The 43888-nt window shown below is 36.3% G+C and carries 39 protein-coding genes and 1 pseudogene; 21 read left to right on the top strand and 19 right to left on the bottom strand.

All coding sequences use genetic code 11. The features are described from left to right. Window positions 1–439: 439 nt before the first annotated feature. The 4 genes from hemL to hemC form a co-directional block, all read right to left on the bottom strand. Window positions 440–1729, bottom strand: a complete 1290-nt coding sequence (hemL, locus tag SVZ03_15550; GenBank protein MDY6935623.1) for a glutamate-1-semialdehyde 2,1-aminomutase — start codon at window positions 1727–1729, stop codon at window positions 440–442. Between the two features lie 91 nt (window positions 1730–1820). Then, window positions 1821–2792: a porphobilinogen synthase gene (gene hemB, locus SVZ03_15555; protein ID MDY6935624.1), complete on the bottom strand. Its 972-nt coding sequence runs from the start codon at window positions 2790–2792 to the stop codon at window positions 1821–1823. Window positions 2793–2862: 70 nt separating this feature from the next. Continuing rightward, window positions 2863–4365, bottom strand: a complete 1503-nt coding sequence (gene cobA / locus SVZ03_15560) for a uroporphyrinogen-III C-methyltransferase (GenBank protein ID MDY6935625.1) — start codon at window positions 4363–4365, stop codon at window positions 2863–2865. After that, complete coding sequence (gene hemC / locus SVZ03_15565) at window positions 4362–5261, bottom strand: hydroxymethylbilane synthase (protein ID MDY6935626.1); 900 nt, start codon at window positions 5259–5261, stop codon at window positions 4362–4364. The genes cobA and hemC overlap by 4 nt, the downstream gene beginning before the upstream one ends. Window positions 5262–5460: 199 nt before the next feature. On the opposite strand from hemC, the gene rlmD reads away from it, so the two are divergent. Next, complete coding sequence (gene rlmD, locus SVZ03_15570; protein MDY6935627.1) at window positions 5461–6603, top strand: 23S rRNA (uracil(1939)-C(5))-methyltransferase RlmD; 1143 nt, start codon at window positions 5461–5463, stop codon at window positions 6601–6603. Window positions 6604–6687: 84 nt separating this feature from the next. On the opposite strand, the gene SVZ03_15575 is transcribed toward rlmD, so the two are convergent. From SVZ03_15575 to SVZ03_15590, 4 genes are all read right to left on the bottom strand, one after another. Next, window positions 6688–7866, bottom strand: a complete 1179-nt coding sequence (locus tag SVZ03_15575; GenBank protein ID MDY6935628.1) for an MFS transporter — start codon at window positions 7864–7866, stop codon at window positions 6688–6690. Between the two features lie 110 nt (window positions 7867–7976). After that, entirely contained in the window at window positions 7977–8828 is an 852-nt protein-coding gene (locus tag SVZ03_15580; GenBank protein MDY6935629.1) for a MoxR family ATPase, read from the bottom strand. Between the two features lie 160 nt (window positions 8829–8988). Further along, on the bottom strand, window positions 8989–9510 hold the full coding sequence (locus tag SVZ03_15585) for a hypothetical protein (GenBank protein MDY6935630.1): 522 nt from the start codon (window positions 9508–9510) through the stop codon (window positions 8989–8991). Between the two features lie 6 nt (window positions 9511–9516). Further along, window positions 9517–9792: a MoaD/ThiS family protein gene (locus SVZ03_15590; GenBank protein MDY6935631.1), complete on the bottom strand. Its 276-nt coding sequence runs from the start codon at window positions 9790–9792 to the stop codon at window positions 9517–9519. A gap of 378 nt (window positions 9793–10170) precedes the next feature. On the opposite strand from SVZ03_15590, the gene hisI reads away from it, so the two are divergent. From hisI to SVZ03_15620, 6 genes are all read left to right on the top strand, one after another. Beyond that, complete coding sequence (gene hisI, locus SVZ03_15595) at window positions 10171–10554, top strand: phosphoribosyl-AMP cyclohydrolase (GenBank protein ID MDY6935632.1); 384 nt, start codon at window positions 10171–10173, stop codon at window positions 10552–10554. Then, window positions 10551–11447, top strand: a complete 897-nt coding sequence (hisG, locus tag SVZ03_15600) for an ATP phosphoribosyltransferase (protein ID MDY6935633.1) — start codon at window positions 10551–10553, stop codon at window positions 11445–11447. The genes hisI and hisG overlap by 4 nt, the downstream gene beginning before the upstream one ends. Before the next feature lie 143 nt (window positions 11448–11590). Then, window positions 11591–13228: a response regulator gene (locus SVZ03_15605; protein ID MDY6935634.1), complete on the top strand. Its 1638-nt coding sequence runs from the start codon at window positions 11591–11593 to the stop codon at window positions 13226–13228. Between the two features lie 15 nt (window positions 13229–13243). Beyond that, window positions 13244–14119, top strand: coding sequence for a rhomboid family intramembrane serine protease (locus SVZ03_15610; GenBank protein MDY6935635.1), 876 nt, complete (start codon window positions 13244–13246; stop codon window positions 14117–14119). Between the two features lie 99 nt (window positions 14120–14218). Then, entirely contained in the window at window positions 14219–14566 is a 348-nt protein-coding gene (locus tag SVZ03_15615; GenBank protein MDY6935636.1) for a hypothetical protein, read from the top strand. A gap of 170 nt (window positions 14567–14736) precedes the next feature. Then, window positions 14737–15243: a nucleoside-diphosphate kinase gene (locus tag SVZ03_15620; GenBank protein ID MDY6935637.1), complete on the top strand. Its 507-nt coding sequence runs from the start codon at window positions 14737–14739 to the stop codon at window positions 15241–15243. Window positions 15244–15441: 198 nt separating this feature from the next. Here SVZ03_15620 and SVZ03_15625 read toward each other — a convergent pair whose 3' ends face one another. The 6 genes and pseudogenes from SVZ03_15625 to SVZ03_15650 form a co-directional block, all read right to left on the bottom strand. Then, complete coding sequence (locus SVZ03_15625; GenBank protein ID MDY6935638.1) at window positions 15442–16671, bottom strand: hypothetical protein; 1230 nt, start codon at window positions 16669–16671, stop codon at window positions 15442–15444. A 443-nt stretch (window positions 16672–17114) separates the two neighbouring features. Beyond that, on the bottom strand, window positions 17115–17972 hold the full coding sequence (gene speE / locus SVZ03_15630) for a polyamine aminopropyltransferase (GenBank protein MDY6935639.1): 858 nt from the start codon (window positions 17970–17972) through the stop codon (window positions 17115–17117). 66 nt (window positions 17973–18038) lie between these two features. Then, window positions 18039–18389, bottom strand: a pseudogene (locus tag SVZ03_15635) (S-adenosylmethionine decarboxylase). Window positions 18390–18621: 232 nt separating this feature from the next. Beyond that, window positions 18622–18999, bottom strand: coding sequence for an adenosylmethionine decarboxylase (gene speD, locus SVZ03_15640; GenBank protein ID MDY6935640.1), 378 nt, complete (start codon window positions 18997–18999; stop codon window positions 18622–18624). A 480-nt stretch (window positions 19000–19479) separates the two neighbouring features. Then, on the bottom strand, window positions 19480–19923 hold the full coding sequence (locus SVZ03_15645) for a cereblon family protein (protein MDY6935641.1): 444 nt from the start codon (window positions 19921–19923) through the stop codon (window positions 19480–19482). A 527-nt stretch (window positions 19924–20450) separates the two neighbouring features. Further along, window positions 20451–21836 (bottom strand): nucleotide sugar dehydrogenase, encoded by a 1386-nt coding sequence (locus SVZ03_15650; protein ID MDY6935642.1) that lies wholly within the window; start codon window positions 21834–21836, stop codon window positions 20451–20453. Window positions 21837–22390: 554 nt separating this feature from the next. On the opposite strand from SVZ03_15650, the gene SVZ03_15655 reads away from it, so the two are divergent. From SVZ03_15655 to SVZ03_15710, 12 genes are all read left to right on the top strand, one after another. Then, window positions 22391–23338 (top strand): MBL fold metallo-hydrolase, encoded by a 948-nt coding sequence (locus SVZ03_15655; GenBank protein MDY6935643.1) that lies wholly within the window; start codon window positions 22391–22393, stop codon window positions 23336–23338. Between the two features lie 104 nt (window positions 23339–23442). Next, on the top strand, window positions 23443–24141 hold the full coding sequence (locus SVZ03_15660) for a hypothetical protein (protein MDY6935644.1): 699 nt from the start codon (window positions 23443–23445) through the stop codon (window positions 24139–24141). A gap of 363 nt (window positions 24142–24504) precedes the next feature. Continuing rightward, on the top strand, window positions 24505–25206 hold the full coding sequence (locus SVZ03_15665) for a hypothetical protein (GenBank protein MDY6935645.1): 702 nt from the start codon (window positions 24505–24507) through the stop codon (window positions 25204–25206). Window positions 25207–25565: 359 nt separating this feature from the next. Next, window positions 25566–26216 carry a hypothetical protein gene (locus tag SVZ03_15670; protein ID MDY6935646.1) on the top strand — a complete coding sequence of 217 codons (651 nt, stop codon included), beginning with the start codon at window positions 25566–25568 and terminating at the stop codon, window positions 26214–26216. Window positions 26217–26537: 321 nt separating this feature from the next. Next, a complete protein-coding gene (locus tag SVZ03_15675; GenBank protein ID MDY6935647.1) occupies window positions 26538–27563 on the top strand; it encodes a rod shape-determining protein in 1026 nt (341 codons plus the stop codon). A 106-nt stretch (window positions 27564–27669) separates the two neighbouring features. Then, the gene (gene mreC, locus SVZ03_15680; protein MDY6935648.1) at window positions 27670–28536 is read left to right on the top strand and encodes a rod shape-determining protein MreC; all 867 of its coding nucleotides are present in this window, start codon (window positions 27670–27672) and stop codon (window positions 28534–28536) included. After that, on the top strand, window positions 28533–29033 hold the full coding sequence (mreD, locus tag SVZ03_15685) for a rod shape-determining protein MreD (protein ID MDY6935649.1): 501 nt from the start codon (window positions 28533–28535) through the stop codon (window positions 29031–29033). Before mreC ends, mreD begins: the two co-directional genes overlap by 4 nt. 3 nt (window positions 29034–29036) lie before the next feature. Next, complete coding sequence (mrdA, locus tag SVZ03_15690) at window positions 29037–30869, top strand: penicillin-binding protein 2 (protein ID MDY6935650.1); 1833 nt, start codon at window positions 29037–29039, stop codon at window positions 30867–30869. Beyond that, the gene (gene rodA, locus SVZ03_15695; GenBank protein MDY6935651.1) at window positions 30862–32175 is read left to right on the top strand and encodes a rod shape-determining protein RodA; all 1314 of its coding nucleotides are present in this window, start codon (window positions 30862–30864) and stop codon (window positions 32173–32175) included. The genes mrdA and rodA overlap by 8 nt, the downstream gene beginning before the upstream one ends. A gap of 123 nt (window positions 32176–32298) precedes the next feature. Then, complete coding sequence (locus SVZ03_15700) at window positions 32299–32760, top strand: hypothetical protein (protein MDY6935652.1); 462 nt, start codon at window positions 32299–32301, stop codon at window positions 32758–32760. 146 nt (window positions 32761–32906) lie between these two features. After that, complete coding sequence (gene queC / locus SVZ03_15705; GenBank protein MDY6935653.1) at window positions 32907–33599, top strand: 7-cyano-7-deazaguanine synthase QueC; 693 nt, start codon at window positions 32907–32909, stop codon at window positions 33597–33599. 6 nt (window positions 33600–33605) lie between these two features. After that, entirely contained in the window at window positions 33606–34328 is a 723-nt protein-coding gene (locus SVZ03_15710; protein ID MDY6935654.1) for a ComF family protein, read from the top strand. 187 nt (window positions 34329–34515) lie between these two features. Here the strand turns inward: SVZ03_15710 and SVZ03_15715 are convergent, their stop codons facing one another. The 5 genes from SVZ03_15715 to SVZ03_15735 form a co-directional block, all read right to left on the bottom strand. After that, window positions 34516–34800 (bottom strand): hypothetical protein, encoded by a 285-nt coding sequence (locus SVZ03_15715; protein ID MDY6935655.1) that lies wholly within the window; start codon window positions 34798–34800, stop codon window positions 34516–34518. A 9-nt stretch (window positions 34801–34809) separates the two neighbouring features. Beyond that, window positions 34810–37932 (bottom strand): efflux RND transporter permease subunit, encoded by a 3123-nt coding sequence (locus SVZ03_15720; protein ID MDY6935656.1) that lies wholly within the window; start codon window positions 37930–37932, stop codon window positions 34810–34812. Further along, the gene (locus SVZ03_15725) at window positions 37929–38864 is read right to left on the bottom strand and encodes an efflux RND transporter periplasmic adaptor subunit (protein ID MDY6935657.1); all 936 of its coding nucleotides are present in this window, start codon (window positions 38862–38864) and stop codon (window positions 37929–37931) included. Before SVZ03_15725 ends, SVZ03_15720 begins: the two co-directional genes overlap by 4 nt. A gap of 200 nt (window positions 38865–39064) precedes the next feature. After that, entirely contained in the window at window positions 39065–40465 is a 1401-nt protein-coding gene (locus tag SVZ03_15730) for a TolC family protein (GenBank protein ID MDY6935658.1), read from the bottom strand. Between the two features lie 4 nt (window positions 40466–40469). Further along, window positions 40470–41063, bottom strand: coding sequence for a TetR/AcrR family transcriptional regulator (locus SVZ03_15735; GenBank protein ID MDY6935659.1), 594 nt, complete (start codon window positions 41061–41063; stop codon window positions 40470–40472). A 613-nt stretch (window positions 41064–41676) separates the two neighbouring features. Here SVZ03_15735 and SVZ03_15740 point away from each other — a divergent pair. Together SVZ03_15740 and SVZ03_15745 are read left to right on the top strand one after the other, a co-directional pair. Continuing rightward, window positions 41677–42186 (top strand): PadR family transcriptional regulator, encoded by a 510-nt coding sequence (locus tag SVZ03_15740; GenBank protein MDY6935660.1) that lies wholly within the window; start codon window positions 41677–41679, stop codon window positions 42184–42186. Between the two features lie 546 nt (window positions 42187–42732). Next, window positions 42733–43521 carry a hypothetical protein gene (locus SVZ03_15745; GenBank protein ID MDY6935661.1) on the top strand — a complete coding sequence of 263 codons (789 nt, stop codon included), beginning with the start codon at window positions 42733–42735 and terminating at the stop codon, window positions 43519–43521. Window positions 43522–43888: the final 367 nt, after the last annotated feature.

Consider the following 43888-nt stretch of genomic DNA (forward strand, 5'->3'; position numbering starts at 1 on the left):
CCGCACTGTGCCCCCTTCGTACCGCACTGTGCCCCCTTCGTACCGCACTTTACCCCCCTTCGTACCGCACTGTGCCCCCCATGGTTGCCTCATGCTAAGGATAGTCACCTAGAAATATCAAATATTGAACAAGGAATTTAGAATTATGAAGTGTTTTACTCTTTTCTTCGATATTCAATGTCCAAAAAACTATATATATTCTAAAATCTGTCTTAAGTTAACACATACCGCCTCTCTCCCGTAGATAAATTAGCATAGGTTAGCCTTGGGATTAGGGGTTCTTTTCCTCAACATTTATTAGGTGGAAGGCAAGCCCATTAAATAAAAAAGAATTAAAACGGAAAAATATCATTTTCCCCCTCAATTTATGTAATGCTGAACTTAATTAGTAGGCTCGAAGGCCCCTTGGACCCTAGTCTACACTTGATCCACTTTCACATTACCATATCTCATCAAGCGAATCAGATATAGCCTTTGCGGTTCTATTGATATCATCATCAGAATGGGCTGTAGAAAGGAATCCTACCTCATATCCGGAGGGGGAAAGATATATTCCCCTCTTGAGCATGCTGTTATGAAATTTAGCGAACATCTGCATGTTGGATTCCTTTATTTGATCAACGGTTTTTATTGAAGTAAGGGGTGTAAAGAGGATTGAGAATATTGATTCCAGTTGTAGGAAGAGAACTCTTCCGGCATATCTATTCAGAATTGGTTGTAATAGTTCTCTAAACCCTAGGGCCTTTTCGTTCAGAATTTTATATGCATTGAGTTTGTCGAGCCTCTTCAGCGTCTGGGTCCCTGCTGCAAGGGCTATGGGATTTCCAGAGAGTGTACCAGCCTGATATACAGGGCCCTCTGGCGCCACCTTTGACATGATCTCCTTTGAGGCGCCATAAGCGCCAACAGGGAGGCCCCCTCCTATAATCTTGCCTATTGTGGTTATATCTGGCTTAACGTTGAAGTATTCCTGTGCGCCGCCCCTTGACAACCTGAATCCGGTGATTACCTCATCAAATATTAATAACGCATTATATCGGTCACAGAGATCTCTTACCTCTTTCAGATATTCCTTTTCAGGCATGATAAGACCATAATTGCAGGGAACAGGCTCAATTATTATTGCTGCTACATTATCACCCTCTTTTTTAAGCGCGTCTTCGAGGATGTTTGAGTTGTTGAAGGGTGCAACAATTGTGTCCTTTACATTATCCCTGTTTACTCCCGCAGAATCCGGCGTTCCAAGGGTGGCCAGGCCTGAGCCTCCTGCCACAAGAAGATCGTCCGCGTGACCATGATAGCAGCCATCAAACTTGATAATCTTCTCCCTGCCTGTGTATCCCCTCGCTAGTCTGATGGCGCTCATTGTGGCCTCAGTTCCTGAATTTACAAATCTAATTTTCTCCATGGAGGGAAATCGTTCAACAACCATCTCTGCTATTTCCACTTCATAGCGATTAGGGGTTCCAAAACTTGTGCCATTCCTTGCAGCCTCAATGATCGCATCTATCACATCGCTATCAGCATGACCGAGTATAAGCGGTCCCCATGACATGCAGTAGTCAATGTAATCATTACCATCCTCATCGAAGATATGAGAACCGGAACCCGATCTTATGAAAAGCGGGGTTCCGCCAACGGATCTGAATGCCCGTACCGGGGAGTTTACACCCCCTGGCATAAGATTTATAGCTTTGTCATATAATTCAATCGATCTTTCTATCGTCACATTTGTCTCCATTGCTTATTTCTTCATAATACATGATGTCGGTCTCGGGCTGTGATCAGACCCTGCTGATATGAAATTTGGCCATTGCGACTTACAACCAGCCCTCTTTAACTATATCCCTTGTATGATATGATATTACCATATCCGCGCCTGCCCTGAATATTGCTGTGAGGATCTCTATTACCATCATCCTCTCATCAACATAGCCCAACCTCGAGGCTGCCTTTACCATTGAGTATTCACCACTGACATTATAGGCGCAAAGTGGGACATTGACTATCTCCCTGGCCCTTTTGATAATGTCCAGATAGGCTAAGGCTGGTTTTACCATTACAATGTCTGCGCCCTCATCTATATCGAGCATTATCTCCTTCTCTGCCTCAAGTGAATTTCTGAAATCCATCTGATAGCTTCTCCTATCCCCAAACTGTGGCGCGCTGTCAGCAGCGTCCCTGAAGGGCCCGTAGAATGCGGAGGAGTATTTTGCGGCATAGGAGAGAATAGGCACTGAGTTATAGCCCTTCTCATCAAGGACCTCCCTAATGGCTCCAACCCTCCCATCCATCATATCCGAGGGGGCCACAATATCTGCCCCTGCGGTAGCGTGTGAAAGGGCTGTCTTTGCTAGTAGTTCAAGGGTGGGATCATTCAATATCCTTCCGTCTTCAACGATTCCGCAATGACCATGGCTTGTATATTCACAAAGGCAGACATCAGTGACAATACAGATCTCAGGGATATTCCTTTTGATATCCCTAATCGCTCTTTGAACTATACCCTCTTCATCGTAAGCCTGTGTTGCCCTATCATCCTTGGTCTCGGGTATCCCAAACAAGATGACTGTCTTAACGCCATGGCTGTAATCACTCTCAACATCCCTGATTAAGTTATCGATGGATAGCCGCTCAATCCCGGGCATGGATTTGATCTCTTCTCGCAGATTGCCCCCCTCGACTACGAAATAGGGAAATATCAATTTATTCTTATCTAATTGTGTCTCTGCAACGAGATCTCGAATTATTTGACTATTTCTGATCCTTCTTGGTCTGAAAATGGGTTCCATTGTCGCTCCGAATTGATCTGATATCCTGCCGCAAAGTAGCTTGAGTTTGGCAATGCGCGGATAATGAGATTTATAACGCTTTATTCCCTCTCCTCCACTCCACAATTGCCTCAACCAAACCATCAATGGTATATTCAGAGGCTATGATGTCAGGTGTATGTCCCTTCTTCTTTACTGCATCAGCGGTGATGGGACCAATGCATGCTGTTGCCGAATCTGTGTCTTTTATTATTGTAAAAAAATTTCTGGCTGTTGATGAGCTGGTAAAGGTTATCAGGCCTGCTGATTTTATCTCCTCCCTAATCGGATCAGGGATACTCCCCGGAATAATAGTATCATATATATGTATTCTATCAACCCTGGCTCCGAGTTTGATGAGTCCATCCTTCAAAGTCTCTCTTGCCTCTTGAGCGCAGGGGAGCAGTATGTTGGCTCCATCTACACCGATTCGTTTCATCTCCTCAATTATCTCCTCTGCAACGTATTCAGAGGGGACCATATCCGGTTTAATTGATCTTTTCATCAACTCCTTTGCTGTTGCTGGTCCAATGGCGGCCACCCTAGCGGGGAAGAGACTCCTGGCATCCTTTGACATATTTTCAAGTGTTTTAAAAAATATCTTCACTGCATTTTGAGAGGTGAAGATTATCCAATTATAGTTTTCAATGTTTTCAATTGCGCTTCTCAGGGCGCTTAGATCCGACTTCTCTACTATCTCAATGGTCGGAAACTCAATGACCCCTGCCCCAAGGGCTAAAAGCTTTTCTGAAAGAATGGATGCCTGCTCTCTCGTTCTTGTAACAACAATATCTATGCCGAAGAGGGGAAGATTATCGAACCACTTGAGTCTGTCTCTCAGAAGAACTACGCCGCCAATGATAATTATGGCAGGGGCTCTAATCCCCTTATCGCCGGCGATCTTTACAATATTCTTCAGAGTGCCTGTGACAACCCTCTGTCTTGGCGTAGTACCCCAGGATATTATTCCTATTGGGGTCTCCTCAGGAAAATTTTTAGAATTGATCAATTGATCCGTTATATAATCCAAATTTTTCATTCCCATTAGGAAGACAAATGTCTTATTCCCGTCATATTCCGGGAGATTTATGCTCTCTTCAGGTGGAGCATCCCCCCTTCTGTGTCCTGTAATCACCTCAAAGGAGTTGGCATAATCCCTGTGTGTGAGCGGAATTCCAGCATAAGCGGGTGCGGAATAAAAAGAAGATATTCCAGGTATGACGCTGTAAGTAATCCCATTCTCAACAAGCTCTTCTGCCTCTTCGCCCCCCCTGCCAAAGATGAATGAATCGCCCCCCTTTAACCTGGCGACCCTTTTCCCATCCTTTGCCTTTAGTATTAATAATTGGTTAATTTCATCTTGGGGAAGGGTGTGGTCGCTTCCCTTTTTCCCAACGTATATCTTTTCACAGTCCATTCCCTGAATGATATCAGAATTGGAAAGAAAGTCATAGATTATACAATCTACGTTGGCTAAAACATTTAACGCCTTTTGTGTAATAAGACCAGGATCCCCTGGCCCAGCTCCAATTAGATAAACATGTCCTCTCTTCATATCAGATCATCCGCCCCTTCTCTTTTCAATAGAATAGCTAACTCCTCGCCAAGCTTTTCAGGTTCTTCGCCCACCACTGTTTTTCTTATAGAGATATCACCATCAATAGAAGTAATAACCCCTGATAGGTGTATCTTTCCCTTTTCAATATAGGCCAGGGTGCCCAATGGGATGTGGCAGCCTCCGCCAAAGTGCTGTAAAAAACATCTCTCAGCCTTGACAGATAGTTCGGTTTCTTTGTGGTTAAATTTTTTTAAAATCTTTTCGAGCTCATCATTGTCGTCTCTAATCTGAATGGCAAGAGCGCCCTGAGCAGGGGCCGGCAAAAAGAAGCTGTAGGGGAGAGTGAGAACCTGTAAGTCCGACATATCAATGCTTAGTCTCTTCAAGCCGGCCTTTGCCAAAACAATAGCATCAAATTTGCTCTCTCTTAATCTCTTGACCCTGGTTGGCACGTTCCCTCTGAGCGGTTGTATATTAAGGGAAGTCATCGCACTCTTTAGCTGAGCCATCCGTCGTATGGAGCTTGTCCCAACTATCGCGCCATCCTTCAGGGGTATAAAGTGATTATCATTGTAGCATTCCTCTCTGATTAATAAAACATCCGAGGGATCTTCTCTTTTCGTTGTAGTGACTATCTTTAAACCAGGGACATCATCAGTTGGCAAATCCTTCATTGAATGTACTGCTATGTCGATCATATTATTTAACAGCGCCTCTTCGATCTCCTTTGTGAAAAAGCCCTTGCCTTCCATTTTCTCAAATGATACGCTTTGGATTCTGTCACCCTTTGTCTTAATTATTTTAATCTCTGATTTATCCCTGCCTATTAAGTCGGCGACATGATTTGCCTGCCATAGAGCTAAGTCACTTCCTCTTGTACCAATCCTTAACATAATCAAAATAATAAATCAGGATGCTATAATATCAAATGTTTTTTATAATAGGTTGAAATAATATTAATATAGGTTTTCACTTAAGGGAGAATGATAATTGTTGACAACAATTATTTTATTCTATTGGGTTTAATATCATTAACCGAGTTCCTAATATTATTTTATAAGGTGTCAGATACAAAAGTGATAAAGTTGGCTTATGAATAAAAAGAAAGCAAAGCTTATTAGTGATCTTGCCAGGGAGTACAGGGATAAGGATATTACCCCAAATTGTCAGCACTTTGGAGAGTGCGGTGGGTGCATGTTTCAGGATATTCAATATGAAGATCAGCTTATCCTAAAGAAGAGGTATCTCAATATTATACTTGAAGGGGTTTGCGCTGTGGAAGAGGTCCTTCCATCAATCCCTTATGAATATAGAAACAGGATGGATTTAGTAACCGCCTTTAGGAGGGTGGGTCTTAGAAGACGTGGCGATTACAGAGAGGTCGTGGATATTGACTCGTGCAAAATAATGCAGCCGGGATCGTCTGAGATTTTTTCTAAGGTAAAACCATTTCTTTGTGATGTGGAGGATTACGATTATCTGAAACATAGTGGATATCTCCGATACATCGTGCTGCGAGAGGGTGGGTTCAGTGGTCAAGTTATGGTGAATTTTGTTGTTTCCGAGAGGGAGAATAGGCTTGCGCATCCTATTGAGAATATAATTGATGAAGTTGATTCAATTTCTATCATCCTCAATGATGGAAGGGCTGATTTAAGCTTTGGAGAGATACTAGAGGATATTAAGGGTGGATATATTGAAGATTTTTTTGGGGACATAAAATTCAGGATAACACCTAATTCATTTTTCCAATCCAATTCAAGGGTAGCCCTTGAGATATATAAGTTGATACGAGAGGATGTAATAGGGAAGACGCTCGATCTATATTCGGGAGTTGGAAGCATCTCCCTCTATGTGGCTGAGGGGGTTGGAGATATTACTGGGGTTGAGTTGTCATCAGAGGCGATAAGGGTTGCGAATATTAATAGAATCAATAATAATATTGATAACGTCAGATTTGTCTGTGATGATGCCCTTAAATTCCTTAGGAATGTGAATGAAAGATATGATACCATAATCCTGGATCCGCCAAGATCAGGTATCAATCCAAGGATGGTAAAATATTTAAATATGTTATCTCCCGATAAGATCATATACCTTTCCTGTAATCCCGATTCATTTAAGAATGATTTTCAGGCCCTGGGATCATATTCGATTGAAAAGTTTTATGCCTTTGATATGTTCCCCCAAACCCCACATATTGAAACCCTTGGGATATTGAAGAGAATGGGGTGATTGATAGCGGCAGGATTGTTTTGCTATATGTTGAAGAGAGTCCTCACACCTGAGCGCCAATTATAACAGTTGATATGTTAGGTTTTAGGCCTCCCTAAAATCATTATACCTGAACATTGAGTATAGGCTTACTATTAAAAATATCAATAGTATAATGAATAGATATCTATGATCAAAATTTAGCATAAATCCGCTTAAGAATCCACCAGCGCTAAATCCCATAAATTGAGAAGAATTCAGGATACCCATCACAGTTCCATTGAGTTGAGTGTTGGGATGTTTTGAAACAGCAGCCGGCAATACAGGAGAGAGAATAGAGTGACCTGAATAGAATATAATAAATGAGAGGATATATGAGAATAGACTGTTAAAGAATATTGGAATAATGCTCCCGATTATAGTAAAAAGGATTGCTGTTATGGCAACCCTAATGATGCCTATTTCATCTGCCTTTTGCCCGAAATAGAACATAAAGCTGGTGCCAATGATTGAGATAGGGACGTAAAGCTTCCACATTTGTGTAATCTCCATTTTGTCTTTAATAAGGATTGGCAGGGTAAAAAAAATGCTAATATGCACGAGACTGCCAATAAAACCCAATAGATTCAATCTGATTAAATCACGATTCCTTAATATGGAGGATAAGCTATCCTTTCGGATTCTAATGTGGAAATTGTAATTTACATCATAGCCTTGATTATTCATGAAGAGTAGAATATAGATAATCGAGATGGATATAAGGGCGGCACAAAGGTAAAAGAGATGTGGAATCCCAATTTTGCCGGCAATAATAGGGCTGGTAGTAAATCCAATAATTACTGCTATACCGATACCGAGGGCTACATATGTGAGAGCTGATGTTCTTCGATTTTTGTCTATACCATCGGTTAACCATGCCATTGTTACCCCTGAAAAAGCGCCAGATCCTGTTATAAAACGGGCGAAGATGAGATGGTATATGTTTTTGGAAAGTCCGGATAAAATTGATCCAATAAAGAAGATTGATAGGCCCAGGATTGCTATTTGTTTCCGCCCACATCTGTCACTCAATCTTCCCATTGGGATCTGAAGAAGGGTTTGCGATATGCCGAATATCCCAACAGCTATTCCTGATAATGCTTCAGTTGTATAGGGTATCTCTGTGGCGTATATGGATAAAAAGGGGATGATTAAAGAAACCCCCAGCGTTCTCATCGAAGCAATAAAGCCTATGCCGAATATAAGCTTCTTTTCATTTATATTGAAATTAGAATGATTTTCCATTGATTTAGATCAACCAATCATATGTGGCATGATCTATTATGGTTGTAAAGGATATTCCTGGGTTTGTAAAGCACTTTCTTTTCGAGGTTAAATCTGATGTAGATATAGGATTAAATCACATATCGTCCATATTGTGATAAATCTACATTTGCGTCTCCTGTTTCAACGTGTACAGAGAGAAGCAGTGACTCGAGCACATTCATTGATATTTGAAGACTATAAATGATGGCCTCACGTAAAGTCGCCCCAGTGGACATTAGCTCAGCGATCATCAAACTATGCCGTATGGAAATGCTTATGTCTAACTGCTCATTATTCCTGAGTTTGTTGACTACGTTTAGAATTTGATCAGCAAGTGCCGGATCTATTCCTGTTTTAGCAGTCAATACCTCTTTTTCAACATCCTTAGGAAGATACTCAAGATGTAAACGATAGAATCTATCCATAAGGGCGGCATCTACTTCATCAGTACCGGTAAATTCCTCACCTTCATTCATTGTAGCGAAGAAGATGACTCCCGGGACTACCTCAACAAGACCTAGTTCATCAATCCAGATAGATCTATCTTCGGATAATACAGAGAATAATTCGTTTAATGCATGGGGTGTTTCTGACCTGTTTATCTCTTCTAAATGGATTATGCATCTTGGGGTTTGAATCGCCTGAGGAAATAGGAAGCTTTGGAAATAGGTTTCGCCCTCTCTCAATCTTTGTTGCCCAAAGAGCTGCCCTGATTCTACCAGGAGCCCCACCTGGAAGGTCGCCATTGGTCGATTGTAATTGTTTGCGAACTGTCTTACTAAAGAAGATTTTCCACAACCCTGATTTCCCGTAATTAGAATATTAATTGGATGCCTTTCTGATAATTTTTCCAATCTGTCTAAATTTAAGATGTCCTCTTTCTTTGCAAAAAAATTAGGATCAGCTTTAGGCACCTTCAGTTGTTGTTTAACCTGTATCATTGTAAACTCCCAATCGTTGGTTAAGTAGTCTTTCCTATAAAAAATAGGATTGTAAATATAACATCTTGCTACATTTGGGGAAAATAATATATAATTTTACACACCTTTGTTAATCGAGTAAAATTCAGGTAAAATTTTTTTGATTAAATTAGATCGATAACTACTGTTCCCAAGGTGAAAATATCTCATCTGGGTGATCAAATACATACCCTAATCTAGCCCTAGCATCCTCCCTTATAGCATTTGCTATCTCTTCACTGAAATTTTGTGAATTAATCCAGAATTCAAGGAGTTGACCCCCGGGCATCCACATCTCCATTGTCTCCTTTTCAGTGACCCAGGCCTTGAATTCAACACCATGGTCCTTTAATATCTCCCACACCTCTTCACTTTGACGCTTATCGCAATAGACCATCATAACACATTCTTTTAGATCTAGGTTGGCTGGCGGTTCACGATCATATTTGATACAGGGTATTACCCCATCCTCCACATATTGATCGAGCTTTTCAGCCATTTCATCGAGTTTGGATTTGTCTCCTAGAATAATCCATTTCCCCCAATACTGTAAGACCTCACTATTGGTAAGCTCTCGACCCTTGTATACAGTATATTTCTTTCCCAAATAGACCTTAGGATGATAGACAAAGATAAAATGAGAATCTGGATCATCAATAATCATGATAATTTATCCTCCTGCTGCATAAGGAATAATACTTATCTCATTGCCATCATTAACCGGGGTTGTTAAGCCATCCAAATTGAGAATATTCTCCCCATCAATGAAGATTAGTAATGAATTGGATATTTGTCCTTCGCTATCCAATACCATTTCCTTGAATCCTGAATGCATAGCGTCGAGGTCGTTTATGCATTCTTCAATAGTATTGCCCTCGCAGATCACATGATCATTGTCACCTAAGAATTTTTTGAGTGAAGCTGGAACCCTAATCGAAATACTCATTTTAACTCCTAGGCCCATAATATATTTTTGTCTAGAATAATCTGTAAGGAATAATTGTCAAGATAAAACAGCAAGAAATGCAAAAATTCGATTGATTGTAACTTTTTGATGGTATAGAATCTATTAATAAAGATATGTTTTGCTAACAATTGATTGATTATTGCTTATTCCAAATTCTGTTGTCTATGACTTTTGGCTCTTAAGAGCTGAATCAGATGGTGAATATTTATTGAGGTACTAAAAAATAAGTGTATTGACAATATTGTTATTGAAAAATCTAAGAGTTGTAGTATTAACATTTCTAAATAATCCATTATATATATTGGAGTGTGTCGCTAATATTATTAAAAGGAGTTAAATTAAAAAAAAGTAATTACGATGATTAAGCTGGACTTTGATAAAATGAATGGTTTGATACCTGTAATAGCGCAGGATCATAAAAGTGGTGAAGTTTTGATGATGGCCTTTATGAATTCAGAGGCATGGGAGGAGACTATTAAGAGCGGGATAGTCCACTACTATAGTAGATCGAGAAATAAGTTATGGAAGAAGGGCGAATCCTCAGGAAACATACAGGAGGTTAAGGAGATTAGGATTGATTGTGATGATGATTGTATACTCATAAAGATCAATCAGGTGGGAGATGCGGCATGTCATACTGGTTATAGAAGTTGTTTTTACAGAATTCTTGAAGCGGGTGAGTTGAAGATTGATGGAGATAAAATATTCAATCCTGAAGATAAGTATGGAGAAATAAGATGAAAAAACAGCTAAAGTTAGGTATTCCCAAAGGCAGTCTGGAAAAGGCGACAATAGAACTCTTTAAGAATGCTGGATGGAAAATAAGCGTTTCTTCCAGAAACTATTTCCCATACATTGATGATAGTGAAATATACTGCGCTCTAGTGAGAGCCCAGGAGATGCCCAGATACATAGAGAGTGGTACTTTAGATATGGGTCTAACAGGTCTTGATTGGATTTTAGAATATGATGCGGATGTTGAGATAATCTCTGACCTCGTATATTCTAAGGTTAGCACAAACACCGCTAAATGGGTGTTAGCTGTGCCTGATGATTCTACTATTAAGTCGATAGAGGATTGCGCTGGCAAGACTATCTCAACGGAATTATTAGAGTTCACAAAGAGGTATTTTTCTGAAATGAACATTCCCGTAAATGTTGAATTTTCATGGGGGGCAACTGAGGCAAAGGTTGTTGAGGGGCTTGCGGATGCAATTGTCGAGGTAACAGAAACTGGCTCAACCATAAAGGCTCATGGATTAAAGATTATACATAACCTTCTTGAGACCAATACAAAACTCGTCGCAAATCGAGTAAGCATGAAAGATGACTGGAAGAGGAATAAGATCCATCGAATTGCCCTTCTATTAAAAGGGGCCTTAAACGCTGGGAATATGGTTGGTTTAAAGATGAATGTATCAAACCAAAAACTTGATGAGATTGTGCAAATCCTTCCCAGCCTGACAGCCCCAACCATTTCACAATTATATAAATCTGATTGGTTTTCTGTTGAGTCCGTTGTTAGTGAGGAGATTGTTAGAGAAATTATACCAGAGCTTATTGAAATGGGTGCTGATGGTATCGTTGAATATTCACTTAATAAGATTGTAGGACAGAATGATACCCTCCAGTAATTTATTTAGCAGATGGTCTTTGATGGAATTGGGATTTTAAATATTACATGGATGTATTTTAGGATTATCTTCATAAGTATTAATATTTAGGTAATAACTCTCTCCTGGTTATTGTACGGAAAAATCCAAGGACGGTCAATTATATGGTTATTGAAGAAAAACCTATTAAATCTGAAAAATTTGTAGACAACCATTTAAACAATATTCTTGTTGTAGATGATGAGTTAGCGATAAGAAAAACAATTTCAAAATATTTGGGTAAAATTGGATATAATGTTGATATCGCAGAGGATGGAATGATCGCTATAGAAAAGATGGAGAGGGATTCCTTTGATCTGGTTCTCACTGATCTAAGTATGCCCAACTGCGATGGTCGTGAGCTTTTAAAGACTATGGCTAGCAGATTTCCTGAAATACCGAAAATAGTATTAACCGGCATTTCGAGTGACGAGGATATACTTATAGCCCTTAAAACCGGAGCGTACGATTATCTCACTAAGCCCATTGATGATTTTGCTGTATTGCGCAGAGCAGTGGAAAGAGCCTTGGAAGTGAAGAATCTAAGTGACGAAAAGAAGAGATATGTTGAGCAGGTTAATCAGATAAATGAAGTTATTTCAATGCTCAACAGAGGGAAGAACACTGATGAGGTTTTTAAGGCCCTGAACATCTCATTGAAAGAAGTGATAGCCTTTAACTGCTTAAAATTAATGATGGTAAATCCACAAAACAATACAGTTGCAACTAAATTGGTGGAGTCCGATAGGGAAGTGAAGATGGAAATTGGAGAGAGCTTTCCCTTAGAAGGTTCCTTTTTAATGGATGTATATGAAAAAAAGGACGTGTTAATCATCAATGACCTGAAAGATTTCTTCTCAACACATCAGGATTCGGGTACTGACACTTCACTTATTGATGAGGGTATGGGTTCATCCCTAATCCTACCTCTAATAATCGATGATAAGACGCGGGGGTTTCTGGTTTTTGTTGCAGTGGAACCCGATTTTTTCAGAGAGAGTCATATAACTTTCCTAAAATCTATAGTTGGTCAGATCTCCTTTAGCATTCAGAGGGGAGAATTGCTGGCTGAATTGGAAGTACACTCAAAAAATTTGGAATATCTAGTAAAGGCTCGAACTGATGAGGTATTAAAGACACAAAAAACCACTGTTTTTGCATTAAGTAAATTGGCTGAGATCAGAGATCCTGAAACAGGAGAGCATCTTGAGAGAATAAGGAATTATGCTGTATTGATTGCACAGATATTGAAATATTCAGGTCATGAGAATGAAATAACAAACCAGTATATTAGAGATATCTATGATTCTTCAATCCTTCATGATATTGGAAAGGTAGGAATTCCAGATACAATTCTTTTAAAGCCTGGTCCACTTACCAAAGAAGAGTTTGAAATTATGAAAACGCATACCACTATTGGTTATAATGCCTTGAAATCATCTTCAAAGGATCTTGGCAAAAATTCCTTTCTCAACATGGCTATGGATATAGTCCACTTCCACCACGAGCGTTGGGATGGTAGTGGATACCCAATGGGTCTGCGTGAGAGGGAAATCCCTCTGTCAGCTAGGATAGTAGCGATATGCGATACATATGATGCTCTTACCTCAAAGAGACCCTATAAAGAACCCTTTTCTCATGAGAAAGCTGTAGGAATAATCAAGGAGGATACATTTCATTTTGATCCGGATCTGTATAAAATTTTTTATGAAAATTCAACGCAATTTGACAAAATCAGAAAGCAATTTCAAGCTGACAATTAGATATGAGGTTAGGTAATGTTAAGACAACCCATGGGGTTTAGGATTGGAGGGCCAATAACTCCCATTGTAAAAAAGCTGATGATCATTAATGTTGGAATATTTATCTTCCAGCAATTTGCAGAGTTATTTTTCCCTGGCGGATTTGAGAAAATATTTGGATTATCCCATACAGGTCTATTATTCGAGTTTAAGATTTGGCAACCTTTAACATACATGTTTCTTCATGGGGGGGTAATACATATATTGTTCAATCTTCTTGCATTATGGATGTTCGCTGGTGAGATTGAGTCGGTTTGGGGGGATAGGCTCTTTCTCAAGTATTACCTCTTTTGTGGAACAGGGGCTGGAATATTCATCGCTATGATGAATGCGGTTATATATTCAAACTATAATGTTTCTCCAATAACCATTGGAGCCTCGGGAGCAATATATGGGATATTGTTAGCCTATGGCATCATGTGGCCGAACAGAGAGGTTTTGCTCTATTTCCTTTTCCCAGTAAAGATAAAATATTTGGTTATCGGCTTTGGAATACTAGAATTCTTTGGCACAATAGCAAGCATTCGTGGTGATGCCGGAAATATCAGCCATATTGGACATCTGGGCGGTTTAATCTCAGGCTTTATCTTCATCAGGTTTCGACTACAGGCCAAAAGATCTAATAATAGATCAACAAATAACGGAAGTTATTTTAGCCAATTTATAAAAAAGAGAAGAGTAAAAAAGAAACAGCATGTAATAGATCAAAGAGTAAAGGCTAAGAGGTTAATTGATTCCCTTTTGGATAAAATAGCAAGGGAAGGAATGAGTTCGCTTACTCCAGAGGAGAGAAGGCTTTTAGATTGGGCAAGAAAGCACTATTATCCGGATAATAGTGAGACAATTCATTAAATGAATAGAATAATAATCCTGAATAACCTTTTGACTATCTTTCTTTATCCTACAAGATGACCTCCAGTTGAGGATAATTCTAAAGCTATGAGGGGTAAAATGAAAAAAATTATCATTTTCATACTAGTCCTATTATTCACATCAGGTTCCTGTGAACAGAATAAGGAGAGGGATGTGTTGATTAAGAAATGGTTTAAAGATTCGAATACATATATAATAGTCTGTAAGGGATATCCAAAGAGCGGTTCTTCAGGCCTTGCCAGAATAGAGACAGCCAAGGAGGCTGCTCTTATAAATGCTCAATACCTTGCTAAGGGTATCTTTAAAGAAACCCTTGATGTAATTACTAATGGCACAATTGAGGATTATAAAATATATGATGACTATGTGGTTATAAATTATATTATTACAAAGAAGGGATTAAAAAAATATCTCAGGAAGAAATAGAAGTGAATAACAAAATTGGTGACATGTAATGTCTATTTTATTCATATCCCCAAATAGGTTTGTTATACCTTGATGTTTACATTAAATTTGGCTGAAGGTATAAATCTCTATTTCCCAAATTTATTGAGAATTGAATAATATTCGAATATGAAAAGGAAGAGGTTAGTTAAATGGCATTAGAGCAGACATTAGTATTGATAAAACCTGACGGATTAGTAAAATCCTTAACCGGCAACGTCATTACACAACTATCGAAGGCAAAATTGATTTTAGTTGGATCAAAGGTTGTTAGGGTTAATAAAGAATTAGCTGAAAAACACTATGAAGAGTTAAAAGAAAAGTCCTTTTTTCCTGAATTGATTCAATATATTATGGGAGAAATTCATAATACCCCAAGGGTTCTGGCGCTTGTATATCAGGGAGATGATGCGATTAAGAAGATTAGAGATATTGTTGGCGCCACAAGCCCGGAAGAAGCGGATCCAGTATCAATCAGGGGCGCTTATGGAAGAATTACTACTTCCGGAATTATTGAAAATGTGGTTCATGCCTCTTCAAGTGTGGGGGATGCAGAGAAAGAGATCAAATTGTGGTTCAAACCTATAGAAATAGTAGAAAGGATATACTCAACTAAGAGTGTTATGCTAAATGGCATTGAGGATGAAGTATGGACTTAGTTCTCTGATCTATACATTTCAACCTGACCAGAAGTTATGGCTGGTCAGGGTCTGTTGTTCTCAAAATTTGGTAATAGCGTATTTATTAAGGATTATCTGCATTAGACTATAATTGACTTATGAAAGGATCAGCATCTTTTTAGCGTTAATCTATAGATTAGAAAATAGGCTATCCCAAGGGGTTGGTTATGTGTAGGGTTATTGCTTTTTCTTTGCTACAAGCATTATTCTATTGGGAAAAGTCTCTTTAATCTCAATTTCAAATCCAAGATTTTCTGCCTTTGCTGAAAGTTCATCGGATAGATCAGTTGTCTTGCCGGCAAATTCAACCTCAATCTTTGCGTATTTTCCGCTCTGTCCCCTTGAATAGACCTTCTTAATACCCCTTATTCTATGTTGAATCTGATTTCTGAACTTTGTAAAGTCTTTATAGTTAAGACCAGATATATTCATCATAATCATTCTCTGAGTAGCAGCGCGTAGAAATTTTTTAGTGATCTGATTCATAAAGGATCCGGATTTGAATTTGCCAGTCTCCTCATCAACCTTGCCTAATATTCTTTGAAGGCACCTCTGAATTGCAATTTTTGAGGCTGTGGATCCATCTATGTGTATGCCTGGAGAATTAGCGCTTGTGCTAGCAAGAATTCTTCCTGTATAAACATCAATTGACTTTAAGTTTAGTATTGCCTGTTTGGATTTCATGTTCTTTGATATTCCACTTATAGCATGGGACTGATCCATAGTCTTTGATCGCCCAATAATGATTACCTCCGCTCCCAAGTCGTCTAATAGGAGATTCTGAACATTGCCTCCAACATTGCCTTTTATGGCTTGCTGCATCTTGCTCTTCTCTCTTTTGAGTAATTGTTGGGTCATCTCTGCATCAACAAACTCGAAACCCGCATTACCCATTATCTCCATCATGGTGAGTTCAGTTACAGTAAAACCAGGCATATTCTGTTTGCCCTCAAAGGTCTCTTTAACCAACACCATAAATTTAGGTCTTCCATAATTTCGCAGGGTCGATTCTATGGTATCATTTACAGCCTGTGGATATACTTCCCCCTCAAGGGTGACAACAAAAGCGCCTTGATCTGCGCCCTCCTTTATGATTGACCAGTCGCGAACCATACCTGTCGATTTTGCCTCTACTATTGATTCAATGAGTACAAAATCTTCCACTACTGATCTTCCCTGAACTGTGGTTCCCAACACCTTCTTGACCAGTTTATTCATGGCATCATCTATGGCTCTGTCCCTGGCTAAGGCTTTATCATTGTCATAGATCGTAGCATAACCGGTCGCCTGTCCCCTCATCTCATCCCTTTGTGATTGTTCCCTTTTTATCTGTGATTTCCCACCGCAATAGATTAAGAAGCCTGTAGATAGTATAAGTACTGAAAATAATATTTTTTTAATTATCATATTGCATATCTCCTTTGTTATCTTTGGATTATTAATGGTATCAGCTAAAATCTTTGAATTCATAATAGTAGTTCAGATGATCATTGAGTAAAGACTTAATTGATTTTCTGTTATGCTGCAATAATCTGAAATGGTATAGGTTGAAGATAATAGTGTATTTAGCACTGATATGATGCTGAAACAAGTGTAATAAGTATTATATCTTAATTGTCATAAAGTATAATAGTCAAGTTATTTTTTAGATTAGCATAATTGATTTTCAAGAGTTGCTAATTCTATTGGTCATATCAATATTGGTGTCAATTTTTTTGGGAATAATGTGAAGATAATGGTTATGGTGTTAATATTTATATTTAGAAATAGAACAGCTTGTAATTCAAATTTTAATAACTCTGGATAGTATGAAGGGATTTCCATCGATCAAATATTGGGAATTTTTTAATTCACATGCTAATTCGATTGTGAATAAAACTTGGCAATGCAAAAGAACCCTTATGAATGTTTGAGTTATAATATTTTAGGGTAGGTTGAATATGGGCGACCCGCTCTTCATTAAAATCTTCCAGGTGATGATATCTTTTAGAGCAAAATGAAAAGCCAATCATCCCACTGGGGTATGTTGGAACAAGTGTATAATAATAGGAGGGAATCTGAAAATATTTTTTAGCATATCCAGTTATTTCCTCAACCAGATCAGCATCATAATAAAATGATTCTGATTGAGTAACTGCTATACCATCCTCTTTTAATATCCTTTTCAGATAAGAGTAGAATTCTTCAGAAAAAAGTATTTTAGCAGGCCCGATGGGATCTGAGGAATCTACAATTACTATATCATAACAGTTTTCCCTCCCCTTTACGAAATTATAACCATCTTCATAATAGATGTTTACTCTCTCATCATTAAAGGAGGAAGCCATGGAAGGAAGATGTTTTTTTGATAATCTGATTACATCTTCATCGATCTCACATATATCTACTCTTTTAACATTCGGATGCTTTAATATCTCTCGTGCTGTTCCACCATCTCCCCCACCAATAACTAAAACTGACTCTGGTTTTGGATGTACAAACATGGGAACGTGTGTTATCATCTCATGATATGCATATTCATCCCATTCTGTGCACATTATTACACCATCAAGAACAAGCATTCTTCCGAATGGCTTTGTCTCATAAATCTCTATTCTCTGTATTTTCGAATCGTATTTTTCTAATATATTATTTATCTTAATTTTGATGGTTCTTCCGGATTCAATTTCATATATCTCTTCAAACCATAGAGAGGATTCAACAGGCATATCATCTATCCTTGATCTCGATTATTCGCATTATAATTTCTATGATTATATACTATATCAATTTTGTTATTTCCTGAGTATTACATTAACAGAATAGTCACTTCCTTTAAAATAACTCAATGAAAAATGAGCAATGAGTTCGGGGTCATAGTATTTACAACTAAATACATCAATATAGGCGGCATTGGTATGATTAACAAAGTGACCAGATATTAATGAAGTCTCAATAAGCTGGACCATAGAGAATCCTGCAACCTTCTCCTCCTTCCCAAAGTGAACCACCTGAGCCTCATTGAAGCGTTTCATCTCTAAGAGTTCACATAGTTGTATTACATACTGTCTAATGGATTCTTCATCTCGAATAATGCCATAATCGCAATTGTGTATATCAACACTGCTATACAACCCCCATGCGCCGTGTTGATAAAATTGGTCGCTTGATGGGATTATTTTATGAAAGTCTTCTCTCTTTAATGCGGTTTGCATTTTACCTCCATAGGTGCTACTTCACTTTAGAATGAGGATGCAAAAGAATCGGAAACACAAACTTATAACCTTAACCAGATATAAATAATAGCGCAAACATTTACGGTCAATGCTCGAGAAAATAGAATCTGCTGGATATTAATCCCTTTATGGTGGGGCAAAACTATGTTACAGATATCTTTCTTCTCTTGATTTCAGGTATGATTCCTCTTTCAAACTGGAATATTGAGCATTTTTCAGTTTCTAACTCTCTTTTAATATAATCAAGGGCTGACTGATAGTCAAATTCTCCGCAGGTAAAAATGTCCACTGCAACATAACCATACTCTGGCCAAGTGTGTATCGTAAAATGGGACTCTGCAATTACTACTACCCCGCTAACTCCGTAGGGTGAAAACTTATGAAAATAGTGTTTAACTACATTGGCCATGGATAGGTTCGCAGCAATCAACATAACCTCCTCAACCTTTTTCGAGTTGTTTATATATGATTCATTACAGTTGAAGAGTTCAGCTATTACATGTGTACCAAGACCCTCCATGGCATTTACCCCTTTATGATAATTTTACATAAGACATTATTCATTAATATATATACCTGTATTTCAGATTATAGCTAGTACCACATGATTTATTATAGAGAGTTCAAAACCACTATAATGTATATGATTCAGCTTGATGTAATTGAATTTGGGATGATCAATGTGTAATGTAATAATGTCTGTGAGTTTCCACCACCTTCTTATAGCTAATTTACTGATCAAATAAAGTTGGGTATTTTTTTTAAAAATTAAATAATATATCAAGAATTTTTTTTAAATTTTTATAAAATATTTACTTTCAAAGACGAGGGATTATGCTCTACCTCACTGTTGAAGACTCTGATGAAATTGCAGTTTTAGGGTTTCAATCAAAACTTATGTCTCAGCTGTTAGGTCATTCAGTCTATTTCACTAGGGTGTTGGCATAATGAAAAACACTCTCTTAATGAATGAGCAAAATGCTTTAATTGATTTTTTCGATTATACATTTTCAATTAGATGATTCAGGATTAAACCGTAAAAGCTGCTAATCTTCGATTGATAATACCATCCTAGATGAATATGACAGATTGAACATATTGCATAGCACCAAGAAAAGCCGGAGAACCAAGTAAAATCAGTTGTGGGTTCTCCTGTTATTATACAACCCTTTGCATTGATAAAGCATCCAATTTGATATGTATATCCTACAGGATTTTTGAAGGTATGTTGATGTTTCCCGTTTATTACAATGCAATTATCGGGTGATGTGATTATGTTACTGCATAATTTGCAGAGTATCAAATGTTCTCTTCTGCTCTCATCATCCCAATCGTTATCAGATAAGGGAGTGATTTTCCCGACTTCAAAGGGTGTTGTTTTTTTTAAGATTAGTCTGGGATCGTTTATAAAATTGAGTAATTCGTTATTGATATTCTCGATCATTTGTTTCAATCTCAATATTATTCAATCTATAGCCAATCATCGAGGTTATAGAGTCCGTCAATATACTACTTTCAAGCAACTCTTTGAATGGGTGTGTCTACCTGGATATCATCCCTGTGGCAAGATTGCTTGATGAATATGAATTGTAGGTTATCACGCCTTAGAGGATGAGATTGGATGGATACACGTTGAAAGTTGAGCTTTGCCCTTACATGGAGAATTAAACAAAGAATCATTGTAGTGTCTCTTCCCATATAGGGAGTATGGATTCAGCTTTCATTAATTTTCGATCCTGAGTAACTATAATCCTTCGTCTAAGGCTATTTGAATCACCTCTTGATAAGCAGAAACATGTATAGTGATATCAATCTTGGAAAAGTAACATTGGATTAATTGGGTTCAAATAATTTTGAACTAAGTCTTAGTGCCTACATCTTGGTTTAGATTTGTCCCTAGACTCTATCTGTAATTGTTAATGCTGATTTTAGGTAGTAAAAGAATTTTTTGTAATTTTTATTGGTTAAAGATTAAAAATGCGTTAATGCAGATTTTCCAATGGGATAAACATTAAATCCAATATCAAATAATGTTTGATGATCTAATATGTTTCGTCCATCAAAGATAAAGGGAGGTTTGACCATATTCTGGAAAATCTTTTCATAATCTAAAGTCTTATATAGATCCCATTCGGTAATAATTGCTATTGCATGTGTATTCATTGCAGCTTTATAGGGATCAATTTCAAATTCAAGATTGTTATTGAATCCTTTTAAATCCTGTTTAGCGTTTTCCAAGGCCTTAGGGTCTGTGATCACAACCTGAGCCTGTTCCTCCAATAGCCTTTTAGCAATATAGATACCTGGTGATTCACGAGTATCTCCAGTATTTGCTTTAAAGGCAAATCCATATAAGGCAATGCGTTTATTGGCAATTGTGTTGAAAAGCGATTTGTTTATATTTTGAACAAACCGCCTCTCTTGATATTCATTGATTTTTACGACGTTTTCCCAGTATTCTGCGACTTCATATAATCCGTAAGATTCACAAATATAGACTAAATTAAGTATATCTTTTTTAAAACAGGAGCCACCAAAACCAACACTTGCATTGATAAATTTACTCCCTATTCTGCTGTCCTTCCCAACTGCATTAGCTACTTCTTTGATATCCGCTTCGGTTTTTTCACATAGAGCAGATACGCTATTTATTGAAGAGATTCGTTGTGCTAGGAAGGCATTTGCGACTAGTTTGGAGAGTTCTGAACTCCAAATATTGCTAGTAATGATTCGCTCTCTAGGCACCCAATTTGCATATATTTTTACAATTTCATTGCGTGCCATCCGTCCTCTATCAGTTTCTTGGGAACCAATCAATACCCTGTCGGGATTTTCTAAATTAGCGATTGCTGTCCCTTCGGCAAGAAACTCAGGGTTTGAAACAACCTCAAAGTGGATATTTTTTTCATTTGAATTCAGAATTCGTTCCATCGCGCTTGCAGTCCGAACCGGGAGAGTGCTTTTTTCAACAATTATTTTATCTGATTTTGATGATTTTACGATATTTCTTGCTGTTTTCTCCCAATATTGTAGGTCCGCGCTTTTGCCTGCACCCTCTCCAAAAGTCTTAGTAGGGGTGTTGACAGAAACAAAAATGATATCAGCCTTCTCTATATTTTCATCAACCTCCGGAGAAAAAAATAGATTTTTCCCTCTCACCCTTTTAACAATATCTAAGAGTCCAGGTTCATATATTGGAAGATCATCGGTTTGCCATGCTTGAATTTTTTTTGTGTTTACATCAACTACTGTTAATTTATATTGAGGGCATTTGGCTGCTATCATAGCCATAGTAGGTCCACCTACATATCCTGCTCCAATACAAAGGATGTGTTTTTCATGCTCTTTTTTGATCATCTAATAGTCTCTCTCCACAGACAAATTTGGGTATAATACAAATTGCTATCATTAGCTGAATGTCATAATCATTATTTTGCTATTGATGGATTTAATCGAAAAGGCTATGATTTATCAATAAATGAAGTATTATACACTAAGAATGATTCCTATAATTAATTGAATATAGCGATTTTGCAAGCACTTTTCTTGCCCTCTCAATTTGAGAGGATTCAGATAAGATACATTTCAATAAGACATAAAATATCAATCTAAAGAGAATATGATTTGATCTATCCGATTCATCTCTTTACATAAGTATCTAGTCTTTTAGATTGACATTTGTACAAGTAAACATAATTATTTACCTAATATCAATGTTATATATTTTTTAATATTATAAATGAGAAGAGTGAGTAGTGATCCTTCATATTAGGAGAGCGATTCCTTTCAAGGTTTTACTTGAAAGAGACATGAATATAAACCTGAATGTATATCCAGATAAATGAGGATTCATAGAGATAGAAGGCCTCTGTTTGGGGCTACAAATATTTTACATTCAAAAGGAAGGGCAGATGGAGAAGCAGAATTATTCAAAGGGTATACATAAAATTGGCAAAGATATATATGCATATCTTCAGCCAGATGGTGGCTGGGGATGGAGCAATGCTGGATTGATCGTTGATAATGATGTTTCTTTGCTGGTTGATACCCTATTTGATCTTGATCTTACCCGTGAAATGCTGAGAGAGATGAGACGGGTGACAAAGGCAGCGGATCGAATTGATACCCTAATAATAACTCATGCTAATGGGGATCATTTTTATGGGAATGAGCTTGTCAAGAATGCAGAGATAATATCATCTAAAGCCTGTGCTGAAGAGATGGTTGAAACCCCGCCTCAGGTTCTTGCCGAAATAGCTAAAGAAGCGTCGAATATGGGTGAACTCGGAGAATTCTTCCTTCGCTGCTTCAAACCCTTTAATTTTGAAGGCATTACAATGACCCCTCCTACACGCACCTTTGAGAGACGTTTGAATTTGAGTATTATTGATAAGGAGGTCATCCTTATTGAGGTTGGGCCTTGTCACACAAGAGGGGATGTCATTGTATACATCCCAGATGATAAAACAATTTTCGCTGGGGATATACTCTTTATTGGTGGTACACCTATAATGTGGAGTGGGCCAGTGGCAAATTGGATTCGAGCTTGTGATATGATGCTTGATATGGATGTTGAATTTATCGTGCCTGGACATGGTCCCATTACGAATAAAAGGGGTGTAGAGTCGGTCAGGGAATATTGGGAATACGTCGAAACAGAGGCACGTATGCGTTATGATAATGGGATGAGTGCAGTCGAGGCAGCCATGGATATTGACCTTGGTAAATATGCCTCCTGGGGTGAGAAAGAACGTATTGTTGTAAATGTGGCCACGCTGTACCGTGAGTTCGGAAGTGACGACTCCTCACTCAATGTGGTTGAACTTTTTAGCTTAATGGCAAAAATGATGAAGGACTGATATACAGTGCGATGACTTCCACTTACGATTGATTGGAAGATAATTTTACATTTCTATGATTATGATATAGTTGTTGTAAAAGTACTTAATGATATAGATAGAGAATGTCAAAATATGATATCATCACAGTAGATTGGAATGCAGAACAAACCGAACTCTGGCTTTATTATGTCGAGAGGCATTGTCCAGACTCGAGAATCATTCTAATTCCTGATGAGAAGCCCATACCATGGTGCTGGAGTGGTGGAAAACTCAATTGCTTTAAACAGAAATTTGAAAGCCATCGTATAATCTATATGGATACAGATACCATTGTCTTTCGGGATATGTATCCTATATTCGAAATGATGGATGAAGCCCTTCTTGGATTTTCAACAAAGATAATTTCACATTCCTCAGACTATCGTAATCGAAAAGGCAGTATTTGCAATGATCTAATAATGCTGAGTAATTTTTTTGGTTTTAGAAAATTGCCTATTCATCGAAGCACAGGCATGATAATCCTGAATAAATATGATCCCCTTCGTCTCTATGAGGGTTGGAAATTGATGTTTGATTATGTTTCATCTTTCAATAACATCAAAGACGACCCCTTTGTTGATGAGATTGCCATGTCCTATTGGATTGCTTATGATTCTAATGAAGATGGTAAGGGGATATGGGATATCCCCTTAGATATACATAGGGTAAAATGGAGGGATATTGATGATTTGTCAGTTGTGGCACCTATGGTGTTTCATTATCATAGTATAGAAAGGTTAATGATCTTTGGACTTGATCCAACTTTCCCATGCTTGGAATAAAGAATTATTTAGATTACTTAGAGAAGAAGCCCCTCCAAAAAAAAATTTAATTAAAAATTTTCATTTTCATTGAAGCGTTACAAACATTTAGGCTAATCATATATGAGGGATTAAAAAATTCTTGACATCCCCTGTAAAATCAAACCATAATATATGATTTGATAAAAAAATATGAAAGTACTTGATTTATTATTATGAGACATAAAGTATAGTACACAATTAAGTTCATTATTACTTCTCTTAGAAATAAAAAAACAAGATGAATTATTACGATACCGATATATATTATATAAAACTAATAGTATAAGGAATCATAATTTAAGCATAATGCTATATTTATCAATTTTATTGGTTACATCAGGATTGTTTTTATTTATATATTCTCTTTTCATTAGTCCCCAATATGATACATCATTAGATACATCTCCGAATGATGAAAAAATCGTTGAAACTTTTGAGTCTCCACCTTATGATATAGAAAAAGCAGAATCTATAGATCAAATACAAGCCAGATATAGAGAATATATCCCCGAAAATGATTTTACAGATGAGGACATTGACATTCCGGATTACAGCCTGACCACTGATGAATTGAGTAAAATTGATAATGATTTTTTAAATTTATCAGATATCCCGGAAGATGAAGATGTTGGCGCTGCTTTTATTAAATCTCAAGAATCAATAGATGATACAAAAATTGAGTCTCTGGAAGAAGAGGCATCGGATGATTTTATAGAAGATGGAAGTCAAGCTTATCTTTATGAGGATACTTCCAACGTTCTTGATTATGAAAATAATATATCAATAATTGATCCTACTCTAAATGAATATTCAAAATTGAGAAGGATCGGAAAGGGACGTATTGAAATCAAGGGTGATGGAATCAATTTTTTCATTGATAAAAAATTTTTCAGATTTGACTTTCACCAAATTGAAGATATCAAAAGTGGGGATAGTTTTATTGCTCTGTTTATTAAAGGGAGTGAAGTTGTGAGGTTGTTCCTATTTGAAGAGGGGATGACATTCAAACATGAACTAGAGCAAAGCATTAAAAATATTCTTTAAGGATATAAGCCAAGGTGTATTATAGATACAAGTCAAATAAAAAAAACAAACGAATTTATAGGCTGACAATTATATTAATAGCAATATTTTGTGCTGTTTATATTGTGCAAAGGTATAATCATTACATTCTTTTTTGGGAATATTCATACAATAAGCTTCTTCATGAAATAAAAGGCATTGATAATTTTGATAGAGCATTCAGAAGAAATAGGTTAATAGAACTTCGCAAGATATGTACTGGAAATAAAGAGAAGAATATAGTATCTGCAAAGGATTTTTTCTTGTCAGGCAGGGTGCATTTTCAATTAGGTGAGACATATTTGAATGGCAGCTTCTCTGATATCTTGATACGTGATAGCATGGATCAAATAGATACTAGAGCTTTATCGGAATTCACAAAAGCTATAAAGGATATCAAGAAGGGGATAGCCCTTTGCAACAGAGATGAAGATATAGAGAGTTTAATAATTTTAGCCAAGGCCTGTTTCTATACAGGTTTTAATAACATTAGCGAGATATATAAGATTACTTCAAAAATTGAGTTAAGTAACCCATTATGCAAAGAAGAGGATATTAAATTCTGTTCCATTATTTGTGTATATAATGGAAGGGAGAAGGAAGGGCTGGAATTATTATTCAATAGATGCAGTCTTTCAGATAGTTTAAGGGATCTACTTTTCATTGCTACTGTAAATAAGATTGCTAAGAGATATACTAGTTCAATATTAGATTACAAGCGTGTCCTTGACAAGTCATCAGATAATGAGATAATAAAAATAGTTCATATAAACCTTGGAAAAATTTACTTCAACCAGTCCCTTTATCAAGAATCATTATCCCATTTCTATAATGCCTCACAAATTGATAAAAGAGATGATTCTTTAAAAATATGGATTGGTAAAAACTATTCTGCACTTGGAGACAGGATCAAAGCCAGGGCTATCTGGGGTGAGGTTTTGGCATCTGATCAATCAAACGTTGAGGCAAAGAGGCTTTTAGGATTAATGTGAAGATACCTTCTCTTCTATCTCATTAATTTTACCAGTAATCTGTATCCCTTATCGTTTATTATCATGAAATAGAGTGATAATACTATAAAACAATATTATGTTTTTATAATAAGATGCTTTTTTATTATAAATTTATTGCAATGGTATGTTTATTGGAGTTGTATGGAGTAAACAGATTATAGGGAAATTTTTTGAGAATACTATGCCTTGAATCAATTAGAGGATGGTATATACTGAGCCTCCTTAAAATATGCAAGCAAGTATTTCACATTTTATTCAAAGTGAGATGTGACATTATTATAATTATGTATAGGTGATTGTATGATATTTAGTTCATTATATAGTCTGTTCTCAAATGATATGGGAATTGATTTAGGTACAGCTAATACTTTAGTTCATGTAAAGGGGCAGGGTATAGTATTAAGTGAGCCATCTGTTGTTGCTATGCAAACCGGCACTGGAAAGGTCTTGGCCGTTGGTCAAGAGGCGAAGAGGATGTTGGGGAGAACACCTGGAGATATTGTTGCGATTAGACCGATGAAGGATGGAGTAATAGCCGATTTCGAGACTGTTGAAAAGATGATTAGATATTTTATTACCAAGGTACATAAGAGAAGGGCGTTAGTTAGACCAAGGGTTGTGATTGGAGTGCCCTCGAGTATCACTGAAGTTGAGAAAAGGGCGGTAAGGGAATCCGCCGAACAGGCAGGGGCTAGGGAGATTTTTTTAATTGAAGAGGCTTTAGCAGCAGCAATTGGCGCAAATATGCCTATTCATGAACCTGCAGGTCATATGGTAGTGGATATAGGAGGTGGAACCACAGAGATTGCTATTATATCCCTTGGTGGCATGGTGGTGACAAATTCAATTAGGGTGGCTGGTGATGAGTTTGATGAATCTATTATTAAATATTTACGAACCCAATATAATCTAATACTGGGTGAAAAAATGGCTGAAGAAGTTAAATTTATGTTGGGTAATGCATTTCCAGAGAAGAAGGTCTTAACAATGGAAATAAAGGGGAGAGATGCCATATCCGGTTTGCCTAGAACCCTAGAAATAGACTCTTCAGAGGTCAGGAAGGCTATAAAAGAACCAGTTGAGCAGATATTGGAGGCGATTAAGCATGCTCTTGAGCAAACACCACCGGAATTAGCCGCTGATATTGTAGAAAGAGGAATCGTAATGACAGGGGGTGGATCGTTGCTTAAGGGCCTTGAAAAGTACATCAGTAAGGAGACAGGAGTACCAGTAATTAAAGCAGAAAATCCACTAACCTGTGTTGTTCTTGGAGCTGGAAAATTCCTTGAAGAAATTAAAAATCTCTACAGGGTGAATTTGAAATAGATCTATTTGCTTTATTCTTGAATAGATATCTACCTCTCCAACTATTACTTAAAGTCTCTCACAAATATTTACTAATTAATCAAATAATACGTTTACCAGTGATAGAGTGGAATTTATTACAAAACATAAGATTATCATAATTTTTATAATAATTACCCTCTTTTGTATTGTGTCGTTATCCATTCAATCCTCCACCCTTACAAAGTCTTTAGAAGGAGTATGTAATGTATTGATGACTCCATTCCAAAAAGGTTATCATGCAATACAAAAGGGGATACATATGTTATGGGCTGGTTTTACTGAACTCGATGATGTCCAGGATGAATTGCTCAGGGTGAGAAATAAGCTTCAAAGGTATGAAGCTCTAACCGAGGAGTTGACTGAAATACAAAAAGAGAACAAGAGGTTCCGTATACTACTTCAATTGCAGGAGCGTATTCAATATGAGTCTCTTCCTGCCACAATAATTTCAAAGGATCCTGATAACTGGTTCAGAACTATTATAATTAATAGAGGTTCGACTGATGGTATTAAAATAAATATGCCAATAATATCCTTTAGTGGTGAAAAAAAAGCAGTTGTTGGGAAGGTCATTGAAGTAAGAAGAAGTGTGGCAAGGGTACTGCCAATTATTTCAACTAATATGAAATTGGGAGTAATGTTTAAAGGGAGTCGTTTCCCGGGTCTGTTGTCTGGATTTTCTCAAAGTTCAAATCTTTGCATTATGGATTATATTAACAAGTCAGCTTCAATTGAACTTGGTGATATTGTAATTACATCTGGGCAGGGTGGAATCTTCCCATCTGGTCTTTTGGTCGGGGTGGTAAAAAAATCATTATTAAAGGGGTCAAGCGCTTTTCAGAGAGTGGCTGTAAAACCAACAATAGACTATACTCGGTTAGAGGAAGTATTTGTAGTAAAAAAAGAACCCAATGAAGAATTATTAGAATTGATTGATATGAACAGAAGATGATTGTCACATATCTATATATACTTGCACTTATTATTACTTCTCTTTTGATTCAGGGGCATTCATCTTTTGATGTTTTGAGAATTGTAGGAATAAAACCAGATCTAACCTTTATTATAGTAATATATCTCGCTTATAACTTTGGTCCCTTCTATGGTGTAGTAACTGGATTTATTTGTGGAATACTTCATGATGCTGTTTCCAACTCTCCATTAGGACTCCTCACTTTACCTAAGGTTGCCTTGGGACTCATTGTCGGAATGTTTGGCAGATCTATTTTGAGAAAGAATATATTAAGCATTTCGATGATGATTCTATTTTCAACTATTGCAAAAGGATTGATAACACTACTACTATGTTATCTTTTTACAACGGGTTCATTGTCCACTGTTTGGCATATAATTTTACCAGAATCATTATACAATGCAATATTAGCTCCTTTTCTTTTTTATTTATTTGATAAGATTTTTAGAGAGGATCTGTCAAAGGAGGAATATTAGGATATGGAGAAGACCTCCATAAAGATGCAGATGCTGGAAGTCTTTCGGCAAAGGATGTATTATTTCCTAACGATTGCTTTAATTCTGTTTTTAGTTTTATTACTTCAGTTGATAAATCTTCAATTGATCCACGGTAGGGATTATAAATTAAAATCAAAGATGAATATGGAAAATAGTATACCAATCCCTGCTTCAAGGGGGGAGATATATGATAGGAATTTTAAATCAGACAGTGATAATGTAACTTTAGTAACCAACAGACCATCATTTAATTTAACAACAATACCTTCAAGGTTTAAAACAGAGGATGAATTAAACAGAACCTTTAATAACCTATCTCATCTTCTTGATATCTCAAATGAGGAGGTAATTGATAATATTAATAGTAAAAAAAGATGGGAGAGGGTAGCAATAAAGGAAGATATTGATTTTAACGTAATTGTTAAGATAGCATCGCATCAAAATAGATTTCCTAACATCGAATGGGAAGCAGTGCCTGTGAGGGTATATAGCTATAAAGAGATGTTTTCGCATGTAATTGGCTACATCGGATACATTAGCAGTGGAGAATACAGAAGATTAAGGGGAAAGGGGTATAAACATTATCATAAAATAGGAAAGACGGGTGTTGAAAAAGAATATGATGAGATGCTGAGAGGGATTGATGGCTATATAAGGAGAATTGTAGATGTAAAAAACAGAATTGAAGGAGAGGAGGTAGGTTCATCCCCTGTAACAGGTAATAATATAGTATTAACTATCGATTACGAGATCCAGAAGGTCGCTTATGAAGCGATGAAGAATCGGAGAGGAGCTATCATTGTAATAAAGCCTACAACAGGAGAAATAATCGCTTTGATTAGTAAACCCGATTTTGATCCGAATTTATTAATATTGGGTAATAACAATGGTACAATTAGGGAATTGAGCAATAATACAGATAAACCCTTTATAAATAGAGCTATTCAGTCAAGGTATCCACCTGCTTCAACCTATAAATTAATTACAGCTATAGCAGCGCTTGAGGAAGAAAAATGGAAAGCAAAACATACCCTCTTTTGTCCTGGTAAATATACACTTCAGGGTTATGTTGATAGAAATTTTTACTGTCATAAGCCTCATGGTATTTTAGATATGCATGAAGCCATTTCAGAATCATGCAGTGTCTACTTCTATCAGCTAGGATATTTAATTGGCCCATCCATTATTCTCAAATATGCAGATTATTTTGGACTTGGTGAAGAAACTGGTATTGACATTCCTGGCGAAATAAGCGGCTTTATACCATCCAAAAAATGGAAACTAAAAACCTTTGGGCAACCATGGTTTGATGGAGATACACTTAACCTATCAATAGGGCAGGGCTTTGTCAGTGTTACTATTCTTGGTATGGCAAATTTTGTTTCAGGTGTCATAAATAATGGGGTAATTTACAAACCTCATATCATGAAAGAAATACGTACATTTGATAACCAAAAGGTTATTATGAGATCTTCTCCGAAACAAATTAGAGAGATACCCCTCTCGCCATTAACCAGTAATACAATCAAGCATGGAATGAGGTTGGCTGTTAGAAAGGGTACAGCCAGGAGACTTAAGTACATTAAGATTCCAATTGCTGGGAAAACCGGTACAGCACAAACTCGTTCAAGGCGAAAAGATGACTCAACACAGCATGCCTGGTTTGTGGGTTATGCTCCATATGGTGGAGATAAGGAGAGATCAATTGTTGTGGCTGTATTAGTAGAACACGGTATTACGGGTGCGGTGTGGGCTGTTCCAATAGCGGAAAAAATATTTTTAAGGCTTGTATCATTGGGATATTTTGATGTTTAAAAAGAATGAATATCAGATAGATTATATACTTGTATTTGCAGTGATTCTAATTGTATTTATAGGGACCTTAACAATATACAGCGCTGGTTTTGATCCAATTGAAAAGGTTAATAATGGTATTTATAAAAAACAGTTGTTGTGGTTTATCATCGGATTTTCACTGATGATAGCAATTTCTTTTTTAAATTATCAATTATTAGGAGATTACTCACCCTATATATATATCACAGTACTTATAGTATTAATATTTACAACAATTTTTGGGGAACCCATAAGGAATGCTAGAGCCTGGCTCAATTTCGGTTTCTTTTCAATTCAGCCTTCCGAATTTATGAAATTGAGTTTAGTCATCCTTCTTGGAAAGTATATTGAACTGCGAGAAAGGGATATAAGAAACCTAAGAGAACTACTTATTCCTTCGTTGCTTACTTTAATCCCAATTTTCACCATCATTATGCAGCCTGATTTTGGCACAGCTATGATATTCATTCCCCTTCTCTTTACCCTCCTCTTTTTAGGTGGGGCTGATGTGTATCACCTTTTATCGATAATTGGCATTGCCATAATAGCATTGGTTGTTCCAATGATATTGACATACAGAGAATGGGTTGGTGTAAATAGCTCAAATTTGCTTCTAGACTTTTTTAAAGATATTACCCTAATATTTCAAGTCTCTAGTATCTTATTAGTTATTGCTATAATAGCGTATATTTTACATTTCTTCTTTGTAAAGAAGTATTATAGAAATATTTATATACCCTCATTTGTCTTTTCCTTTGGATTGTATTTCTCTGTCATAATTCAAAAATTTTTAAAGGTGTATCAAAAGAAGAGGATCATGGTTTTTCTTAATCCTGACCTTGATCCTCATGGTTCTGGATATAATATAATTCAATCAAAAATAGCAATAGGGTCTGGAGGTGTTTCTGGAAAGGGGTTTCTAAATGGGAGTCAATCCCAATTAGGATTTCTTCCAGAAAAGACCTCGGATTTTATATTTTCTGTTGTTTCCGAAGAATGGGGTTTTATTGGAGGCTTGGTGTTGATAATACTTCTTTCAATAATTGTCTTTAGGGGTATTCAGATATCACTAGACGCAAAGGATAAATTTGGGGCTTTATTGGCAAGCGGCATAACCTCAATTTTCTTTTTTCATATTGTTATCAATATTGGCATGACGATTGGTATAATGCCGGTTACTGGTCTCCCCCTATGCTTTGTCTCCTATGGCGGTTCAAATCTTGTGATGTCAATGATATCTATTGGAGTATTAATCAACATCAGGATGAGAAAATATATTCATTAGCCCTAAACTTACCTAAAGAATACATCTTTATTTGTTGATTATTCCCAGTGGGGATAGGGAAGATATTTTATCAAAGATAGAAAAGGCTAGTCATTAATAGAAATAATACACCGGGTGGATAAATTGATCTATCTTTACTCACAAATAATGCTTTTAGAGATAACAATTGCCCTGTCATTATATATACTAGTTCAAGATTTGCTCCATAAGGATAATAAACGTAAGAGATTATTAATAGGCATAATAATTTGGAATGTAATTTATACCCTCATCATTTATATTCAGATTCATCTTGATCTGTTTTTTACCGGCACTCTTAATTATACATTTATATTTTGGATTTTATCAGGCTTAATTATGGGTGTGGCTCTTTATTATCAAATGTTAATTATTGTAAATCTCTATAAAAGAAGGCGGGATCGTGAATTTTATCATTATAATATTTTCGGGAAAAAGGTTTTTAAGAAGGATATTGTATTGATTAGAGAGTTGTGGGTGTTTCTGATTACAATTCCATTTTTCCTGCTTCCTGGTGGATATTTTGTTGCAAGACTAATCAATTTTATACTTTATGATCGCTTATAAGTGTTGTTTATAACTTTAATAGCGATGTTGGAAGTAAAATGATAGCAATCAGTGAATAATTCTATTATAGGTTTAATAATGAAAAATTTTAGTTTATACTTCTATAATATATTTCATGAAGATTGTAATATCTTGAGTAGTTGATCATGTTCAAGAAAAGGGCAGTAATTTTATTAAGCGGCGGCATTGATTCTGCGACTGTTGCAGCTATAGCTATTCGTGATGGTTTTGAGGTATTCCCAATTACCTTTGATTATGGTCAAAAGCATAGTATAGAGATTGTATTTGCTAGGCGGCTGCAGCAATTCTTTAAGATAAAAAAAAATGTAATAATTGATATACCATCTTATATTTTTAACTCCTCTGCTCTATCATCCGAATCAGAAATTGAGATTCCAAAAAATCGCGATGTTTCATCATTAAATGGCATCCCTTCAACCTATGTACCTGCTAGAAATATTATTTTTTTATCATACGCTTTGGCATATGCTGAATCGATCAATTCAAGAGATATCTTCATTGGCGTTAACTCCATTGACTATAGTGGATATCCCGACTGCAGACCTGAGTTCATTATGGCCTTTGAGAATATGGCAAATAAAGGAACAAAGGCAGGGGTATTGAATGACAGGTTTACTATACATGCACCCTTGATTCATCTTAAAAAATGTGAGATAATAAAATTTGGTATAGATCTTGGTGTGGATTATTCACTTACCCACAGTTGTTATGACCCATATTCAGATGAATCATCCTGTGGAGAGTGTGATAGCTGTCTCATTAGAAAAAAGGGTTTTGAAGAGGCAAAGGTCCCTGATCCAACCAGATACAGAAAATAACCTTTAATGAATTCCCTATTGTCTGACATCTTTTATTCAACAGTTGATTTCCTATTCCCTTCAAGGTGTATTTGCTGCAATAAGGTGATACCATTTCAGCAAAACCATTTATGTGAAATCTGTTTTAGTAGGATTGTATTATTAGATGAGAGGTGTGAGGTATGCTCTGGAGTTGTAATAAATGGGATATGCGCTATCTGCTCAGATAGGAGGTTTTATATAACAAAGAACATTGTAATAGCGGAGTATACAGGAGTAATGAAAGAGATATTACATAATTATAAATTTAATAAGAAGATAAGATTGTATAAACAATTATGCAGATTGTCATTCCCTCATATTGTGAAACATAGGGATCATTTTGATATACTAACAGCTGTTCCAATGAATAGTAGAAAGAAATGGAAAAGGGGATTCAACCAATCAGAACTAGTTGCAAGGGAGTTGGCAGATAGATTAAATATAAAATTTTACACATTATTAAAGGAAAAGATATACTCTAAAACACAAAAGGATCTTGGATTTAGGGATCGTTTCTTGAATATACTGGACAGATATGAGATGAAAAAATCAAATATACTGAATGGTGAAAAGATACTCCTTGTTGATGATATCTTTACTACTGGTGCAACAATAAATGAATGCGCAAGAATTCTGATGTCCTCAGGGGCTGATAGTGTTTATTCATTGACACTAGCAAGGGCTAGCTTCAAAAGACTTGGACACTAGTGAATCAAATATTCACAGTTGCTCTATCACCCTCTTCCAGAAGCTTGGAGAGTTTTGATATCATATTTACATTTGTATAAACCTTCAACTTTGTTATAATTTTCTGCTAACTAATGGAGAAATCCTATTATACATCTACTTGACAAGGATGAATATGGATGAAATTGTATAGTTGCTGGCAATTTATCTAATTCACCTTTCTTAGACTTGTAGTAAACACCTTTATTCCAATCCCCGGGAACTGCTCTTCCAATTTTTTGGTAGCCTCAATGATATTCTTTTCCCTATTGTTTTCAATCGCCACCATCATACAGTTATTAATAGATGGCCATATATGACTGCCAAGATGGGGTTCTCCATGTCCCTCTCCCTGAACACCTAAAAATTTTGTATATCCATCAGCATTTTTTTTGACGATTTCTACTATCTCCTCATCAACCGCATTGTCGTATACAATAAACATTAAAAACATAGTATTACCTTAAGTTTTCTTTTTTCTGAGTCGCATCCCTACTCTTTCAGTAAGGGTATCAAAGAGTGAGTATACCACAGGCAAGAATATCAATGTAAAAATAAATGAGGAACTCATCCCCCCTATAACTGACATGGAGAGTTGCCTCATCATCTCAGAGGCCTCGCCCAATCCCATTGCTAAAGGTAATAGTGCAAAGATGGTTGTGAATGTAGTCATCATTATAGGCCGCAACCTCTTTTTCCCGGCTTCAATTAGCGCTTCTCTGACACTCATACCCCGCGCCTTGAGGATGTTTGCATAGTCAACGAGTACTATTGCATTATTAACAACAATACCAGCAAGCATCAGAACGCCAATAAATGACACAACATTGAAGGTTGTTCCAGTGAGGAAGAGAAATACCATTACACCAAAGATAACTGTCGGTATTGTAAACATTATTATAAATGGAGATAGAAAGGATTCAAATTGAGACGCCATTATTATATAAATCAGTATTATGGCAAGAATCAGAGCTAAAGTTAGGTCCCTAAATGATTCCTGCATATCCTCGTATGCGCCTCCAATATGCACATAGAAATTAGTGGGCTTGGGTATCCTGCTGATCCTTTCCTGAATATCTCCAACCACCTCGTTTAATGCTCTTCCTTCAGCCTTGCAATTAATATATGTGACGCGTTCCTGTTTCCTCCTCTCAATAGTCACTGGACCGCTCTCTGAATTTATATCAATAATGTTTCCCAATGGGACAGTGACCCCCACCGGGGTATTAACCCATATATTCTCAATATCATCAATAGTTTTTCTATCCTCGTCTCTGAGCCGCACCATTATATCGTATTCCTTGCCCTTCTTCCTGTATCGTGACGCCACTTTCCCAGCAACATTGTTCTTGATCAAATTGGAGACAATAGCAGCATTAAGCCCCATCTTTGACGCCTTGTCCCTATTTATCCTGATAACATGTTCAGGAAGACCCTCCTCTCTCGAAATATCTATGTCTGCCAATCCTTTTATGTCTTTTATTGAATTGTATATTTCTGAAGTAAATCTAGCGGATTCTTCAAGATCATATCCATAGATCTCGATTACTATCTGCGCTCCACCCATACCAAAAGCGCTCTCCCCAGCACTTCGCGCTGAAAAATTAAATGTTACTCCTGGAATATCAGCCAATGCATTTCTTGCAGCCTCTCTAATCTCATTTACATGCCTCTCCCGATCAACCTTCATTACAAGACGTGTCTCCACCTTTGCAGTATGATCAGTAGTACCTGCAAAAGCCGCTGCAAAACCAGTGCCATATCCAGCCCTAATTGATAAAGCCCTGTACTCCTCCTTTTTTAAAACACCTAACATTCTCTTTTCAACAAGCTTCAAAACGCTTTCTGTAGTATCAAGATTTGTTCCAACTGGAAGACTTGCCTCAAAGGTCAACATTGCCCTATCCTGATCAGGCATGAATTCCATTCCAGCTATGGGAAGCAGAATAGCACCGATAACTATAGCTATCAAAGTAAAGAGTACAACCTTTTTCCTGTTATTTAGCGCCCATTCAATAGCAATTGAATAAAAACCTTCAAGAATGTTAAATTTTTCTTCACTCCACACATAAATTCTGTTTATTATAGTGAATCGGCCACTATGTTCAACCTTAACTGACTTGATAAATCTTGATGTCAACATCGGTATAAGGGTAAGTGCAATAACCAGAGAGCTTAGAAGCGAGAAGGATATAGTGAGTGACATCTCCTTAAAGAGTTGGTTAGTTATACCCTCAGTAAAGAGGAATGGAATAAATACGCATATTGTTGTAAGGGTAGAGGCAGTAATCGCCATTGCCATCTCATCTGCCCCAAGTTTTGCTGCCTCCTTTGGTCTTGCCCCCTTTTCTCTGAATCTGAAGATATTTTCGAGAATTACAATGGAGTTATCAATAAGCATTCCAACTCCAATGGCAAGTCCTCCCATGGACATCATATTGAGGGTAAGATCAAAATAATACATAACAATAAAGGTCGCAATCATAGATATTGGGATCGATAAACCGAGTATTATTGACGACCTTATACTTCTCAGAAATATAAAGACAACAAACACTGCGATTATCCCACCTAATATGGCATTATCTACAACACTAGTTATCGCATTCTCAATGAAATCTGCTTCATTAAACATTGGGGATATCTCAATCCCCTTTGGAAGGGTTGATCTAACCTTTTCTAGCTGCGAAAGAATTGACCTTGCCACAATTACAGTATTTTTATCTGATTGCTTGTTAACCCTGAGGGATACTCCATTCTCGCCATTAAGCCTTAATATTTCCTTTCTTTCTGCCGGCGCCTCGAATACCCTGGCAATATCCTTGAGATATATGGGTGTATTGTTTTTTACAGCTACAACAACATTCTCTATATCATCCAAATTCTCAAACTCACCCCTTGTCCTAAGGGTGAATTTTTTATTTATCGATTCTATATTGCCTCCAGCAACATTCATGTTCTCATATCTCAGTATCGATAACACTGAATCAATAGTGATATTATAGGCATCCATCCTATTCTTTATAAGCTCAACATGCACCTCATTTATCTCTCCACCGCTGACCACTGCAGACGCAACGCCATCAACCTGTTCAATAAGATTCTTAACTGAATCCTCTGCAAATTCTCGAAGCCATGCGTTATCCCTATTGCCAGACAAAGATAACACCATTATGGGCATCATTGACACATCAAACTTGATAACAATTGGAGTTTCAATATCCTCAGGCAAAAATTTCTTGGTAATATCTAGCCTCTCCCTTATGTCTGATATTGCCAATCCCATATCTGTGCCCCATGTAAACTCAATCCTAACCATTGAGATTCCTTCCTTGGATTCACTAATAACCGTTTCAACATTATTGATTCTGGAGAGGTTCTCCTCTATAGGCCTGGTTACTGTACTCTCAATTTCCTTTGGCCCAACCCCCTCATATTCAGTAATCACCACAGCGATGGGAAACTCTATATCCGGTATGAGATCAAGTGGAATCTTTGAAAAGCTGACAATCCCAAGTACAACCAGAGCTACAAAAATCATAATTGCTGTAATGGAACGATCAACGGAAAGATCTGATAGCTTCATAAGCCTTCCCTCCCTTGTCCACTCTTTGCGTCAATATCCTCTCGATAAATAATCAACTCATCACCATCTGAAATATTTTCGTGACCCAGTGTAATGACAATATCATCTCTCTTGAGACCGCTTATTACTTCAGTATAATTATTAACGGTTAGTCCTGTAATAATTTTCTGTAATACCGCCCTTTGATTTTCTACTTTATAAATACCTATGCTCTCATATCCGATTTTTATTACTGAATCTTCCGGAACAGCTATTACCCCCTTCCTCTCTCCCAAGATTATCCAAACATCAGCAAACATTCCATGCCTAAGTGCAAGTTTTTTGTTGTTGATTTTTATTCTTACCTCCTGGGTTCGACTTCTTTCATCGAGAACGGGACTCTTTTTGTATACTTTTCCTATAAATATTCTATCTGGAAATGCCTCAACCCTTATATTTGCCGTCATGCCTACTGTTACTCTATTGATATCCTCTTCCATCAGTCTTATCTCTGCCTCGACAGTTGTCATATTCACTACCTGACATAAGGCAGTGTTAGGTGAAACAGCCATTCCCCTGTCTACCATAATTTTTCCTATGTATCCAGTTATAGGAGATTCTACAACCGCAAGCTTGTATTCCATTCCTACGATGTCCCTGTTTATCCTGAATAGTGTCTTATCTTTCCAAACCTTTTGCCCCTCTTGTATTAGTATTGAATGTATCTTGCCAGGCACTTGAGGAAACACCTTCACTACTTCTGTTCCGATAATGCTGCCTGTGAATTTCATTTTATTGACCATATCCATTTGCTTTATGGCCACAGCTTTGACTGGAATTTTATTGAAACCGCTCTCAGCCTTATCTCCTTCAGATGAAAACCGTACTATAAGCCTGTATGCAGAAATTCCTAAAATAAAAAGAACTATAATAATAAGGATGACTTTTCTCATCGTTTACTCCATAACAAAAAATATTCATGATGTTGATTCATTAAAAAACCATCTTGAAAAGATCAAAGTCGATTTATGTACCAAGAGTGAATATTAAATCAGAAACATTTAAAATCAATAGATATATCGACAGTGTGACTTTATGTCTATACAAAGTGCTAGACGAACTCACATCAGATGTAATTTTGCTGGTTTATATGTTACTCGATTGTAAAGTATTCCTTGCCGATTGCCTTGTTCAACTCAGCCTTTGCAACCTGATAGTCGTATAAGGACTGTATAAAAAGGGTTTTGGCAGTTGTTAGTTGAACATTTGCCTCCAAAAGCCTTGTATTGTCAATAATCCCATTTCTAAATTGAATGTTTGAAACCTTTAACGTCTCCTCTGCTGTTTCAATGTTTCCCTTTTGCGCTTCTAAAGAATTTGATGCTGACTTTAATTTTAAATAACCCCTCTTAACCTCTAACTTTACAGCCTCAATAAAATCTTTTAACTGATACTCTGTCTGCTTTGCTTTGCTTCTGGCCTGTTTGCTCTTCGCATGTGATGAATCAATGCTGAAGAGGGAACCCCAGCGGTAGGTGGCGCCGAATGTAACAGCCCATTGTCTATTCCACTCACTTGGGGAAAAGCTCTCCTGAATACCGCTAAACATCTGATCCATATCCGGATCACCTGTTGAAAAATCCTCACTCTTGCGAAGAGTCTTGGATTGGCCATAATTACCACTAATAAAAAAGGTAGGCCACATATAAATAGACTCACCAGCTTTAGCTCCATAAACTTCCGCATCCCTCTTCTTCTTTATCTGTATCAATTCTGGTCGATTCTTTAATGCCTCGCCAATCATTTCTATTATTAATTTACCTCCATCATTTGTATCCAATCCATCTAATGATGTATCCCTAACTTGTAAGCCTACACTCTTCGACAGTTTTATCGATTGATTGATATCCTTGCCCAATTGTATATTGAGCATTGAGATAGCAGTAAGATAATCATTTTCTGCATTTATAAGCATGGTTCTTGCATTGGAAACGGCAACCTTTGCCCTTAAAAAATCAAGCCTTGAAAGAATCCCCTTTTCATAACCCGCAGTTACTGTCTTCAGATTTTCCATGAGAGATTCCAGCGACTCTCTCCTCATCGTTACTGTTTCTCGTGTGAGCATAACCCTATAATAAAAGCTGATGGTCTTTATCGTTGTATCCGATTTTATTTTTCTTCTATTGTTAACAGCGATAATATGTCCGTCCCTGGAGGCTTTTAAAGAATGATAAAAGATTCCAGGATTTACGGCAATCTCTCCATTTATAAATTTGATATCATATTGTCCCTCAATGCTGGAATTAAATCCCGTCTCTGCACCCATTCGGGTATAAGCGATGTCAGTTGAAAGCGTTGGCCATAACATTCCCCAAGTCTCACGAACCTTTAATCTGCTCTCCTCAACTGACTCTGTAGCGGCCTTGTAATTATTGTTATTATTCAATGATAATAATATTGCCTGCCTTAATGTAAGGTTAGACTCTGCTGGAATTTCAACAGCAAAAAAAGATTGAAAAAAAATAAAATATACAATTAATAATTCCTTCCACATCACCTTATATTCCTTTTATGCCTTTCAGGAAAATATCTATAAACAGTTCAATTTCTCTATCTTGATTTTTCATTCTGTCATTTTGATAAGAATTTTTGATAATTCCCCTAACGCTGAAAATAAAAATTCTGGACCAATCTCTAATCTCTTTCCTGTCTCTCAGTGATGAATCCGCTTGTAGGATGGCTTCTACAAACTCAATATTCTTTCTAATGAAACCCTCTCTTATTTTAATTATATTCTTATAGTTCTCATAAAGATCATCCACTGTTAAATTATATAAATTTAAAAATTGTTTATAATAAAGGTATTTGTTTTTGCTGAATTTAAGTAGTTTCCCCTTTGTGGAAGACGATTTTCTAATATCAATGTTTAACTTGTTAAAAAATGTATCTATCTCAAACTCAATAACGCTGCAGAAAATATCCTCTTTGTTTTTATAATAGTGATATAAAGCACTCTTTACTATATCCAGACTATTTGCAATATCCTCTAGAGTGCTTTTCTTATAACCGTGCTTAGCAAATATCTCTTTTGCAACCAAGACGATTTCCATGGCTTTATCTCTATTATTGTCAATAGTAATGCTGTTTTTCATATAATTGATTCTTTTTATGATAGTTATTTCATTTTTGTTCACTCGTAGTGCAATCGAGTTGAATCTTTGACTATTATGTTCAATAATTGAATAAACACTAATTATGTCAAGAAGAAATATAATAATTTTTATAACATAATCCTACTGATGTTTATTCATCATAAATGTAAAATATTTATGTGTATATTCAAATGATCAGGTATCAATATTTATAATCTGTATGGCTTTTACCAGTATTATAGGGAAAGCAATTGAGACACGAATGATAAAATTCTTATATATCTAAAAAATGTCATGAATCATTGTATATGTTTATTTGAGTCATGGCTTATGTCTTTTAGAAAATACTTTTTTTGTTGATTTTTTATTTTAATGATGTATAATGTACTTAAAATATTCAAAATAATCTTAATAAAATAAGAACAAAATACATAGTTAATTTCTTGAGAATATTTTTGGAAGTAATGATTTAGAACGATCATAAACTGATAATTAACCTAGTATGAAACAATATACTCGGCTAAAAAAGTATGAGTAGGGCAACCTTTAGAATAATACTGACATATAAAGATCTTGTTGATAATTAAAAAATTGATAAATATTGGAGCCTGCAATGAAAATAGAAATTACAATTTTAGGATTACTCATGGAACAAAATTTATATGGGTATGAGATTAAGAAAAAAATTGTTGATAGAATAGAGGACTATTTTGATATAAAATTTGGTTCCATATATTATGCGATTAAAAAGGCTGTAAAAAATGGTTGGGTAAAAAGGGTAGGAGCTGAGAAAAAGGGCGGTAATCCAGAAAGATATATTTATCAAATAGTACCCTCTGGCAGAAAACACTTTAGGAAGATGTTAAAACAATATTTTGATAACAACCTTATCCATTTTGACATTGATATTGTGTTGATGTTCTACAATTCCCTTACGCAGGAACAGAAGGAGCAGTTTATTTACGAAAGAACAGCTACAATCAAGGATAAATTATCATATATTAAAAAGAAAATTGATGAGGAATCCAATGTCCCAGAGAGTAGTTCACAGATGCACCTCTTTACGTACGTAGAAAATCATCTAAAAGCTGAACTTGCTTGGCTGAAATCTCTGAAGAGCTGAAATTAGACCGGGGACTAATGGATCGAAATCTTACATTTCCATTTCGGATTCCTCTCGCTAATACACCTTTTGGGAAGACTTCGCAAACCGTTAAAAGCCTGAATTCTCAGGGATTTTCATTATCCTGCCTTCATAACTGAGTAGGTTTTAATATTCCCTGACAAAAATCCATAATGTGTTAATGACTCAGATCAATTTAGTTAATTTTTGACATTATTCCATCACATAATTCCCGAATAAAACAAAATATACATCAGCAAAGCATATAAATGTAAATCAAATAGGTCTAGGCACCCATGTGGGCGGGAAAGGATAATTAATTAAGACGTTTTGAGGATAAAAATGCTGCATGAACCGAAGATTACTGTAGCTGGAGTATTCAAAAATTTAATTTGCTACCCTCACAGGAGGTAATGAAAAAATAGAATTTTTCTTGAAAAATCAAATATTTAATATATATTAATCTATCCAATAAAAAAACCTGTGAAATATATTTAATTTACTAAAAACATCTTCTTCCAAAGGCAATAATAGGGATATAACATTTTGAATATTTCAACTAATATAATTGAAGGGAAAAAAACATTCTTTCTCTATCCTCATATCCCTCAGGGAAAGCATATTATTAAATATTTGATTAAAAATGAATATGAGGCATATCCTCTCAATAATCATTTGTCAGCGATCAACCTTTTTGATGAATTCAGTAATTCGATATTATATGTTAATATAGATTTTAAGCTTAATCATCATGATTGGATGCTGTATATAGAATCAATACTTGAAAACCCTACAACAGATACAATCATAGCGGGGGTTATTACAACGAATGGAAACGATGAGTTTTTACAGACTGATTTATCAAATCTAAATATTCCAGGTGGATATATATGCATTGATAATGGATTGGATAAATGTACTAATAGTATTATTAACATATTAAATAGCCAGAATGCGCGGGGAAGAAGAAAATATTTAAGAGTAAAATGTAAGAATATCTATAAGGCTTTATTTAGTATAAAATTGGGAAAAGATTTATTTCAAGGACGTGTGGTTGATATAAGTTCAGCAGGGATGTTATGTATGTTTAATCATAATATCGAATTATCATCCGGCATCTATTTGAATGATATACTGTTAAATCTGAAAGGTTATATATCCAAAGTCGCCGGTCAGATAGCAGGTGAAAGAAAAATAGATGGCAATGACCTTTATGTCATTATGTTCGACTATAGAAAGACATATAAGGAAAGAGATAAGATACATGATTTTATATATAATATTCTTGAGCAACAAATGTCAGCAAAAATTAAAGAGATCGAGATTTCTGTATAAAGCAGGTTGAGTTTGTTATAATGTCCTAGTAGGATACAATGTTGTAATATTACATGCAGGATTTCATTCAAGTATTGAATATAATACACCTCATATTTTGATAACAGTACATTCAATCCAAATCATTCAAAATTGTGACACACAATCCTCTAATCGGATACATATGTCCTGCATATTTTAGCGCATCGGAATTTTAAAGAATTACACGGATGTAATTCTTTAAAATTTACATAAATTATAAATTTGACTACCAGCTATGCTGGTAAGTTTGGAAGAGTTCCACCTATTATTAGCTTAAAAAATTATTAGTTTAGAAGAAGTTAAAAATTTTTCCTCCTGAACAAAAATATGCTACAGGAGGAAAAAT

This window comes from Spirochaetota bacterium (genome assembly GCA_034190085.1).
In the GTDB taxonomy this organism is placed as follows: Bacteria; Spirochaetota; UBA4802; order UBA4802; family JAFGDQ01; genus JAXHTS01.

Bases quoted from the DNA above. Each gene is read 5' to 3' on its own strand.
- SVZ03_15580 (MDY6935629.1), bottom strand. From the start codon at position 8,828: ATGATACAGGTTAAACAACAACTGAAGGTGCCTAAAGCTGATCCTAAT.
- speD (MDY6935640.1), bottom strand. From the start codon at position 18,999: ATGGAGGGTCTTGGTACACATGTAATAGCTGAACTCTTCAACTGTAAT.
- SVZ03_15645 (MDY6935641.1), bottom strand. From the start codon at position 19,923: ATGATCGAGAATATCAATAACGAATTACTCAATTTTATAAACGATCCC.
- SVZ03_15710 (MDY6935654.1), top strand. From the start codon at position 33,606: ATGAATTCCCTATTGTCTGACATCTTTTATTCAACAGTTGATTTCCTA.
- SVZ03_15715 (MDY6935655.1), bottom strand. From the start codon at position 34,800: ATGTTTTTAATGTTTATTGTATACGACAATGCGGTTGATGAGGAGATA.
- hemC (MDY6935626.1), bottom strand. From the start codon at position 5,261: ATGTTAAGGATTGGTACAAGAGGAAGTGACTTAGCTCTATGGCAGGCA.
- SVZ03_15735 (MDY6935659.1), bottom strand. From the start codon at position 41,063: ATGAAAAACAGCATTACTATTGACAATAATAGAGATAAAGCCATGGAA.
- SVZ03_15725 (MDY6935657.1), bottom strand. From the start codon at position 38,864: ATGAGAAAAGTCATCCTTATTATTATAGTTCTTTTTATTTTAGGAATT.
- SVZ03_15660 (MDY6935644.1), top strand. From the start codon at position 23,443: ATGTCAAAATATGATATCATCACAGTAGATTGGAATGCAGAACAAACC.
- SVZ03_15720 (MDY6935656.1), bottom strand. From the start codon at position 37,932: ATGAAGCTATCAGATCTTTCCGTTGATCGTTCCATTACAGCAATTATG.
- SVZ03_15590 (MDY6935631.1), bottom strand. From the start codon at position 9,792: ATGAGTATTTCGATTAGGGTTCCAGCTTCACTCAAAAAATTCTTAGGT.
- SVZ03_15675 (MDY6935647.1), top strand. From the start codon at position 26,538: ATGATATTTAGTTCATTATATAGTCTGTTCTCAAATGATATGGGAATT.
- queC (MDY6935653.1), top strand. From the start codon at position 32,907: ATGTTCAAGAAAAGGGCAGTAATTTTATTAAGCGGCGGCATTGATTCT.
- SVZ03_15625 (MDY6935638.1), bottom strand. From the start codon at position 16,671: ATGATAATTAAAAAAATATTATTTTCAGTACTTATACTATCTACAGGC.
- SVZ03_15575 (MDY6935628.1), bottom strand. From the start codon at position 7,866: ATGGAAAATCATTCTAATTTCAATATAAATGAAAAGAAGCTTATATTC.
- rodA (MDY6935651.1), top strand. From the start codon at position 30,862: ATGTTTAAAAAGAATGAATATCAGATAGATTATATACTTGTATTTGCA.
- SVZ03_15615 (MDY6935636.1), top strand. From the start codon at position 14,219: ATGAAAAAAATTATCATTTTCATACTAGTCCTATTATTCACATCAGGT.
- cobA (MDY6935625.1), bottom strand. From the start codon at position 4,365: ATGAAGAGAGGACATGTTTATCTAATTGGAGCTGGGCCAGGGGATCCT.
- hemB (MDY6935624.1), bottom strand. From the start codon at position 2,792: ATGGAACCCATTTTCAGACCAAGAAGGATCAGAAATAGTCAAATAATT.
- SVZ03_15655 (MDY6935643.1), top strand. From the start codon at position 22,391: ATGGAGAAGCAGAATTATTCAAAGGGTATACATAAAATTGGCAAAGAT.
- SVZ03_15620 (MDY6935637.1), top strand. From the start codon at position 14,737: ATGGCATTAGAGCAGACATTAGTATTGATAAAACCTGACGGATTAGTA.
- speE (MDY6935639.1), bottom strand. From the start codon at position 17,972: ATGCCTGTTGAATCCTCTCTATGGTTTGAAGAGATATATGAAATTGAA.
- rlmD (MDY6935627.1), top strand. From the start codon at position 5,461: ATGAATAAAAAGAAAGCAAAGCTTATTAGTGATCTTGCCAGGGAGTAC.
- hisG (MDY6935633.1), top strand. From the start codon at position 10,551: ATGAAAAAACAGCTAAAGTTAGGTATTCCCAAAGGCAGTCTGGAAAAG.
- mreD (MDY6935649.1), top strand. From the start codon at position 28,533: ATGATTGTCACATATCTATATATACTTGCACTTATTATTACTTCTCTT.
- SVZ03_15670 (MDY6935646.1), top strand. From the start codon at position 25,566: ATGGATCAAATAGATACTAGAGCTTTATCGGAATTCACAAAAGCTATA.
- mrdA (MDY6935650.1), top strand. From the start codon at position 29,037: ATGGAGAAGACCTCCATAAAGATGCAGATGCTGGAAGTCTTTCGGCAA.
- SVZ03_15585 (MDY6935630.1), bottom strand. From the start codon at position 9,510: ATGATTATTGATGATCCAGATTCTCATTTTATCTTTGTCTATCATCCT.
- SVZ03_15730 (MDY6935658.1), bottom strand. From the start codon at position 40,465: ATGTGGAAGGAATTATTAATTGTATATTTTATTTTTTTTCAATCTTTT.
- SVZ03_15740 (MDY6935660.1), top strand. From the start codon at position 41,677: ATGAAAATAGAAATTACAATTTTAGGATTACTCATGGAACAAAATTTA.
- hisI (MDY6935632.1), top strand. From the start codon at position 10,171: ATGATTAAGCTGGACTTTGATAAAATGAATGGTTTGATACCTGTAATA.
- SVZ03_15605 (MDY6935634.1), top strand. From the start codon at position 11,591: ATGGTTATTGAAGAAAAACCTATTAAATCTGAAAAATTTGTAGACAAC.
- SVZ03_15650 (MDY6935642.1), bottom strand. From the start codon at position 21,836: ATGATCAAAAAAGAGCATGAAAAACACATCCTTTGTATTGGAGCAGGA.
- SVZ03_15610 (MDY6935635.1), top strand. From the start codon at position 13,244: ATGTTAAGACAACCCATGGGGTTTAGGATTGGAGGGCCAATAACTCCC.